Origin of the sequence: Romboutsia maritimum, assembly GCF_002251085.2 — a bacterium.
Classification (GTDB): domain Bacteria; phylum Bacillota; class Clostridia; order Peptostreptococcales; family Peptostreptococcaceae; genus Romboutsia_B; species Romboutsia_B maritimum.
Map to the genome: position 1 here is coordinate 1 of NZ_NOJZ02000010.1, position 57,671 is coordinate 57,671.

The 57,671-nt window shown below is 28.6% G+C and carries 60 protein-coding genes and 1 rRNA gene (1 of these 61 running past the window's edge); 3 read left to right on the plus strand and 58 right to left on the minus strand.

What is annotated here, in order from left to right; translation table 11 throughout:
- Nucleotides 1-250, minus strand: a 16S ribosomal RNA gene (locus CHF27_RS07190); the annotation flags it as partial.
- 333 nt (nt 251-583) lie between these two features.
- On the opposite strand from CHF27_RS07190, the gene CHF27_RS07195 reads away from it, so the two are divergent.
- Nucleotides 584-778 carry a hypothetical protein gene (locus tag CHF27_RS07195; protein ID WP_095404602.1) on the plus strand — a complete coding sequence of 65 codons (195 nt, stop codon included), beginning with the start codon at nt 584-586 and terminating at the stop codon, nt 776-778.
- A 410-nt stretch (nt 779-1,188) separates the two neighbouring features.
- Here CHF27_RS07195 and CHF27_RS07200 read toward each other — a convergent pair whose 3' ends face one another.
- The gene (locus tag CHF27_RS07200) at nt 1,189-2,340 is read right to left on the minus strand and encodes a S41 family peptidase (RefSeq protein ID WP_199533634.1); all 1,152 of its coding nucleotides are present in this window, start codon (nt 2,338-2,340) and stop codon (nt 1,189-1,191) included.
- A gap of 164 nt (nt 2,341-2,504) precedes the next feature.
- Here CHF27_RS07200 and CHF27_RS07205 point away from each other — a divergent pair, with 164 nt between their 5' ends.
- Nucleotides 2,505-3,077, plus strand: coding sequence for a 5-formyltetrahydrofolate cyclo-ligase (locus CHF27_RS07205; RefSeq protein WP_095404599.1), 573 nt, complete (start codon nt 2,505-2,507; stop codon nt 3,075-3,077).
- Nucleotides 3,078-3,137: 60 nt separating this feature from the next.
- Here the strand turns inward: CHF27_RS07205 and CHF27_RS07210 are convergent, their stop codons facing one another.
- From CHF27_RS07210 to purR, 53 genes are all read right to left on the minus strand, one after another.
- Nucleotides 3,138-5,531: a Lon protease family protein gene (locus CHF27_RS07210; RefSeq protein ID WP_095404598.1), complete on the minus strand. Its 2,394-nt coding sequence runs from the start codon at nt 5,529-5,531 to the stop codon at nt 3,138-3,140.
- Between the two features lie 170 nt (nt 5,532-5,701).
- A complete protein-coding gene (locus CHF27_RS07215; RefSeq protein ID WP_095404597.1) occupies nt 5,702-6,130 on the minus strand; it encodes a hypothetical protein in 429 nt (142 codons plus the stop codon).
- 180 nt (nt 6,131-6,310) lie between these two features.
- Nucleotides 6,311-7,246 (minus strand): transketolase family protein, encoded by a 936-nt coding sequence (locus CHF27_RS07220; protein WP_095404596.1) that lies wholly within the window; start codon nt 7,244-7,246, stop codon nt 6,311-6,313.
- Nucleotides 7,239-8,066, minus strand: coding sequence for a transketolase (locus tag CHF27_RS07225; RefSeq protein ID WP_095404595.1), 828 nt, complete (start codon nt 8,064-8,066; stop codon nt 7,239-7,241). Before CHF27_RS07225 ends, CHF27_RS07220 begins: the two co-directional genes overlap by 8 nt.
- 256 nt (nt 8,067-8,322) lie before the next feature.
- Nucleotides 8,323-8,715, minus strand: a complete 393-nt coding sequence (locus CHF27_RS07230; protein ID WP_274541559.1) for a type II toxin-antitoxin system PemK/MazF family toxin — start codon at nt 8,713-8,715, stop codon at nt 8,323-8,325.
- The gene (locus CHF27_RS07235) at nt 8,675-8,959 is read right to left on the minus strand and encodes an antitoxin (RefSeq protein ID WP_095404593.1); all 285 of its coding nucleotides are present in this window, start codon (nt 8,957-8,959) and stop codon (nt 8,675-8,677) included. Before CHF27_RS07235 ends, CHF27_RS07230 begins: the two co-directional genes overlap by 41 nt.
- 30 nt (nt 8,960-8,989) lie before the next feature.
- Complete coding sequence (alr, locus tag CHF27_RS07240; protein WP_095404592.1) at nt 8,990-10,147, minus strand: alanine racemase; 1,158 nt, start codon at nt 10,145-10,147, stop codon at nt 8,990-8,992.
- A 13-nt stretch (nt 10,148-10,160) separates the two neighbouring features.
- Nucleotides 10,161-10,751, minus strand: a complete 591-nt coding sequence (gene gerS / locus CHF27_RS07245; protein WP_095404591.1) for a germination lipoprotein GerS — start codon at nt 10,749-10,751, stop codon at nt 10,161-10,163.
- Between the two features lie 21 nt (nt 10,752-10,772).
- A complete protein-coding gene (locus CHF27_RS07250; RefSeq protein WP_095404590.1) occupies nt 10,773-11,234 on the minus strand; it encodes a CBS domain-containing protein in 462 nt (153 codons plus the stop codon).
- 5 nt (nt 11,235-11,239) lie between these two features.
- Entirely contained in the window at nt 11,240-11,620 is a 381-nt protein-coding gene (gene acpS / locus CHF27_RS07255) for a holo-ACP synthase (RefSeq protein WP_095404589.1), read from the minus strand.
- Nucleotides 11,621-11,762: 142 nt separating this feature from the next.
- Nucleotides 11,763-12,023: an ATP synthase F1 subunit epsilon gene (atpC, locus tag CHF27_RS07260; protein WP_095404588.1), complete on the minus strand. Its 261-nt coding sequence runs from the start codon at nt 12,021-12,023 to the stop codon at nt 11,763-11,765.
- A 2-nt stretch (nt 12,024-12,025) separates the two neighbouring features.
- Complete coding sequence (gene atpD / locus CHF27_RS07265) at nt 12,026-13,420, minus strand: F0F1 ATP synthase subunit beta (protein ID WP_095404587.1); 1,395 nt, start codon at nt 13,418-13,420, stop codon at nt 12,026-12,028.
- A 12-nt stretch (nt 13,421-13,432) separates the two neighbouring features.
- The gene (gene atpG, locus CHF27_RS07270; RefSeq protein WP_095404586.1) at nt 13,433-14,308 is read right to left on the minus strand and encodes an ATP synthase F1 subunit gamma; all 876 of its coding nucleotides are present in this window, start codon (nt 14,306-14,308) and stop codon (nt 13,433-13,435) included.
- Between the two features lie 27 nt (nt 14,309-14,335).
- The gene (gene atpA, locus CHF27_RS07275) at nt 14,336-15,838 is read right to left on the minus strand and encodes a F0F1 ATP synthase subunit alpha (protein ID WP_095404585.1); all 1,503 of its coding nucleotides are present in this window, start codon (nt 15,836-15,838) and stop codon (nt 14,336-14,338) included.
- 15 nt (nt 15,839-15,853) lie between these two features.
- Nucleotides 15,854-16,396 (minus strand): F0F1 ATP synthase subunit delta, encoded by a 543-nt coding sequence (locus tag CHF27_RS07280; RefSeq protein ID WP_095404584.1) that lies wholly within the window; start codon nt 16,394-16,396, stop codon nt 15,854-15,856.
- Nucleotides 16,393-16,893 carry a F0F1 ATP synthase subunit B gene (atpF, locus tag CHF27_RS07285; protein ID WP_095404583.1) on the minus strand — a complete coding sequence of 167 codons (501 nt, stop codon included), beginning with the start codon at nt 16,891-16,893 and terminating at the stop codon, nt 16,393-16,395. The genes CHF27_RS07280 and atpF overlap by 4 nt, the downstream gene beginning before the upstream one ends.
- 95 nt (nt 16,894-16,988) lie before the next feature.
- The gene (gene atpE, locus CHF27_RS07290) at nt 16,989-17,240 is read right to left on the minus strand and encodes an ATP synthase F0 subunit C (RefSeq protein ID WP_095404606.1); all 252 of its coding nucleotides are present in this window, start codon (nt 17,238-17,240) and stop codon (nt 16,989-16,991) included.
- Nucleotides 17,241-17,328: 88 nt separating this feature from the next.
- Nucleotides 17,329-18,036 carry a F0F1 ATP synthase subunit A gene (atpB, locus tag CHF27_RS07295; protein ID WP_095404582.1) on the minus strand — a complete coding sequence of 236 codons (708 nt, stop codon included), beginning with the start codon at nt 18,034-18,036 and terminating at the stop codon, nt 17,329-17,331.
- A 2-nt stretch (nt 18,037-18,038) separates the two neighbouring features.
- Nucleotides 18,039-18,428 carry an ATP synthase subunit I gene (locus CHF27_RS07300; protein ID WP_095404581.1) on the minus strand — a complete coding sequence of 130 codons (390 nt, stop codon included), beginning with the start codon at nt 18,426-18,428 and terminating at the stop codon, nt 18,039-18,041.
- Nucleotides 18,429-18,432: 4 nt separating this feature from the next.
- A complete protein-coding gene (locus tag CHF27_RS07305; protein ID WP_095404580.1) occupies nt 18,433-18,660 on the minus strand; it encodes an AtpZ/AtpI family protein in 228 nt (75 codons plus the stop codon).
- A gap of 236 nt (nt 18,661-18,896) precedes the next feature.
- Nucleotides 18,897-19,337 (minus strand): deoxycytidylate deaminase, encoded by a 441-nt coding sequence (locus CHF27_RS07310; protein ID WP_095404579.1) that lies wholly within the window; start codon nt 19,335-19,337, stop codon nt 18,897-18,899.
- A 134-nt stretch (nt 19,338-19,471) separates the two neighbouring features.
- Nucleotides 19,472-20,101, minus strand: a complete 630-nt coding sequence (gene upp, locus CHF27_RS07315) for a uracil phosphoribosyltransferase (RefSeq protein ID WP_095404578.1) — start codon at nt 20,099-20,101, stop codon at nt 19,472-19,474.
- 12 nt (nt 20,102-20,113) lie between these two features.
- Nucleotides 20,114-20,566: a ribose 5-phosphate isomerase B gene (gene rpiB / locus CHF27_RS07320; RefSeq protein WP_095404577.1), complete on the minus strand. Its 453-nt coding sequence runs from the start codon at nt 20,564-20,566 to the stop codon at nt 20,114-20,116.
- A gap of 216 nt (nt 20,567-20,782) precedes the next feature.
- A complete protein-coding gene (locus CHF27_RS07325; RefSeq protein ID WP_095404576.1) occupies nt 20,783-21,823 on the minus strand; it encodes an L-threonylcarbamoyladenylate synthase in 1,041 nt (346 codons plus the stop codon).
- Nucleotides 21,824-21,851: 28 nt separating this feature from the next.
- A complete protein-coding gene (locus CHF27_RS07330) occupies nt 21,852-22,532 on the minus strand; it encodes a ZIP family metal transporter (RefSeq protein ID WP_095404575.1) in 681 nt (226 codons plus the stop codon).
- 98 nt (nt 22,533-22,630) lie between these two features.
- A complete protein-coding gene (prfA, locus tag CHF27_RS07335; RefSeq protein WP_095404574.1) occupies nt 22,631-23,695 on the minus strand; it encodes a peptide chain release factor 1 in 1,065 nt (354 codons plus the stop codon).
- 43 nt (nt 23,696-23,738) lie between these two features.
- A complete protein-coding gene (gene prmC / locus CHF27_RS07340) occupies nt 23,739-24,590 on the minus strand; it encodes a peptide chain release factor N(5)-glutamine methyltransferase (protein WP_095404605.1) in 852 nt (283 codons plus the stop codon).
- Between the two features lie 10 nt (nt 24,591-24,600).
- Nucleotides 24,601-25,500 (minus strand): DUF1385 domain-containing protein, encoded by a 900-nt coding sequence (locus tag CHF27_RS07345; protein WP_095404573.1) that lies wholly within the window; start codon nt 25,498-25,500, stop codon nt 24,601-24,603.
- A 115-nt stretch (nt 25,501-25,615) separates the two neighbouring features.
- On the minus strand, nt 25,616-26,191 hold the full coding sequence (locus tag CHF27_RS07350) for a thymidine kinase (RefSeq protein ID WP_095404572.1): 576 nt from the start codon (nt 26,189-26,191) through the stop codon (nt 25,616-25,618).
- Nucleotides 26,192-26,253: 62 nt separating this feature from the next.
- On the minus strand, nt 26,254-26,454 hold the full coding sequence (gene rpmE, locus CHF27_RS07355) for a 50S ribosomal protein L31 (RefSeq protein ID WP_095404571.1): 201 nt from the start codon (nt 26,452-26,454) through the stop codon (nt 26,254-26,256).
- A gap of 117 nt (nt 26,455-26,571) precedes the next feature.
- On the minus strand, nt 26,572-28,062 hold the full coding sequence (gene rho, locus CHF27_RS07360) for a transcription termination factor Rho (RefSeq protein WP_095404570.1): 1,491 nt from the start codon (nt 28,060-28,062) through the stop codon (nt 26,572-26,574).
- 358 nt (nt 28,063-28,420) lie between these two features.
- Nucleotides 28,421-29,419 (minus strand): class II fructose-bisphosphatase, encoded by a 999-nt coding sequence (gene glpX / locus CHF27_RS07365; RefSeq protein WP_095404569.1) that lies wholly within the window; start codon nt 29,417-29,419, stop codon nt 28,421-28,423.
- Between the two features lie 419 nt (nt 29,420-29,838).
- A complete protein-coding gene (gene galU / locus CHF27_RS07370; RefSeq protein WP_095404604.1) occupies nt 29,839-30,720 on the minus strand; it encodes a UTP--glucose-1-phosphate uridylyltransferase GalU in 882 nt (293 codons plus the stop codon).
- 103 nt (nt 30,721-30,823) lie between these two features.
- Nucleotides 30,824-32,755, minus strand: a complete 1,932-nt coding sequence (gene pepF, locus CHF27_RS07375) for an oligoendopeptidase F (protein WP_095404568.1) — start codon at nt 32,753-32,755, stop codon at nt 30,824-30,826.
- A gap of 440 nt (nt 32,756-33,195) precedes the next feature.
- Nucleotides 33,196-35,565: a stage II sporulation protein E gene (gene spoIIE / locus CHF27_RS07380; RefSeq protein ID WP_095404567.1), complete on the minus strand. Its 2,370-nt coding sequence runs from the start codon at nt 35,563-35,565 to the stop codon at nt 33,196-33,198.
- Between the two features lie 88 nt (nt 35,566-35,653).
- The gene (locus tag CHF27_RS07385) at nt 35,654-36,574 is read right to left on the minus strand and encodes a Ppx/GppA phosphatase family protein (protein ID WP_095404566.1); all 921 of its coding nucleotides are present in this window, start codon (nt 36,572-36,574) and stop codon (nt 35,654-35,656) included.
- Between the two features lie 62 nt (nt 36,575-36,636).
- Nucleotides 36,637-36,933 carry an FtsB family cell division protein gene (locus CHF27_RS07390; RefSeq protein ID WP_095404565.1) on the minus strand — a complete coding sequence of 99 codons (297 nt, stop codon included), beginning with the start codon at nt 36,931-36,933 and terminating at the stop codon, nt 36,637-36,639.
- Nucleotides 36,934-36,950: 17 nt separating this feature from the next.
- Nucleotides 36,951-37,433 carry a spore cortex biosynthesis protein YabQ gene (gene yabQ / locus CHF27_RS14700; RefSeq protein WP_095404564.1) on the minus strand — a complete coding sequence of 161 codons (483 nt, stop codon included), beginning with the start codon at nt 37,431-37,433 and terminating at the stop codon, nt 36,951-36,953.
- Entirely contained in the window at nt 37,434-37,688 is a 255-nt protein-coding gene (locus CHF27_RS07400; RefSeq protein WP_095404563.1) for a YabP/YqfC family sporulation protein, read from the minus strand.
- Nucleotides 37,689-37,751: 63 nt separating this feature from the next.
- Nucleotides 37,752-37,994, minus strand: coding sequence for an RNA-binding S4 domain-containing protein (locus tag CHF27_RS07405; RefSeq protein ID WP_095404562.1), 243 nt, complete (start codon nt 37,992-37,994; stop codon nt 37,752-37,754).
- A gap of 165 nt (nt 37,995-38,159) precedes the next feature.
- Nucleotides 38,160-38,438, minus strand: a complete 279-nt coding sequence (locus CHF27_RS07410; protein ID WP_095404561.1) for an HU family DNA-binding protein — start codon at nt 38,436-38,438, stop codon at nt 38,160-38,162.
- A gap of 86 nt (nt 38,439-38,524) precedes the next feature.
- Nucleotides 38,525-39,973, minus strand: coding sequence for a bifunctional methyltransferase/pyrophosphohydrolase YabN (gene yabN, locus CHF27_RS07415; RefSeq protein WP_095404560.1), 1,449 nt, complete (start codon nt 39,971-39,973; stop codon nt 38,525-38,527).
- Between the two features lie 101 nt (nt 39,974-40,074).
- Nucleotides 40,075-41,688 carry a putative polysaccharide biosynthesis protein gene (locus CHF27_RS07420; protein WP_095404559.1) on the minus strand — a complete coding sequence of 538 codons (1,614 nt, stop codon included), beginning with the start codon at nt 41,686-41,688 and terminating at the stop codon, nt 40,075-40,077.
- Between the two features lie 177 nt (nt 41,689-41,865).
- On the minus strand, nt 41,866-42,405 hold the full coding sequence (locus CHF27_RS07425; RefSeq protein ID WP_095404558.1) for a stage V sporulation T C-terminal domain-containing protein: 540 nt from the start codon (nt 42,403-42,405) through the stop codon (nt 41,866-41,868).
- Nucleotides 42,406-42,511: 106 nt separating this feature from the next.
- Nucleotides 42,512-43,516, minus strand: coding sequence for a peptidylprolyl isomerase (locus tag CHF27_RS07430; RefSeq protein ID WP_095404557.1), 1,005 nt, complete (start codon nt 43,514-43,516; stop codon nt 42,512-42,514).
- Between the two features lie 27 nt (nt 43,517-43,543).
- Nucleotides 43,544-46,930 (minus strand): transcription-repair coupling factor, encoded by a 3,387-nt coding sequence (gene mfd / locus CHF27_RS07435; protein ID WP_095404556.1) that lies wholly within the window; start codon nt 46,928-46,930, stop codon nt 43,544-43,546.
- 16 nt (nt 46,931-46,946) lie between these two features.
- Nucleotides 46,947-47,507, minus strand: a complete 561-nt coding sequence (gene pth / locus CHF27_RS07440; protein ID WP_095404555.1) for an aminoacyl-tRNA hydrolase — start codon at nt 47,505-47,507, stop codon at nt 46,947-46,949.
- Between the two features lie 400 nt (nt 47,508-47,907).
- Entirely contained in the window at nt 47,908-48,684 is a 777-nt protein-coding gene (locus tag CHF27_RS07450) for a prepilin peptidase (protein WP_095404553.1), read from the minus strand.
- Nucleotides 48,668-49,747 carry a type IV pilus twitching motility protein PilT gene (locus CHF27_RS07455; RefSeq protein WP_095404552.1) on the minus strand — a complete coding sequence of 360 codons (1,080 nt, stop codon included), beginning with the start codon at nt 49,745-49,747 and terminating at the stop codon, nt 48,668-48,670. Before CHF27_RS07455 ends, CHF27_RS07450 begins: the two co-directional genes overlap by 17 nt.
- A 191-nt stretch (nt 49,748-49,938) precedes the next feature.
- Nucleotides 49,939-50,889, minus strand: a complete 951-nt coding sequence (locus CHF27_RS07460; protein ID WP_095404551.1) for a ribose-phosphate diphosphokinase — start codon at nt 50,887-50,889, stop codon at nt 49,939-49,941.
- Nucleotides 50,890-50,986: 97 nt separating this feature from the next.
- Nucleotides 50,987-52,360 carry a bifunctional UDP-N-acetylglucosamine diphosphorylase/glucosamine-1-phosphate N-acetyltransferase GlmU gene (gene glmU, locus CHF27_RS07465; protein ID WP_095404550.1) on the minus strand — a complete coding sequence of 458 codons (1,374 nt, stop codon included), beginning with the start codon at nt 52,358-52,360 and terminating at the stop codon, nt 50,987-50,989.
- Nucleotides 52,361-52,572: 212 nt separating this feature from the next.
- Nucleotides 52,573-52,851, minus strand: coding sequence for a septation regulator SpoVG (spoVG, locus tag CHF27_RS07470; protein WP_095404549.1), 279 nt, complete (start codon nt 52,849-52,851; stop codon nt 52,573-52,575).
- Between the two features lie 127 nt (nt 52,852-52,978).
- A complete protein-coding gene (gene purR, locus CHF27_RS07475) occupies nt 52,979-53,854 on the minus strand; it encodes a pur operon repressor (RefSeq protein WP_095404548.1) in 876 nt (291 codons plus the stop codon).
- A 220-nt stretch (nt 53,855-54,074) separates the two neighbouring features.
- On the opposite strand from purR, the gene murC reads away from it, so the two are divergent.
- On the plus strand, nt 54,075-55,427 hold the full coding sequence (murC, locus tag CHF27_RS07480; RefSeq protein WP_095404547.1) for a UDP-N-acetylmuramate--L-alanine ligase: 1,353 nt from the start codon (nt 54,075-54,077) through the stop codon (nt 55,425-55,427).
- 52 nt (nt 55,428-55,479) lie between these two features.
- On the opposite strand, the gene CHF27_RS07485 is transcribed toward murC, so the two are convergent.
- The 3 genes from CHF27_RS07485 to CHF27_RS07495 all read right to left on the minus strand — a co-directional run.
- Complete coding sequence (locus CHF27_RS07485; RefSeq protein WP_095404546.1) at nt 55,480-56,271, minus strand: hypothetical protein; 792 nt, start codon at nt 56,269-56,271, stop codon at nt 55,480-55,482.
- Between the two features lie 69 nt (nt 56,272-56,340).
- On the minus strand, nt 56,341-57,237 hold the full coding sequence (locus CHF27_RS07490; protein WP_095404545.1) for a cation diffusion facilitator family transporter: 897 nt from the start codon (nt 57,235-57,237) through the stop codon (nt 56,341-56,343).
- A gap of 156 nt (nt 57,238-57,393) precedes the next feature.
- Nucleotides 57,394-57,671: the 3' portion of a M20/M25/M40 family metallo-hydrolase gene (locus CHF27_RS07495; RefSeq protein WP_095404544.1), read on the minus strand. It continues 838 nt past the right edge of the window; the window shows 278 of its 1,116 coding nt (coding positions 839-1,116); the start codon falls outside the window, past its right edge; it ends in the stop codon at nt 57,394-57,396.

Here is a 57,671-nt window from a genome sequence, read left to right on the forward strand (position 1 = left end):
TTACCTTACCAACTAGCTAATCAGACGCGGGTCCATCCTGTACCGCTAAAGCTTTGGTGCTTCGAAGATGTCTTCATAGCACTTTATCTCGTATTAGCATACCTTTCGGTATGTTATCCGTGTGTACAGGGCAGGTTACCCACGCGTTACTCACCCGTCCGCCGCTCTTTCCCGAAGGAAATCGCTCGACTTGCATGTGTTAGGCACGCCGCCAGCGTTCATCCTGAGCCAGGATCAAACTCTCAAATAAAAGTTTTGATGGGCTCAGATACTGTTATATATCTGGCTTTGTTTGGTTGTTTCAAATTCTATAAATTAACCTACTGTTTAATTTTCAAAGTTCATTTTTTCTTGCTCGCCCTTTTCTTAAGGACAAGTATAACTATACCATCCTTTTAATATATGGTCAACACTTTTTTTAATATTTTTTCTTTTTATGGAATTTTATTCATATTTACCTATAAATCTACAATTAACTTAATATATTTACAATTAATTATCTTTTTTCCTAATTACTGTAGAATACTATCACATATTATTTGTAAGAATAATAACAACTATATTTTAAGGAGATGAATTAATCATGTCTGACTTCAATAAATTAAAAGAACTGTATGAAGATGGATACAGATGTATATATCATGATAATAGTGATAATAGTACCCATACAGTATATCTAAAAAATTTTGATACTGAAGGATCCGAGGTAGTTGAATTAAATAATGAAAATGATTTTTCTCAATTTAAAAATTACATTAGTGGACTTAGAATGTCTTAATAAATCATTTTCAAAATAAAAATAGGGAGTAAAAATACTCCCTATTTTGACATAACCACTTTTTTTATAAGATTCAAAAGTTCCACTCTATCCACTTCTAATTGCTTCTTCTTTTTTTTATATTCTTGAAAGTTAACAACTTCTCCCATAGTTTTTTTCATAAAAATCACTTCCTACTTTAACATTATTAACTTAATACTTAATAATTCTATGTTTCATATTTATTTCCTCTATTTATAATACAAATTTTCTTAAATAAATCCATTTTATAATCACTAAAACTTCGAAATATATTAAAATATAGTTTTTAAATTTTTTTTATAATTTAATTATATTTTAAATATATAACAATAAATTTTAGAACCTATGATAAATAGACCCTTATCTTAAACACGTTCTTTTTTATTATCTTATTTAATTTGTTCTTTAATCCAATCTATTGCTGTATTCAATTGTTTCTCTTCATCTTTTTGTTCTATATTAGGTTTTATACCTTTTCCATTTATGTAGTCTCCATTAGGAGTAAAATATTGCGCAGTTGTAAGTTTGTATCCTGTTCCATCTTTTAACTCTCTTACACTTTGAACTAAACCTTTCCCAAATGTTGTAGTTCCTATTGCTACTCCTTCTTTATTATCTACTATAGCTGCTGTAAGTATCTCTGAGGCAGATGCACTTCCTCCATTAATTAATATCGCTATAGGTACTCCTAATTTTTGTTTATTAGATTTTAGATATTCTGTATTTCCCTTATTATCCTTAGTATAAACAATTGTCCCTTCACCAATCAACTCATCTGCTATCTCTTTACAAACATCTAGTAAACCACCTGGATTATCTCTTAAATCCAAAGCTAATCCTTTAATTTGTTTTTCTTTTAAATTATCAATAACTTCTTTAAACTCTCTATATGTATTTTCATTAAATGAAGTTATTTTTATGTATCCTATATTCTCATCTATTACTTTACTTTCTACACTCTTTGAAACAATTTCTTCTCTCTTTACCTTTACATCAAACTCTTTATTGTCTCTTTTTAATGTTAAATTTACTTCTGTCCCAGCTTTTCCTTTCATCATACCAATTGCTTCATCAGATTTTTTAGCTGTAACTGTTTTATTATTTACTTTAACTATTTTATCTCCTGCCTTTATACCACTTTTTTCAGCCGGAGAACCTTCTATAGGTGCTATTATAGTTATCAGATTATCATCTGATGTAGGACTTATATAAATTCCTATTCCCACATATGCTCCACTTGTCTGTTCCTTTAATCTCTCAAACTCTGCTTTTGTATAATATTGAGAGTATGGGTCTTCAAGACCTGAAAATAGCCCCTTTATAGCTCCATCAACCAATTTATTTTCAGATGTTTTTTTGTAAAAATCTTTTTTCACAAGTCCTTCTAGTCCTACTAACTTATTGTATTTCGCATAACTTTCATACATATCCCTAGACATTACGACTTTATTTCCTACAGTAATTTGGAGTGTTGATGTAATCATTGCCGTTACAACTACAAGAACTATAGAATATATAATAGCTTTTTTCTTTGATATCATTTTTTGCATCTCCTTTAAATAATCTACTCTATATTATATTACTAGCTGTACTTTTTATTACTATTTACTATTTATGTTGCTGATATATATTCATTTATACTAAACTTTATATTAGATATACAAATAGTATGTCCATATTATACCATACGCAAGGAGTGGATTTTATGAAAACTGAATTCAGAAAAAAGGTTATAAAAGAAAGAAAAAATCAAACACCTGAGTTTATTAATAAAAATTCAAATTTAATTACAGAAAAATTACTTCAAATGGATTGTATAAAAAATGCTAAAACAATAATGCTTTATTTAGACTTTAATAATGAGGTTTCCACAAATAATTTAATAACTAAATTAATTTCATTAAGAAAAACAGTAGCTTCTCCTATCACTTTAAAAGAAGAAAGAAAGCTTCTCCCTTATAAAATCCTAAATCTACAATATGGAATTAAATTTGGCGCTTATGGAATTCGTGAACCAAATCCTAAATACTCTAATTCTATTGATATAAAAAACTTAGATGTTGTTATTGTTCCTGCTGTAGCTTACGATTTAAATTGTTATAGATTAGGTTATGGAGGCGGATTTTATGATAGATTTCTTGAAAATTTAAGAGATGATGCTACAACCATAGGAATTGCTTTCGATTTACAAATATTCGATAACGTACCTAAAGAGCCTCATGATGCACAACTTGACTATATTATAACCGAATCAAAAATACTAACCCCACATAAGTAAATACCTTATAAAGTAAAAGTATTCTTTGTTATATATAAGAATACTTTTACTTTACTTTACTTACTTATCCTTATTTTCATCTTTTTCATCTTTATCAGCTTCTCTATATTTTTCTAAAGTTTCATTAATAACATTATCTATTTCAGATATACTTTTACCTGTTAAAATTTCCAAACCTTCTTCAATATTAGATATAGCATATATACTAAATTTACCTTCTTTGACAGCTTCAATAACCTCATCTTTAAGAAGTAAATTTTTAACATTTTGTATAGGCATCATAATTCCTTGATTTCCTGTTAATCCTTTTATATTGCACACATCAAAAAATCCTTCTATTTTTTCATTTATTCCTCCTATAGGCTGTATTTCTCCCTTTTGGCTAACTGATCCCGTTACAGCTATATATTGTTTTATAGGTATATTAGATATACTTGATATAACTGCATAAAGTTCTGTACTAGAAGCACTATCTCCGTCAATTCCATTGTAATTTTGTTCAAATGTTATAGATGTTGATATTGATAATGGCTTTTCTTTACCATATTTAGCTCCTAAGTATCCACTTAATATCAAAACTCCTTTGTCATGTATACTTCCACTTTTTTTAATTTCTCTTTCTATATTTATAATTCCATGTCTTCCCTTATAAGTAGATGCTGTTATTTTTGATGGTTTTCCAAAACAATACTCACCAGTACCCATAACTGCTAAACCATTTATTTGACCTACTTTTTCACCTTCTATATCTATTAAAATCGTTCCATCTTCAAACATTTCGTTTAACTTTTCTTCATACTTATTACTTCTATATTTTTTTTGACTTATTGCTTTTTCTACATCTACTTTTGTCACACATTTGCTATCACTACTACTAACAGCATCAGATTCATATATTATATCTACTATTTTATTAAATCTTGCAGTAAGTTTATCCTTACTATCACTGATTCTTGTACTATACTCTATTAATCTTTCTACAGCTTCTTTATCAAAATGTTTTAAATTAGATTCATTACATTTATTTGCTATTAACTGTACTGTTTTATATATATTATCTTTATTTTTATCTATTTCAATATCAAAATCTGCCATTATCTTAAATAAGTTTCTAAAATCTTCTTCATAGGAATATAGCAAGCTATAAAAATAATTGTCTCCAATTAATATTACTTTTATATCTAAATCTATAGGCTCCGGCTTTAAAGTTGACGTAACTAGATAACCATACTGTTTATTTAAAGATTCTATAGTTATCTTTTGTGTCTTTAAGCTTCTCTTTAAGCAATCCCATGAAAATGGATTAGATAGTACATCTTTAACATTTAAAATTAAAAATCCACCATTGGCCTTATGTAAAGCTCCTGGTTTTATTTCCATAAAACTAGTATTAAGAGATCCCATTTCATTTTTATATTCTATAGATCCTGTTAAATTATAATAAGTAGGATTATTCTCTTCAATAATTTTACATTCATCATAATCACTATTATCAATAAATAAATTCACTTTGTATTTATTGATAAATTTTGTATCGTTTTTGTTAGTCATAATACCTAATAGAGCCATTGCATTTTGTTGATTTTGTTCTGGTTCTGGTTTGAATTTAGATATGTTATTTACAATATCATTACATAAATCATTTATGTATTTTTCAACTTTTTTACTTTCACCATATTTACTTAATAAGTATTGACCATAAAAACCAACTAAACTTCTTCCTACATTTCTGTCTAAATCTTCACTTTTACTTTTATACTCATCTTCATACATTTTAATTTTATCTATATATTCTTTGCTATCTTGATTTAGTTGCAATCCTCTCTCTCTTAAATCTTTTATCTCGGATGGTGTTAGTTTGCCTAACTCCTCTTCTTGCATCAAAGTTCCATCTTCTTTAATAGGAACACTCATTAATCCTCTTTCGGTAACTTGAAATCTAAACTCTCTAGGTTTTGCAAACTCATTTAATTCTTCTATTACATTTTGAATATTATTTTCTAAATCACTCATTAAAATTCTACCGTGATATTCATACTCTTTAGAATTAAATATTTTAGGAATTTCATATTTTAACTTTTCAATAATATCATCTATGTCTTTTTTAAATATTTTTCCATTCCCTGCATCAAAAGATAATGCTATTGGCTCATTCGGATTTTTAAAATTATTTACATACAACCAGTCTTTTAAATTTTCATTTATTTTTATATTTTTTACTATTAAAGACTTTGTATAACTAGTTCTACCTATCCCACTAGCTCCTGCAACATATATGTTATAACCTTTTTGTTTCATTTTTAAACCAAATTCAATAGATTGTACTGCTCTATCTTGACCTATTATCTCTCTTACTGGTGTTATTTCCTCAGTTGTATTAAATTTTATATCATCTAAACATTGATTACATTTTAAGTTTTCTACATCCACTTTGTATTTATCTATATTTAACATTTATTCACCTCTTCGCATTATTTTAAGTTTTATTTTTCCCTACTTTTCATTAAATACTATCAAATATAAAGATTTCTTAAAAAACGTATACACAAAAATAAAGTCTACCCCAATATACAAAGTATTTTATTAAGGTAGACCTCATTTTTAATTTATGTAATTTTTATTTATCAATTCCCACTTATTGATGTCTCCAACTCTATTCTATGTGGCAATTCTTTAAGATTAGTTTCTACAACTACGTATGGATAAGATTCTTTTTTATCTTTATATACAGCTTTGACTTTCATAACTATTTTATCTTCTTCGTTTATAGTTCTAATTTTTTCTATTTCTATACCTTTGTCATTATCTTTACCCCTTGTTACAACGACATATATTTTTCCATCTAACTTTACTGCTAGTGCTCTTTCTTGATCTGTATACTTATCCATAATATCTAATATTTTTTCTGGTATAGCCTCTCTTTGTACCATAGTATAATCTACAGGCTTAGACTGGTCCATAAACATATTTGGTATAAATATAAATCCTCCAATCAATAAAGCTAAAAATAACATACCATAGATTACACCTTTCATATTAAACTTTACATTCATACTTATCACCTCCATATAGTTTAAATATATGAAGAATTAATCTATGTTAGAAGAATATTATTAGCATAATACGAAGAACAATTTAAGTTATATTCAATGTAATTTACTTTAAATTAAAATAAGACTACCTCAAAATTACTTCTTTAATTTTGAGGTAGTCTTATTTTTTACAAACTAATATTATTTTTTAGATATTGCTTCTTTAACAGATGCAATTATATCACTGCTTGTTAAACCATATTTCTTTAATAATTCAGCAGGCTTTCCAGATTCTCCAAAAGAATCTCTTACTCCAACTCTCTTTACAACAACTGGACACTCTTCAGTTACAACTTCAGTTACAGCTGATCCTAATCCACCTATTATACTATGTTCTTCTGCAGTTACTATTACTTTAGTTTCTTTCGCTGCATTTATTATCAATTCTCTATCTATAGGTTTTATAGTAGACATATTTATAACTCTAACATTTATGCCTTCTTCTTTTAATGTTTCATGAGCTAAAACAGCCTCATTTACCATTATTCCGCAAGCTATTATAGTAGCATCATTTCCTTCTCTGACTACTACACCTTTTCCTATCTCAAACTTATAATTTTCATCTAATATTGTAGGAACTGCACTTCTTCCTAAACGTACATACATAGGTCCGTTGTATTTAGCAGCCTCAAATATCATTTGTTCAGTTTCTATATCATCAGCAGGAACTAAAACAGTCATATTTGGTATAGCTCTCATTATAGCTACATCTTCTATACTTTCATGAGATGCACCATCTTCTCCTACTGTAAGACCAGCATGAGTAGCACATACTTTTACGTTTAATTTAGGGTAACATACTGAATTTCTTATTACTTCAAAAGCTCTCCCTGTAGCAAACATAGCAAAAGTACTCGCAAAAGGAATTTTCCCCGCTGTTGCTAATCCACAAGCTGAACCTATTAGGTTTTGCTCTGCTATTCCCATATTAAAGAATCTTTCAGGGAATGTTTTGCTAAAATCATTTGTTTTAGTAGATTTTGATAAGTCTGCATCTAAAACTACAACATTGTCATTAACTTGACCTAATTTAACTAATGCTTTTCCGTACGCTTCTCTAGTTGCCATATTACTCATTATCAGCACCTCCTAATTCTTCTAATGCTTTTTCTAAATCGCTATCACTTGGAGCTGTTCCATGCCATCCAGCTTGATTTTCCATGAAAGATACACCTTTACCTTTTACAGTTTTAGCAACTATCATTGTAGGTTTTCCTACTGTAGATTTTGCCATATCAAGAGCTGCAAATATTTGATCAAAATCATGTCCATCTATTTCTATTACATTCCATCCAAACGCTTTAAATTTATCAACTATAGATCCTAAGTTCATTACTTTTTCTGTAGGTCCATCTATTTGTAGTCCATTAAAATCTAAAAAAGCAACCATATTATCAAGTTTATAGTGAGCCGCACTCATAGCTGCTTCCCATACAATACCTTCTTGAACTTCTCCATCACCAAGTAAAGTATATACATTCCAAGGTGCATTATCTAACTTTGATGCCATTGCCATTCCACATGCCACAGAAAAACCTTGTCCTAATGAACCAGTAGACATTTCTACTCCTGGAGTTCCTTTCATGTCAGGATGACCTTGTAGCATTCTTCCTATCTTTCTTAATCCCTTTAATTCTTCCTTGTCAAAGAATCCTTTGTTAGCAAGTGTTGAGTATAACACTGGTGCTGCATGTCCTTTTGATAATACAAATCTATCTCTATCCTCCATTTTAGGATTTGTAGGATCTACATTCATTTCATCAAAATAAAGAGCTGTTAAGATTTCTACTGCTGATAATGACCCTCCTGGATGTCCAGATTTAGCTCCATGTATCATTGAGACTATATCTCTTCTTATGATACGTGTAATCTCATTTAATCCTTTATGGTCTCTCATGTAATTACCTCCCTGTGTTTGTATGTTAAAAATTACTATTATGTATTATACATTTCTATATTTATCTCATATTATTATATCACTTTTGGCACATTTTTTTCTCTATTTTTAAAATAAAAATCAATGTACTTGTATAAAAACATCATTTAACTAATTTTTAACTTTATTAAAAATAATATTATTTGTACAATACAAGTTTGTCAAAATTCTTGAAAAATAAAAAAATTATTGATATTAAAATAATACCAATAATTTTTTATAGATTAAATAAGCCTAAACTAATTTGAAGGCTATTATCTATTTTTAACATCATGTTATCATCTAGACAACCTATTTTTTCTCTTAGCCTCTTCTTATCAATAGTCCTGATTTGCTCTAAGAGAATAACCGAATCCTTATTAAGTCCATACTCATTAGCACTAATCTCTATATGCGTAGGCATCTTAGCTTTATTAATCTGAGATGTTATTGCGGCTATTATAACTGTTGGGCTGTATTTATTTCCTATATCATTTTGTATTATCAACACAGGACGTACTCCACCTTGTTCCGACCCAACAACAGGACTCAAATCAGCATAGTATAAGTCTCCTCGCTTTATATCCAAGTTAATACTCACCTTGGGCGATATTTCCTTTTCTATCGTCATTTGAAGATACCTCATTTGTCATACCTAGTTCAGCTAATGATAGGTTAATTTGACCCATTTCTTTATAACCTTTTATCATACATTCTTTTAAATCTATTTTTCTTTTTTGGGTTATATAGAATTGAAAAGCAGCCTTTGCAAAGTCTTCTCTATTGCTGTTCTCCATCTGAACAATATTATCCACTTCAGACATAAGAGAATCGGGTAAAGTAAATACAATTTTTTCCTTACTTTTGTTGTGCACAAAATCGCCTCCCAGGGTATTCTATCATTTTTATTTTACCAAATAACTACTTACTTCTGCAATTCCATTTTCTTCCATATAAACACGATCAACTCTTCTTGATATCATACATAACACTTCATAATTTATAGTACATAAATCATCGGCAAGTCTTTCGACACTCTTGTTACCTTCTCCAAATATTATAACCTCATCTCCGATTTTTATGTCTATATCCTTATCTATTCTTACCATACATTGATCCATACATATTCTTCCAACTACATCAAAGGCCTCTCCCTTGATATATACTTTTGGATTTTGTTGCATCCTAGTAAATCCATCTGCATATCCTATAGGTATTGTTACTATTCTTTCTTTGCCATGAGTTTTATATTTCAAACCATAGCTGATGCCTATATCTGAATCTAAATCTTTTATATGAGCTACTCTAGTTTTTAATGTCATCCCTGGTTTAAGAGTTAGTCTCTCTTTTAATACCTCATCAGATGGATAATGACCGTATAATATAATTCCACATCTAACCATATCTAGTTTTAAATCTGGACAATCCATTATAGCAGCACTATTGGATACATGTTTTATAGGTATATTTAATCCTTTATTTTGAAGTTCATCTGCAACAAATTTAAATCTATTTAATTGAGTATAAGTAAATTCTTTACTTGTTTCATCTGCTTTAGCGAAATGAGTAAACATTCCTTCTAAATTAATATCCTCTAGTTGATTTATACTTAAAATTGCTTTTACTGATTCTTGAGTTGGTTTAAATCCTATTCTGCTCATTCCTGTATCTATTTTTATATGAATACAAGCATTTTTACTTATACCTTTAGATATTTCATTAATTCTTTGAGCCATTTCTAATGAATAAACAGTTATAGTTACTTCATTTTTTATGGCATTTTCTAATGATTCTTCTGGAATATACCCTAAACATAGTATAGGAAGTGTTATGTTATTTTGTCTAAGTTCTATACCCTCTTCAAGTCTTGCAACTGCAAGGTAATCTACCTTTTCTTTTTCTAATAATCTTGCAACTTGCACTGAGCCATGTCCATATGCATTAGCTTTAATTACTCCACAAACCTTAGTATCTTCATTTAATAAACTTTTTATATTGTTTAAATTAAATTTTATGTTATCTAGATTTATCTCTGCCCACGTTGGAGCTGTTATTTTTTTCACTTTTTTATCCCCCTTATTTTTTGCTTTTGAAATCCTTATAGTTAACTATAAATCTAGGAGATCCTTCATCATCTAGTATTTCCATTTTTTCGGGATTTTTAGTTTTTGCATCAACATATAATACTTGTTTATTAAAGTATTTATCTTCTCCTGGTATACGTGTTTCTAAAGCTAATCTTCCTTTAGAAAGTTTTATATCTACTTCTTCATTTTGTAAGTAATTTTTTATGAAATCTCCTATAAAAAGATATTGTTCATTTTTTCCTGCATTAGGTAATTCAACTAAATCTTTAAAATCAGGATTTTTAACTAAAATTTTATCTTTTTTATATTCCATAGTTTTTCCCTTTAAATGTTCTGGTGAAATAACTTCTAATTTATAGTTGTCTGGTTTTTTATAGCTATGAATTAATACATAATTACTTGGACTTTTATTTCCTATAACTTCAATATTCGCTATACAATTATATGATACCATATTTGCAATCTGATTTTGAAATTCTTTGTATACCTCTTCTTTTGTGGACTCTTTTTTTTGGCATCCTATTATAATAATAAGCATACTCAAAATTGTAAGTATTAGTACAGTCCACTTTTTCTTCACATAATCCCTCCTATAGTAAGTTTATTCTTTATACATTGCTCTTATTATATCATATCTGCAAATAATTCCTTTTAATGTATTTTTCTTATCCACTACAGGAACCCTATTAATTGATTTTTTAATCATAATATTTGCAATGTCATCAAAGGTATCGTCTTCATATACTTTAACTATATCTGTTGACATTATGTCTTCAACTTTATATGCTGCTATTCTTTTAATATCATTTTCAAATTTTTTTATGTCGTCTAAGAGTATTAGTCCCTGTAGTATATTAATAAACTGAGGTGCTTCTACATATTTTTCTTTCTTCATTATATCTGTTTCAGATATAATTCCTATAACTTTATTATTTGAATCAACTACAGGTAATCCCCCTATTTTCTCTTTAATTAATAAGTCTGCCACATTAGCTATAGTATCACCTTTTTTAACAACTATAACTTCAGACGTCATTATGTCTTTTGCAGTTTTAATTTCCATTTTTATCACTCCTTAATTATAGCTATGGCATTAGCTACAGCATATTCTTTGCAGTGGGATATAGAAATTTTTATTTCTAAAACATTATAGTCTATGCATATTCTTTCTAAATTATTATAAGTTTTTACAATAGGCTTTCCTAGCTCATTTCTTAAAATTTCAATATCCTTAAAATCATATCCTCTTATGCCTTTGCCTATAGATTTGCTTACTGCTTCTTTCGCTGCAAAATTACCTGCTATACTTTCTGCTTTAAATCCCTTACTCTCAAAATACTCAATTTCTCTTTCAGTAAAAATTTTGTCTATAAATTTAGCATTTTTACTTATAGCTTTTTTTATTCTTTCTATTTCTATAACATCGACTCCAATATCTAATATATTCATATGTCCCTCCAAAGTGCTTATACTACTATTGTATTACTATTATATGATTATATACAACGTGTTATATATAAATCATATAAATTTATTTACACAGAAAAGGGCTAGGTAAAATACCTAGCCCTTTATATATTAAATTATACTATTATATCCATTGTGCAGATTCAGTTAATATTACAGCTTTCTCTTTTTCAACTGTAATAAATCCTCCAGATATTTTAGCTTCTTTAAATTTTCCATCTTTCTTTATACGTAGGTTTCCTTCAACTAGTCCTGATACAAATGGTATATGGTTTTTTAATATACCTCTATCTCCATTAGTTGTTCTAGTTATTATCATTTCTACTTCATCATTATAAAAGATTTTATCAGGAGTTACGACTTCTAATGCAAACTCATTTGCCATAACTATCTACTCTCCTTTGCCTTTGCAACAGCCTCTTCTATAGTTCCTACAAATATAAATGCTGATTCTGGTAAAGCATCATGTTTACCTTCAAGTATTTCTTTGAATCCTCTTATAGTTTCTTTAACTGGTACGTACTTACCATCCATTCCTGTGAACTGCTCAGCAACTGTGAACGGTTGAGAAAGGAATCTTTGGATTTTTCTAGCACGAGCAACTGTTAATTTATCTTCATCAGATAATTCATCCATACCAAGTATAGCGATTATATCTTGAAGTTCTTTGTATCTTTGAAGTATAGTTTGAACTCCTCTTGATACTTCGTAGTGCTCTTTACCAACTATGTTTGGATCTAGTACTCTTGAAGTTGACTCTAATGGATCAACTGCAGGGTATATACCTAAAGAAGCTATCTCTCTAGATAAAACTGTCTTCGCATCTAAGTGAGCGAATGTAGTAGCTGGTGCTGGGTCAGTTAAGTCATCCGCTGGTACATATACAGCTTGAACTGATGTTATTGACCCTTTTTTAGTTGATGTTATTCTTTCTTGAAGAGTACCCATCTCTGTAGCTAATGTTGGTTGGTATCCAACTGCTGATGGCATACGTCCAAGTAATGCTGAAACCTCAGATCCTGCTTGAGTGAAACGGAATATATTATCTACGAATAATAAAACGTCTTGCCCTTGCTCATCTCTGAAATGTTCTGCCATTGTAAGTCCACTTAAAGCAACTCTCATTCTTGCTCCAGGTGGCTCATTCATTTGACCGAATACTAGAGCTGTTTTATTTATAACTCCAGAGTCGCTCATTTCATGATAAAGGTCATTACCTTCTCTTGTTCTTTCTCCAACTCCAGCGAATACTGATATACCACCGTGTTGTTTAGCTATATTGTTTATAAGCTCTTGTATAAGAACAGTTTTACCTACTCCTGCTCCTCCAAATAGACCGATCTTACCACCTTTTAAGTAAGGTGCTAATAAGTCAACTACTTTTATACCTGTTTCAAGTATTTCTGCAGTAGTTTCTAATTCATCGTAAGCTGGCGCTGGTCTATGTATAGGTAATTCTGGCGCAGACTCAGGTCTTGGTTTACCATCAACTGGTTTTCCAAGTACATTGAATATTCTACCTAAAGTAGCATCTCCAACTGGAACACTTATAGGTCTTCCTGTATCTTCAACTTCCATACCTCTTACAAGTCCATCCGTAGCACTCATAGATATACATCTTACTGTATCATCGCCTATATGTTGTGCAACTTCGGCAACTATTTCTTTATCTCCTAACTTTATCACTAACGCGTTTAATAAGTTAGGTAGGCCTTTTTCACTATCAAACTTAACATCTAGTACCGCTCCTACGATCTGTACTATTCTACCTACGTTTGCCATTTCCTAACCTCCTTATTTTAGAGCTTCAACCCCACCAACGATCTCTGTTATTTCTTGAGTTACGGCTGATTGTCTAGCTCTGTTATAACTTAACTCCAGTTTAGATAACATTTCATTTGCATTATCCGTTGCTGATTCCATAGAAGTTCTTCTAGCACCTTGCTCTGAAGCAAAAGATTCTAAAACTCCACCATATACTGTTCCAGAAACAAATTTAGGTATTATATAACTTAAAACAGCTTCTGCAGATGGTAAATATTGAACTCTAGGTTTTCTTGAGTTTTCTTCTTTCTTAGTTTCATTTAGATTTTCATCCTTATCAAAAGCTAATGGAAGAAGTTTAACTAGTTTCACATCTTGAACTAGTGGTGATATGAACTTTGTATATACCATATATACTTCATCTACTTCACCCTTTTTATATAAATCCATTGCACCTTGTGCAATTTCTAATGATTCATTATATCCACACTCTTCAACAGAGCTTACACTTTTTACTACATCATATCCTCTTTTTGAGAAAAATTCATATGATTTTTTCCCTATAGTCATGACTTTTTCTTTTTTATCTTCCATATGTGCAACTGTTGATTTTAGTACATTTGAATTGTACCCTCCAGCAAGACCTCTGTCCCCAGCTACTACTATATAGCATTTATTTTTAACTTCTCTTTGTTTTAAGAAGTCATCTTTAACTCCGCGCGTATTTTGCGCTATATCTTTTACTGAATCGTATAAAGTTGTAAAGTAAGGTCTTGAACTCTCAGCTTTTTCTTTTGCTTTTCTTAATTTAGAAGATGCAACAAGTTCCATAGCTTTAGTTATTTGTTTAGTACTTTCAACACTACCTATACGAGTCTTAATTGCTTTAATTCCAGCACCTGCCAATTAAATTACCTCCTTTTTCAAAAAGGATTACGCTTCAACAACAAACTTTTTCTTGAATTCATTTATTGCGTTTGTTAAATCAGAAGAGAAATCTTCTCCCGCTAATATTTTTCCAGATATTTCTGGGTAGCTGCTATCAACAAAATCATATAATTCTGCTTCAAATCTCTTTATGTCTTTTATAGCTATGTCTTCTAAGAAGTCATTTATAACAGCGAATATTATCATAACTTGGTGGTCAACTTTTACTGGTTGATGTTCACCTTGTTTTAATACTTCAACTATTCTTTCCCCTTGAGCAAGTCTCTTTTTAGTATCTTCATCTAAGTCAGAACCGAATTGAGAGAATGCTGCAAGTTCTCTATATTGTGAGTAAGCAAGTTTTAATGTCCCTGCAACTTTTTTCATTGATTTTATTTGAGCCGATCCACCAACCCTTGAAACTGATATACCAGGGTCAACCGCTGGTCTTACACCTGAGTAGAATAATTCAGGTTGTAAATATATCTGTCCATCTGTTATAGATATAACGTTAGTTGGTATATATGCAGAAACGTCTCCAGCTTGAGTTTCGATTATAGGTAAAGCAGTCATAGACCCTCCGCCTAATTCATCTGATAACTTAGCTGCTCTTTCAAGTAATCTTGAATGTAAGTAGAATACGTCTCCTGGATAAGCTTCACGACCTGGTGGTCTTCTAAGTAGTAATGACATTTCTCTGTATGCAACTGCTTGCTTACTTAAATCATCATATACTATAAGTACATGCTTACCATTGTACATAAATTCTTCACCCATAGCTGCTCCAGCATATGGTGCTAAATATTGAAGTGGAGCTGATTCTGAAGCTGTAGAAGATACAACTATTGTGTAATCCATTGCTCCGCCTTTTTCTAATGTGTTAACTAATTGAGCTATTGTAGAACGTTTTTGTCCTATAGCAACATATATACATATAACATCTTTACCTTTTTGGTTTAATATAGTGTCTATAACTATAGATGTTTTACCTGTTTGTCTGTCACCTATTATAAGCTCTCTTTGTCCTCTACCAACTGGTATCATTGAGTCTATTGACTTTATACCTGTTTGTAGTGGCTCATGAACTGATTTTCTAGCCATTATACCAGGTGCTTCTGATTCAACTGGTCTAGTTTTGTCAGAGTTTATAGGTCCTTTACCATCTATTGGTTGACCTAATGAATTCACAACTCTTCCTATTAAAGCTTCCCCAACAGGAACTTCAACTATTTTACCAGTTCTTTTAACGATGTCACCTTCTTTTATTCCATCGTCATCACCAAGGATAACTGCTCCAACTACATCTTCTTCTAAGTTAAGAGCCATCCCATATACTTCTCCAGGGAATTCAAGTAGTTCACCAGACATTACTTTTTCTAATCCGTAAACGCTAGCTATACCATCCCCAACTTTTAAAACACTACCTGTGTCAGTTAATTCAACTTTATTCTCATAATTTTTTATTTGTTGTTTAATTATAGAACTTATTTCTTCAGGTCTTAAGTTCATGGGTTCACCGCCCTCCTAAGATATTACTTGAGATAATTGATCTTTCATTTTAGCTAAACGAGTTTTTAGTGTACCATCTATCTCTTCGTTTCCAAGTCTTACTAGGACCCCTCCTAGTATAGTACTATCAACTTTGTTTTCTAAAGTAATATTTTTATTATATTTTTTTGAAAGCTTAGCTTCCAGTTCTTTTATTTCGTTTTCTTCCATAGATATAGCACTTATTACAGTACCTTCCATGATATTATTTTTCTCATTTAATAAATTTTTATAACTAACTTGTATAGAGTCTAGAGCTATCACTCTATCTCTATCAATTAATATCTTTAAAAAATTGTTTAAATTTTCACTTATATGCCCTTTGAAGATTTTTTCTAATAAATCCTTCTTTTCTCTCTTTGCTACAAGAGGAGATTTTAGAATACTATATAAATCATCATTACATTTCATTATTTCTACAATTTCTTTAAGTTCTTCATATAACTTATTAGTTAGGTTTTGTTCTTCACCTACTTGAAATAGGGCTTCAGCATATCTACTTGCGATTACATTTATCATTTAGCCTCGCCTACCTCTTTTATAAAGTTATTTATTAATTCTTCATGTTTAGATTTATCTAAATCTTTTTCAATAACCTTAGATGCAGCTAGTAAAGCTATTTCAGATATCTCAGTTTGGATTTCATTCATAACTTTTTGTCTTTCTTGTTCTACATCTTTGCTAGCTTTTTCTTTTAAGTTAAGAGCTTCTTGCTTAGCAGTAGATAATATACCTTCTGATTTTTGCTCTGCTCTTAAAGTCGCTTGCTTTATTATTTCTTGACTTTCAGTCTTAGCAGTACTTACTTTTTCTTCGTACTCCTGCTTTAAAGCTAACCCTTCAGTCTTAGCTTTTTCACCTTCATCTAAATTAGCTTTAATTTCTCTTTCTCTAGCTTCTATTATTCCTAAAACAGGTTTAAATAAAAGTTTCTTTAAAACTACAAAAAGTAAAAAAGTATTTACAAGTTGAAATAATAATTCGTATGTGACACCTATTAGCGGTTTGATTTCCATCATGATCCTCCTTTCTATAAATCACAATTTATAATTAGGAGATGGAACTCCACCTCCTAATTCATATGATTTTTTTCACCAATACTATTTTTTTATTATTTGTTAAATAACGGATTGGCAAAAATAAGGATTATAGCTATAACTAATCCATATATAGCTGAAGATTCTGCTACTGCAGCTCCAAGTAGCATTGTTGACATTATGTCACCTTTTGCTTCTGGTTGATTACCAACTGCTTCTGCACCTTTACCTGCTGCAAATCCTTGTCCTATACCTGCTCCTATACCAGTTATAACTGCAAGACCTGCTCCTATAGCAGAACCTGCTGCTACTATTGCTGTTGACATATCCATAATTAATTCCTCCTTAAAATTTTATAATTTTTTTTATTTAATATAATTTAATTTTTATTAAATTTAATCTAATGATGTGTTCCTATTCTGTTTCTGCAGCACTTCCTACAAATACCATAGTTAACATTACAAATATAAATGCTTGTAATACTCCTGCAAACATATCAAAGTATAAATGTAGTGGTACTGGTATTATCAATTGACCAATTGGTATTGATATTCCTGGTATTAATTCTGATACATAGCCTAAGAAACTATATAATAGTCCCATAATAACTGATCCACCTAATATATTACCAAATGGACGGAAAGTTAATGATATCGGTCTAGCTATTTCACCAACTAAGTTAAGTGGTAACATAAGAGGTATTGGCTCCATTAAATCTTTAAAGTATGATAAACCTCTAAATTTAATCCCTGCATAATAAAGTAGGAATATTGTAATTAGTGACCAAGCTAATGTTGTATCTACATCTGTAGTTGGCGACTTAAATCCTAGTAATCCTATAAGATTAGAGCATGCAAAGAAGAAAAATAAACTTCCTAGGTACGGTATCATATTTGGCATTCTTTTTATAGTTTTTTCTCCCATAGTATCTGTAACTAAGTTAGCAATACTTTTTATAACAAATTCTAACATTATTTGTACCTTACTTGTTGGGACTAATTTCAAATTTCTAGTTAAAAAATAAGAAGCTATAATTAGACCAGCCATAATAATCCAACTTACCACTACTGTCTCACTTAATTTAAAGTTTCCAAAATAAAGAACCCATTGTGCATATCTCATTCCTACGCCTCCTTTCTTTTAAGTTTGTCTATCAATAATTTTTTTGCTAATATAACAAATTTAGGACTTAATAATCCTACTGCTACTCCAACTATACTTAAATACGGCGCTTTAGCAGAAACTATTAGAACTATTCCTACTATAGTCATTCTTAATACATACCTACTTGCTGTATATATCTGAGCCTTATTAACAGGCATATCTACCGCTTTTTCTATAGTTATAGCTAACAATCTAAAGTTTAACAATCCTATTATACTACCAAATATAATTCCTAGTAACATATTTTTACTAAACGTTGATGTAATCAACAGAATTATCATTAAAATAACATCAAATACTATAACTCCTTTTGTTATGTATTTTATTTCATCCTGCAATTTTATATTCATGATATCACTTCCTTTTCGTATATACCCGTAAAGTTTTGTATACACCTGTAAATGCTCCACCAACCCCTAGGACAACAAATATTAGCATGAATATAGGGCTAGTTTTTAACTTGTCATCTAAAAATTTTCCTATAAAAGTACATCCCATTATAGGTATTATCATCATCCATCCTATTTGGCTCACCAAAGAAAGCATCTTAGCTACTTCTATGTAATTATTTTTTTTACTCATAAATATTATCCCTCATTTATCATGAAATAATTAGCTTATTTTATATATCAATTATTAATACTAACTCATTTAGGAGCGTTTATATTTTGAATATTTTTCATATTAATACATTTTAAAATAAAACGATTTTAAAATGTATTTTAATTTTACCACTTTTTATATTTTTTTTAAACAATTTTATTATTTTTTTTATACAAAAATCTTTTTTTAGACAAATTAACCTACATAATTACTTACTATTCAAAATTTATAAGTTCTACACCCGCTTCAACCAACATCTCCATTGACATATCATCTGGATAATCACCTTTGTATATTATCTTCGTTATACCAGCATTTATGCACATCTTAGCACATAATACACATGGTTTCGTTGTTACATACAATGTTGATCCACTAATTCCGACACCATTATGAGCTGCTTGTATAATTGCGTTTTGCTCTGCATGTAAAGCTCTACATAATTCATGTCTCTCGCCTGATGGAATATTTAATTCTTGTCTTTTACACCCAGTTTCTTCACAATGATCTAAATTTTTAGGTGATCCATTATATCCCGTCGTTAATATTTGTTTATCTTTTACTATAATAGCTCCTACTTGTCTTCTCATGCATGTAGATCTTTTCTTTACGATTTCAGCAATTTCCATAAAATATTCATCCCAAGAAGGTCTCATAATACACCGCCTCTTTTCCTAAATTCATTTGATAAATGCTACATAAATACTATTATATACACCAGTTAAATATTTGTCTAATATAAAAAAGGAATCTATATTATATATAGACCCCCTTACTCAATATTAAATTATTATTTAGTCCCGAATAATCTATCTCCTGCATCCCCTAAACCAGGTACTATATAACCATGGTCATTTAGTTTCTCATCTACAGATGCAACATATATATCAACATCACTGTGATATTTTTGAACTTCTTTAATACCTTCTGGAGCTGCTACTAAGTTTACTAATTTTATAGTTTTCGCTCCTTTAGCTTTAAGTACATCTATTGCTGCAACAGCTGAACCACCTGTAGCAAGCATTGGATCTACTACAATCATTTCTCTTTCTTCTATATCTTGTGGTAATTTACAGTAATATTCAACAGGTTTTAAAGTTTCAGGATCTCTATATAATCCAACATGTCCAACTTTAGCAGCTGGTATTAAACTAACTAATCCATCTACCATTCCTAAACCAGCTCTTAATATAGGCACTATTCCTAATTTTTTACCAGCTACAACTTTAGATTTAGTTGTTACTACTGGTGTCTCTATTTCTATTTCTTCTAATTGAACATCTCTTGTTATTTCATATCCCATTAGCATTGTTATTTCTGTTAAAAGTTCTCTGAAATCTTTAGATCCAGTATTTTTATCTCTCATTAATGTTAACTTATGTTGTATTAATGGATGGTCTGTTATTACTACTTTACTCATTTTAAATTCCTCCTACTTACTATATCTCTTCTCTATTTGTTTTATCATATCAACTCTTTTAGAGTGTCTATCTCCTTCAAATTCAGTATTTATCCAAGCCTCAACTATTTCTAAAGCTAAACCTCTTCCTAATACTCTTTCTCCTAGTGATAACATATTTGCGTCATTGTGAGCTTTCGACATTTTTGCAGAAAACACATCAGAAACAACAGCACATCTTATTCCTGGTACTTTATTTGCAGCCAAAGATATCCCAATTCCTGTTCCACAACATATTATTCCATAGTCTACATCTTTACTTACTACGGCGCTTGCTACTTTCTCTCCATACATAGGGTAATCTACAGATTCTGTGCTATTATTAGTTCCAAAATCCACACACTCAATACCCTTTTCTGTAAGATACTTTATAATCTCTGATTTTAAATTGTATCCTCCATGGTCACTTCCTAATCCTATTCTCATATGTACTTCCTCCGAATTCTTATTATCCCTTGCTAAATACACTGACAATTTTACAATTTTAATTTACATAAAATAGCCCTTTTTTAATTATTTTTACATTTTTAGTTATTAAATAAAATAATTTAATAATATTATATTATATTTATGTATACAGTTGCTACTAAATTTTTAAATTTTATTCGTATGCAACTGTATATTTTTTATGTCAATTCTGTTTTATGCCTGAATTATTTTATATCCAGCTGATTTAAGTAGTCTATTCATTATAGCTTGACCTACTCCGTAAGTTGGAAATTCCTCTGAATAAATTATATCTATTTTTCTTTTATCCATTTCTATAAGTGCATCAAATAAATTACTAGCAACTTCTTCTAATGTATTTCCTAATTTTATTATTTCTCCACTATATTTATCTTTATTTTTATCTAAACACATAACTCCCGTCTTTAGACCTTTTTCTTTATTAATTTTTACTAATTCATTAATTCTATTCATAACATTTATATCGTTACCAGAAACTATATATACTTGTGCATTAGGAGAATAATGTGTATATTTCATTCCAGGTGCTTTAGCTTTTTTATTATCTTCTTTGTTTCTCAATGATGGATCTAATTGAACATTACCTATTATTTCTTCTAATGCTTCCTTAGTTACACTTCCTGGTCTTAAAATCATAGGTACATCTTCTGTTAAGTCCAACACAGTTGACTCTACGCCAAAGTTACTATCGCCTCCTAAGATCATTCCATCCACTCTTCCATCCATCTCTTCATAGACATGTTTAGCCTTTGTAGGTGATGGTCTACCTGATATATTAGCAGAAGGTGCTGCAATAGGAATCCCCGCTTGTTTTATTATCTCTCTAGCTATCTTATGAGAAGGCATTCTTATTGCAACCGTATCTAATCCTCCACTTGTTGTATCTGGTACTATACTTTTTTTATTTAAAATTATAGTTATAGGACCTGGCCAAAATTCTTTCATTATTAACTTTGCTTTTTCATTTACATCTTTAGCCAAATCATAAACTTCTTTTTCATCATATATATGTACTATTAGTGGATTATCACTCGGTCTTCCTTTTGCTTCATATATTTTTTTTACAGCACACTCATCTAATGCATTTGCACCTAAACCGTAAACCGTTTCTGTTGGAAATATTACAGTTTTTCCTGATTTCAAAAGTTCTGCTTGTTTTTTTATTTCATTTAAATCAATATCTTCTGCGTTTATCTTGCTTATAATTGTTTTCATCTTTTGTACACCTACTTTCATTTTGTTTCTATATGCAACTTACAAGTACTGTTCCTACTAAGAACCCTATTATACAATATAGGCTTCTTGATTTTGGAAATATTTCTTCTAAAACAACATACATCATTGTACCTGCTGCGATAGCCAAAAACACACCTATTAAAGAACTAAATATACCTCCAAAGTAAGCACCTAAAAAACTTCCTATTCCCATAGGTATTCCTGCTATCATGGTAAATAAAATTATTTTGCTTATTTTAATTTTACTTCCAACTAAACCTAATGCCATTGCTAGGCCTTCAGGTATATTATGTAATCCTATAACTATAGCTAGTGTAATTCCTAAAGATTCTGCTGACATAAATGATGACCCTATAGCTAATCCTTCTGGTAAATTATGTATTAATATGCTTATAAATATTAAATACCCTGATTTCATATCATTAGATACATCTAAAATATTTTTTATAAGCATAGTCATTATGACTCCTAGAAATGTAAATATTACAGTGTAAAATACCCCCATAATTTCCATAGATTCCTTCATTAAGTCAAATACTACAACCGCTAACATTATCCCTCCAGATAATCCCATGAAGAAATTTAAATATTTATCTACTTTTTTGTTAAAAAGAGCAGATATTACGCCTCCAAATCCTGTTCCTATTACTCCAGCTAGTAGTCCTATCAAAGTTACTTTAAGTATCATGCTAACCTCCTTGTTCCTCTATATAACCATTATATACAGTACTCTTTAATAACATAACCTCAAAGTAGTTATAGAAAAATCCCTAATAGATTAGGGATTTATATTGCTAACATCTTTTCTGTTTGATCAACGGTAATTAAAGCATCTATCATTTCATCGATATCTCCATCTAAGAATGAATCTAACTTATATAAAGTTAAGTTTATTCTATGATCACTTATTCTTCCTTGAGGGAAGTTATAAGTTCTTATTCTTTCAGATCTATCACCTGTTCCAACCTGACTTTTTCTTTCTGCAGCTATATCATCATGTTGTTCAGCCAATGCTTTATCATATAATCTTGCTTTTAATATTTTTAATGCTTGCTCTTTATTTTTTAATTGAGATTTTCCATCTTGGCATGATACTACTTCTCCAGTTGGTAAATGAGTTACCCTAACAGCTGAATCTGTAGTATTAACACTTTGTCCACCATTTCCTGAAGAACGGAAAACATCTATTCTTAAGTCATTTGGATTTATTTCTACTTCAACATCTGCAACCTCCGGTAAAACAGCAACTGTAGCTGTAGATGTATGGATTCTACCACCTGACTCTGTAGAAGGTATTCTTTGAACTCTATGAACTCCTGATTCGTATTTTAATCTTGAGTACGCACCTTTACCTTTTATCATGAACGATACTTCTTTGTATCCTCCAACACCAGTGTCACTAGTACTTAATAATTCTATTTTCCATCTTCTTCTTTCAGCGTATCTTGAATACATTCTGAATAAGTCACCTGCAAATAGAGCTGCTTCATCTCCACCTGCTCCACCTCTAACTTCAACTATAACGTTCTTTTCATCATTAGGGTCTTTAGGTAATAATAATATCTTTAATTCCGCTTCTAATGGTTCTACTTTTTCTTCCATTTCAGAAATTTCCATCTTAGCTAATTCTCTTAATTCTTCATCTGATTCTTCTTGTAATATTTCCTTTGAATCTTTTATACTATCTAGAACAACTTTATATTCTCTATACTTCATTACTATAGCTTCTAAATCAGAATGTTCCTTCATGTATTTTTGCCAAACTTTTTGATCACTTATTACTTCAGGATCACTTATTTTTTCTGTTAAATCTCTATATTTATCCTCTAGCACTTCTAATTTTTTTAGCATACTTTTCACCTCTTTAATTGTAGCATATCAATTTTCCATTATATCATACATTAAAACCTATAACAACTCTATCAATACCTTGTAGGTCCTTCTTTGTATATATACTAGTATATCCATTTTCTTGCATAATTTTAATTACATCCTCAGCTTGATCATGACCCACTTCATAAGCTAGTATTCCATTTACCTTAAGATAAGTTTTAGATTCCTCTGTTATTTTTCTATAAAAATCTAATCCATCATCCCCACCCTCTAGAGCATTATATGGTTCATAATTTTTAACTTGAGTATGTAGACCTTTAATATCAGACTTCCTTATATATGGAGGATTAGATACTATAATATCAAATTTAATTTCTTTATTTTTGACAACTGAAAATAAATCAGATTTCAAAAAATTAATTTTATTATCAACACCATTTAAAACAGCATTTTTATAACCCACCTCTAAAGCTATGTCTGATATATCAAACGACATAATTTCTGATTCAGTTATATATTTAGCTAAGCTTACAGTTATAGCACCTGAACCTGTACCTATATCAAGTATCTTAACTTTTTCTTTGTTTTTACATAATTCTATAACTTCTTCAACTAAACATTCTGTGTCAGGTCTAGGAATTAAGACTCCTTCTTTTACATAAAATTTCATTCCCATAAATTCTCTATTTTCTAAAATATAAGCTATTGGTCTTCCTTTTAATCTATCTTCTATTAAATTTAAGAATACCTCTTCTTCATTTTTAGTTAATTCTCGGGTTAAATTTAAATGTATATATAATCTATCTACATTCCCTAGAGCTTTTTGAAGCAATAACTCTACATCTAATCTCGGAGTATCACTTATATCATTAAGCTCGTTTGAGTATTTAATAATTATATCTCTTATTGTCATAATATCTCCTCTATTTTTCATCTATTACAGCTTTTAAAGCCTCTAAAGCTACTTCTAACTGTGAATCATCAGGCTCTTTTGTAGTAAATTTCTGCATCATCATTCCTGGGTATGCAATAATTTTAGTCATTTTATTATTATATTTCCCAAGAAATCTTATAACCTCGTATGATATTCCAGCTACTACTGGAATACACACTATCCTCATTAAAATTCTAAAAAAAGGATTTGGCCATCCAAAAAAAGAAAATAATATTATAGATGTAAACATTACTATAAACAGAAAGTTCGTCCCACATCTAGGGTGCAATCTTATAAATTTCCTTGCATTTTCAACTGTTAATTCTAAATTGTTTTCATAACAATATATTGATTTATGTTCTGCACCATGATATTGAAATACTCTTTCTATATCTTTATTCTTAGATATTATTACTATATATCCAAATAATATAAATATCCTTATTAATCCTTCAATTAAATTTAATAACAAATTATTTGGTACTAATTTTGAAAATACGCCTCCCACAGTAGTAGGTATAAGAATAAATAATCCAACAGAAAGAATCAACGCTAAAATCATAGAAAAACCTATCATCACATCATTAGCTCTATCTTTAAACACTTTTTTTATAAAAATATCAAATTTATCTTCTTCAACTTCTTGTAAAAAGAAATCTGAAGAATAATTCAAACTTTTTATGCCTTCTATCATAGTTTCTATTAAAACAAATGATCCTCTTATAAAAGGAATTTTATCTATATTCTTCTCATTTATCCAACTTTTTATATTATTTTTTCTTACAATAATTTCTCCATCACTTTTTCTTACTGCAATGGCTCTTTTTTGTTTTGACTGCATCATTACGCCTTCAATAACAGCTTGTCCCCCTACGGATTGTTTTTTCATATGTTCACCTCTTTTTATTCTCACATAGGCTATTATATATATTATAATATAAAAATTCCCTTTAAAGTAGTATTTATATATATTACTCAAAAGGGATAGATTAACTATATTATTTTTACTTATATACTACATGACATTTCCTACATCTTGCCTCGTAGCTCTCTACTGCTCCTACTTTTATTATAGGATCATCATATCTAGCTGGTTCACCATTTATTAATCTTTGCGATCTAGTAGCTGGTTGACCACATACTGAACAAATAGCTTGTATTTTATCAACAAATTCAGCTATAGCTAACAGTTTTGGAGTTGGACCAAAAGGTTCTCCTTTAAAATCCATGTCAAGTCCTGCAGCAATAACTCTTATTCCTTTATCTGCTAATTCAATTGCTACATCAACTATTTCCTCAGAGAAAAATTGAACTTCATCAATTCCCACTACTTGAGTTCTTTCATCTATATAATCATATATTTCCGATGGTTTACTTATAGGTATAGCATTCATACTATCCCCACTATGAGAAACAACATCTTCTTTACTGTATCTATCATCTATTTTAGGCTTAAACACAACAACATTTTGTTTTGCTATTTTAGCTCTTTTTAATCTTCTTATAAGCTCTTCGCTTTTACCGCTATACATAGGTCCAATTACTGCTTCAATATACCCATGGTTAACTGGTCTATACATACTTAGAACCCCCTTATTACAATAAAATAGGAGTTGGCTCCCCAACTCCACTTTTATAAAAATTAGTCGATTTTGAATCTCTTCTTGAACTTGTCGATTCTTCCACCTTTTTCGATATTCTTTTGTCTTCCTGTATAGAAAGGATGGCATTCTGAACATGTTTCTATTTTTATTTCGTCTTTAGTTGACCCCGCAACAAATGTGTTTCCACAAGCACAACGTACTTCAACTAAGTTATATTTTGGTTGTATATCCTTTTGCATTATAGTCACCTCTTCTCTTCATTATTCAAATTAATTATATTAATTTTTGTTTTTACATTATCAACTACACCATTATATCACAAGTTTTTTAGTGGTTCAAGGTGTTTTTGCATTAGTTTAAAGTGCTTTTATAGATTTTATAAATTCATCATTATTCTTTGTTCTTTTTAATAATTCTAGTACTTTATCAGTGACTTCCATAACTGAATTATTACTCATTTCTCTTCTTAATCTCCAAAGAGCTGACTTCTCTTCATCTTTAAGTAATAAGTCTTCTCGTCTCGTTCCTGATTTATATATATCCACTGCTGGGAAAATTCTCTTCTCAGCTAATTTTCTATCTAAGTGTAACTCCATATTACCAGTTCCTTTAAATTCTTCAAATATTACATCGTCCATTCTTGAACCTGTTTCTACTAATGCTGTTGCTAATATTGTAAGTGATCCACCTTGTCTTATATTTCTAGCAGCTCCAAAGAATTTTTTAGGACCATGTAATGCCCCTGGATCAAGACCTCCTGATAAAGTTCTTCCTGTAGGTGATATACTTAAGTTATACGCTCTAGCTAGTCTCGTAATACTGTCTAATAAAATAACTACATCTTTTCCATGCTCAATTAATCTTTGTGCTCTGTTTAAAACCATTTCTGCAACTTTTACATGGTGACTTGATACTTGGTCAAATGTTGAGTATATAACATCTCCATTTATAGATTCTTTCATATCAGTAACTTCTTCTGGTCTTTCATCTATTAATAAAACTATTAGCTCTACGTTTGGATAATTTTTTGCAATACTATTTGCAACGCTCTTTAATAATATAGTCTTCCCAGCTTTTGGAGGTGCAACTATTAACCCTCTTTGACCTTTACCTATAGGAGAAATCAAATCAATTAATCTTGTTGAGATTTCATTTTGATTTTTCTCTAATGTCAATCTTTCTTCTGGATATATTGGCGTTAACGATTCAAATGATCTTCTATTAATTGCAGTTTCCGGATTCTCATCGTTTATTTTTTGAACATATAACAACGCTCTAAACTTTTCTCCACTTTTTGGATGTCTAGTTATCCCTTTTACTTTATCTCCTGTTTTCATATTAAATCTTCTTATTTGAGATGGAGATACATACACATCACCTTCTGTTGATAAATAATTTGATCCTCTTAAGAAACCAAATCCATCTGGTAATATTTCAAGTACTCCCATTACCTCATCATCTTTTGAAGTGTTAAACTCATCAACTATTTTGGATTCATTAACTACTTTAGGAGTGTATGGTTTATTATTATTCCTAATCGGTCTATTATCCAATTTTTGATTATCTGATTTATTATAAGGTCTAACATAACTTCTATTTTCTTGTCTATTGTTTGGTTTAACATCTATATTAGTTTTAATACTCTGAGTTTCTTCTTTATCGTCCACTTTTTTATCTTGATTTGTACTACTCATATTTTCATTTATAATTTCAATTAATTCATTTTTTTTATATTTGCTAACAGATTTTACACTTAATTCTTTTGCTATCTCCCTTAATTGAGCCAATGTCTTACTACTCAATTCATCTAATGTTATTTTATCTAAATTCAAAAAAATCCTCCTCATTTACTTATGACTTTTTATATTATATATATCTTCGGAAATTGAAGGTGTGAAAAAGAAAAGTTTTGTTTAAACATCTAATTCTAATATTATCACTTCTCGATTATCTCGGTCATCTCGGTCAATGAATAAAAAATCATATAATGTATTTTTTACACCATACTCTATTGATTATATTTTAGACTAGATTCGAGATTTCTAAACTACTTATCTAGATATATTAAATATTTTCATTCATTATATTCTCTTATTTTATATTGTATCAATAAGAAATTAAAATGTATATAAATATCTTTTTAATTAACATTTTATAAACATTAAAATAGACAGCTTATTAATAACACTGTCTACTTTACAATCACTATATATTATACTTCCTCATCAACTCAATTAATATATCATTTTTGTCTAAATTATGTATTGCATCAACAAATCTTATAGTACCTGTCTTTGCTCTCATTACTACTGACTGTGTTTTTGCTTTATTATTGCCTATATTTATTACCCCTTTTAGTAAATCTCCTTCTGTTATTCCCGTTGCTGCAAAAAATAAATTTTCACCTTTTGCTAAATCCTCTATACTTAACACTTTTTTCAAATCAGTATCTGAAAATCCCATTTCATAGCATCTTTTTATTTCTTGATCACTTAATGGATATATTTGAGCTTGCATATCTCCGCCCATACATTTTATAGCCGCTGCTGTTATTACTCCCTCAGGACCTCCACCTATTCCCATTAGCATGTCTATTCCTGTCTCCTCGAAACATGTAGCTATTCCAGCTGCTACATCACCATCTCCAAACATTTTTATTCTAGTCCCTAAACTTCTTGCAGTATCTATTATCTCTTTATGTCTTTCTCTATCTTGTACTATTATAGTCATTTGATTTGTTTTTTTACCTAATGCTTTTGCTACATTTATTATATTTTCTTTCGTACTTTTATTTAAATCTATATGCCCTTTAGCTTTTGGCCCTACAATTATTTTTTTCATATATGTATCTGGTGCATTTAACAAACTTCCCTTAGCTCCCATAGCTATTACTGATATAGCATTTGGTAGTCCTTTTGCAATTAAAGTTGTCCCATCTAAAGGATCTACCGCTATGTCAACTTCCATGCAATCATCATTTTGAATACCTACTTTTTCTCCTATATATAACATTGGAGCTTCATCAAGTTCTCCTTCTCCAATTACTACTTCTCCACTAATCTTAACTGATTCAAATGCTTTTCTCATTGCCTCTACTGCAGCTCCATCAGCTCCATTTTTATCTCCTTTTCCCATAAACTTAGAAGATACCAAAGCTGCCGATTCTGTAACTCTAACAAGTTCTAATGCTAAATTTCTATCCATACATACATCTCCTTATAATAATGTTACAATAAATTATATATCACATTCATTATTTAGTAAACATAAATACCATTTTAAAGCTAATTAGTGTATACTTTTTATGTTTTTTAGATATATATGAGTCATAATTCAATTTAGTATCCATAAAATATGGTTGAATCAAAATTAGATTTCAAATCAATTAGATTAAATAAAAATATTTTTTAAAATAATTCTAAAGTTTATCTACACAAAAAAATTAGCCCTATAAAAAGGACTATTTTTTAGTAAATCATATTCGCTAATAAACCTAAAACGGTCGTTATACTTGTTAACACAAGAACTGCAACTATGCCCATAGCTATTAGCTTATTCGTATTTTTCTTTTTAGATTTTGACAATTTAAATCACCCCACTAGTAACTGAAAATTATTACGAATTTATTCTTTATACTTATTACATATCACTTCTAGATATTTTATAAAGTCATCTTTAAGATCAGGCTTTTTTAATGCAAAATCTACAGTTGCCTCTAAAAAACCTAATTTATCTCCTACGTCATATCTTTTTCCTTCAAAACAATATGCATACATTGCTTCTTTTCTAGATAATTCTTTTAATGCATCTGTCAACTGAACCTCTCCACCTTTTCCTGCTGGTAAATCAGCTAGTATATCAAATATTTCAGGAGTTATTATATATCTTCCTAATATAGCTATATTTGACGGTGCTTTATCTGGACTTGGCTTTTCAACTAAATCTTTAACTTTATATACTCTGTCTTCTATATATTTTCCAGATATAATTCCATACTTACTTGTATCCTCTTTATCTACTTCTTGAACTCCTAATATTGTAGTTCTATATTCGTCATATGCATCCATAAGTTGTTTTAAACAAGGAACCTCATTATCAACTATATCATCACCGAGCATTACAGCAAATGGTTCATCTCCTATGAAATGTCTGGCACAATAAATAGCATCTCCTAGTCCTTTTGGTTCTTTTTGTCTTATATAATGTATATTAATCATATTGGATATACTTTGAACAACTTCTAATAATTCTAACTTTCCTTTTTGCTCTAGTTCTAATTCCAATTCTACAGATTTATCAAAATGATCTTCGATTGATTTTTTATTTCTTCCAGTAATTATAAGTATTTCCTCTATTCCAGAATCTACTGCCTCTTCAATTATATATTGTAACGTTGGTTTATCAACTATGGGTAACATTTCTTTGGGTTGAGCTTTTGTAGCTGGTAAAAATCTAGTACCTAAACCAGCTGCAGGTATTACAGCTTTCTTCACTTTTCTTTGCATAGCTATTACTACCTCCATTAGATTAACTACCATATTAAAAAGCCCTAAATATTAGGACTTTTTAATATATTTTAACACTAATCAGCTATGTTTGTCATGTACATTATTTTGAAATTATTTTTTCTAATTCTTTAACTAAAGAATCAAATTTATTAATAGTGTCTTGAATAGGTCTAGTGCTTGTTAGATTTATTCCACTACTTTTAAGTACATTTATAGGATAATCAGATCCTCCTTTTTTAAGAAATTCTGTATAGTTATCTGGTCCATTTTTCAATATATCTTGTGCAAAGCTTACACCCGCACTACAACCTGTTGCATATTTATATACATAAAAACTATTATAGAAATGAGGTATTCTAGACCAACCTACCATACCTAACGAATCTACCTCATAATCTTGTCCATAATATTGCTTTAATAATTGACTCCATTTATCATTTAAAACCAATGCATTTACATTCTTTCCGTCTTCTATCATTTCATGTATGCTTTTCTCAAATTCTGCATACATAGTTTGAGTATATAAAGTATCTTTTATTAAATCCAAATACTTACTTATATAATATGCTTTTTCTTTATCATTAGTTGAGTTTTTTATAAGCATTTCATATAATAAAGCTTCATTAGTTGTAGATGCTACCTCATGAGTAAATATTGATGGATTTGAATTTAAATAATTTTGATTTTTATCACTCATGTATCCATATACAGCATGACCTAATTCATGTGCTAATGTAGATACAGCTCCTAATGAATTATTATAGTTTAATAATATATAAGGATGATTATCATATACAGATAAACAATAACCTCCGCTTACTTTATTTTCATTAGAATATACATCTATCCATTTTTCATTAAATGCTTTATAAAGTATATCTCCATATTCCTTCCCTAATGGAGATAATGCAGAATATATTAGTCCTTGAGCTTTATCATAAGCAATATCCTGTTGTGTTGGCTCAACTATAGGAACAAACATATCATAATAATATACCTTATCTAAATTTAAAACTTTTTTTCTTAAACTTATATATTTGTGAAGGCTTTGTGTATTTTTATTTATTGTTTTTATTAATTGATTATACACATTCTCATTTATGTCATCTGATTTTAAATACATATCAAGAGAAGATTTATATCCTCTTTGTGTTGAATAAAATATATTTTTCTTAACTTGACCTGTTAGTAAACCAGACAATGTATTTATGTTATCATTATAAGCAATAAATTCATTTTGATAAACTTTTTTTCTACTCTCTCTACTAGAAGATTCTATTTCACTTGCGTATTGAGCCGGAGTTATATTGGTCTTTTTATCCATATTTCTAAACATTTCATATATCTCTCCTGGTAAGCTTCCTATATTAGATATATTACTAAGTAAATTTTCTGACTTGTCATCTAAATAATATTTTTTATTTCTTCTTATATCACTTAAGTACATCCCATATTTTTTACTTATCTTATTACTTGATGCAAATTTCTTATAATCAGCATCAGATAATTTTAAAATTTCTAATTCTAGTTGTGAACATATATTAGAATAACTTCTATAAACTTTATTCATTTCTTCATTCATATCTAAGTATTTATATGAATTTTTATTAGTATCTTGCTTTAACTTAGAATATGCTGAAAGTTTGTTAATTTTTGTGTCTAATTTTTCTTTTATATCTAGTGCAAAGTACAAATGAGTTTGTGATTTTGTAACTTTACCTATATAATTTTTTAATTCTTTTGTTTCTTTATTAAATTTTTTCAAATCAGCTTTCCATTCATCATCACTCTTATACAGCGATTGTAAATTCCAGTATGTTTTTGTGTAATCTATATTAGATTTATCTTGTGCTTCTTTTTTTTGCTCTACCTTTTCTTGATTTTCTTTGTCTTCTTTCGTATTATTCATTACTGTTGTAGTATCGCTCTCTTTAGAAAAATAAGTTCCATAGATATTACTATTTATTTGTATAATATAAAAAATAAGTATAAATAAAGGTATTATAATTACTTTGCATAATTTTTTCCCCATAAAAAGCCATCCTTTCACCAAGTTTACTTACTATTAGGATGGCTTTTTTAAGTCATATTATTCAACATTTACCATTAATAAATCTATTTATATCTATATTACTTATCCACATAGTTATACACATATTCACAGCTTGAATCATTTTTAAATCTTAGTTATTTCAATATCTATGCATATGTGATATTTTTTTACTTTTTTCTTAATTCACTGGTTTATTAACATTTTTTTTGTATTTATCAACAAATTTTATTCTTAATTTCATTTTTTTGTTGATAATATAATTTTTTTTAAGATAATTAGATTTTTACAGACATGATGCATATTGTTATATTTTGTCGAACTTTGAAATTCCAATATTTTGAAGAGTATTTTCTGAGTTTTTAATTTATCCACATTTTATTAACATTTATTTAAAGTGCTGTTGATATATTAAAATCGATCTAATTTGAATATATTTTTGTCACTAAAACTGTCATATCATCTTCAACTTCTCCCATTTGTATTTCTAATGCTCTATCTAACACTAAATTAGATATCTCCTTTGGGTTAGTCGTCTCTATATTTTGTAAAAAATAAATCAACCAATTGTCTCCGAAATCTTTATTTTTTCCTGCATCTACTATTCCATCAGATACCATAATTATATAATCACCATCAGAAAGTTTAACAGTTTTTCGGTCTAGTGTTACGTCAGAAAGTATTCCTACTGGTAATGACGACGATGAAATCAAATCTACTTCTCCATCTTCTCTTTTTATATAAGTTGAACAAGCTCCCATTTTCACCGTTTCCAACATTCCTTTTTTCAAATCAACGATACCTAAATCAATGGTTGAAAACATTTCATCAGATGATTTTAGTAAAAGCATATTATTTATAGTATTTATAACTATTTCATTTTCAATCTTTGCATCCATCATTTTTTCTAATATATCTATAGTTATAGATGATTCTTCATAAGCCTTCTTGCCTTTTCCCATTCCATCACTTATTGCCATCATATATTTTCCGTCATTTATATCCATATACGTATAATTATCACCACATAACATATAACCATCTCTAGACATAATAGAAACATCTGTTATAGCTTTGTATTTTTCTGCTTTTGTTAATATTATCTTACATTTTTCACCTAAACCTCTACATCCAATCTTTTGAGCTGCTAAATTATAATTCATTAAATCTGAGACTACGTTTATAATTTTATTCTCACATAAACATCCACAATCACAAAGTTTTTTATCTATTGTTATTTCGAAGTCATCCTTACCTTTGCTTAAGTAACTCACTCTATCCACGTAAATATCATATCTTTCTAGTTCATCATAAATATTTTTTTCTTTTTCTAAATCTAAAAAAATATTATTTTCTAAGTCCTTAGATAATCCTTCAATAGATTTTGATATACTTCTAATCTGATTTGCAATCAACTTTCTACTCTCTGAAAATTTAAGTATCCATTCATAATCTAGTGCAAACATTTTGTAATAATAATTAGTTACCTTAACAATTTCCTCTGGCTTCATACATTCTTTTCTAAAATCATTTGGTATATTATTTATATTTATATCTCCATATTCTTCAAATGATTCTAATATTTTATACATCATAGTATATGTATGATTAAACCTTGATTCCCAACACATTCTTCTCATACTACAATTTTTACACTCATCATTATGAATCATATCTATTACATTTGCTATATCTCTATGATCCATTATCTTGTCTTTTTCCCTAATCCTATCAAATGTATTGGCTAACTCATCATAAGTTTTATACATACTAACTAATCTATTGTTTGTTAGATTTTTACTTCTCATAATATAGTCGTATATCACTTCATTTGAACCCACATTTGTTTTCATAACTTTTTCTATCCTTGCAAAAAATCTTTCAGGAAGTAAAATTACGATTAAACTAGCTATTAAAATATCCCTAATTGCCATAATGTTAGAACTTAATCCTGATGTATAGGCATACATTATTATCCAACTTAATATATATCCTAATATACATAAATATTTATTTACTTTATTAAAGGCTCCACCAATCAACCCTGCAAATGAATAAACCCCCATGTAAATAGCAGATATTATATTGTTAATAATAAATGCTAAACCTACTAATACTCCACTTGTAGCCCCCATAGGAGGGCCCCCAATTATAGATGCAATTAAAATTAGCATAGTAGCTAAAACATGTCTTATAGAAATTCCAAATATAGCTATATTACCTAAGCCCATTATACTGAAAGTAATCAACAAACTTATAGATATAGCTTCTTCTAGTCTAACCGATATTCTATTATTAATATTTACTAATAAATTAATTCCAAATGAAAAAATATAAACTGCTATAAATGTAACTACACATTCTATTCCTGTAATAAGTAAATCATATATATATTTACTTGATAAAAAAGCTTGTCCTATTGATATCGGCAATAAAATCATACTACATATAATGGCAACCTTCATTGTAGAATTTACTTGTTTTAATTTTTTACTAATAGCCAAAATTATAACTAAACATATAGAATACTTTATTATAGATCCTAAATCATTAGTTGATAAAAGTATTCCCCCTAAAGTTAATATAAAAACTGGTATTTTATATCTATCAAACTTCGATATATATATATAGAATGCCACTCCTAAAGGGGCAATTGATTCTACTAAAATTGATCTACTTAATAAAAATCCCATAATTGCAAATATAACTGTATTTGAATCAATATATCTACCTATTTTTATGTCATATGATTTTAAAGATTTGTCTTTTATCGCCGTAGCATTTCTTTGCATAAAAAAACCTCCTCTTTTGTTTATACTGTGATTGTAACAAAGAGGAGATATTTTTTTTGTCATAATAGGTTTGTATTATCTCAAAAAATTAAGACATCTTTTTTAACTTATGACATATTAAGCCTTCCAAATTATCGTATTCACTTACTACTATACTTTCTAATTCTAGTTTTTTCATTATTATATGTAAAATTTTTACACCAGCAGTTATAATATCCGCTCGTTTAGGTTGTAATCCTTTTAAAGCTTTTTTATCAGTTAATGTCATCTTTTTTAAATTTTGTAGAATTTTTTCTATATCTTCTAAAGTAATCTCGCTATTGTGAATTTTTTCTATAGAATACACTTCTAATTCTTGATTTATTGCAGATAATGACGTTATCGTTCCCCCTATACCTACAAGTTTTTTAATATTTTTTTGTTCTATATAGTTTAAAGTATTTGATATCTCTTTATTTATAAAAATAGACATGTCATTAAATTCATCATTTTGAATAATTTCATGTTTTAAAAATTTCTCAGTCATTCTAAGAGCACCTACATTTTCACTTTTTGAAAATTTAATTCCATTCTCATCTCCTATAATAAATTCTGTTGATCCTCCTCCTATATCTATAACTAATATTTCTTCTTTTTGTAATACTCCTTGTAAAACGCCTTGAAACCCTAAATTAGATTCCTCTTGTCCGCTTATAATTTCAACGTCTATTCCAGTATTTTCTTTTGCTAAATCTACGAATACATTTCCATTCTTACTATCTCTTAGAGCTGATGTACCCATGCAGTATACTTTTTCACATCCTTTATCATTACATATATCAGAAAATTCCTTTAATGCATCTATATTTCTCTGTATAGCTTCATCTGATATAAATCCTTCTTTATCTACTCCTTGACCAATTCTAGTAGTATTCACAAACTTCTGTCTGTTATAAATTTTTCCCTCTTCATAATCAGCTATTAATAATCTCATAGAATTTGTTCCTATATCTATAGTTCCTATTTTCATAATTTTAACCCTCCTTCTTAAATTTCAAACAATAAATTTATTATAAAACAAAAAGGGGTAACTTAGTTACCCCCCTTTCCCATATCTACATATATAGTTTCATTAGATTTAACCATATTTAATCTTTGTCTAGCAATATATTCTAAATCGTCATTTTTTCCTTCAGCTTTAATTTTCTTCAACTTATTTATTTCTACATCAGTATCTTTGACTTGTTGTTTTAAATTTACCATTTCAGAATTATACTGTTTCTTTTTAACTAGTTGAAACACAAATCCAGTTATAACACTAAAAACTAGTACTACTAAAAACATACGTAAAATCACAATCTGACCCCAAAATTTTTTTCTTACGTTCATTATTTTATACACCTCTTTTAATTTTTAATACGCTTTATAGATTTTCTTTTGATACATCTTATAGCTGATAAAAATATATTCGGTATATAAAATATAATATCAAACATTAGGTGTATAGAATAGATTATTACGTAATACAAATTATTCAAAATAGCGACTATGTAATGTACTGTTTTCTTGCATGAATTTGTTGTAAACAAAATTATTTTATTTATTACTGATAAAACAAACTTACTTATGGTGTTGTAATATAAGATAAAACCTAAAAATAAAGCCACAAAATGATAATATCTTAAATCAAAAAATTCTATAGCATTTATTGTTATAAAAGTTATAAGTGTTACTAATATCCAAAAAAGTAAATCAAAAAATAATGAAAAATAATTTATAAATTTAAAATTATGTTTTAAACCTCTATGGATATCAAACAATAAACCTATAATTATACCCCCATAAATAGTCCCATAAAATACACTTACATCTTGAGTAAAAGGTATCATTTACTTAAATACTTTCTTAAAGAAATTTTCTTGTGGCTTTTTAGGCTTAGCATACATAATAGAATTTATAGTTCCTTCTATACTAATTAAATTTTCGTCTAAGCTAAGCTTACTCATATCTAAGTTTTCTCCTTCTATAACCATCTCTCCTGCAGACGTTTTTACCTCTACCTTCTTATCATTAAATGAATATATATGTTCTACACCTGAAACGACTAGATTAGTCCTTTCTTTTAAACTTATGTTATGTTCCATAATATCCCCCCAGTAAATATTTCAATATAATACTACTATAAATATACTGAGAGTTTATGAATTTTATTCTACTATATCGTACATTTCTTTAGCATCATTTTTTAAGACATGCTCCCTAATTTCATTCACTTTAAATTTCATCTTATTTTCACCAAATTGGATTTCTAATAAATCTCCAGTATTTACTTCTGATGAAGATTTTGCTACTTTTCCATTTATAGTTACTATCCCCTTATCACATGCATCTTTTGCTACTGTTCTTCTCTTTATTATTCTAGATACTTTTAAAAATTTATCTAATCTCATATTTAATTTCCTCCTACATAACAAACTATTACCTAATATCTATTATATAAATTTATTATATAAATTTATTATATAAATTTATTATATTTTTTTAATAAAATACAATAAAAAATTTTCTTATATATGAATAAAAGTGTGGTTATAAACACCACACTTTTGAATTAATTATGCATTTATTATATCTTTTAATCCTTTTCCAGCTTTGAAAACTGGAGCTTTAGAAGCTGGTATTTCTATAACTTCTTCTGGATTTCTTGGGTTTCTACCTTGTCTTGCAGCTCTTTCTCTTGTTTCAAATGTTCCAAATCCAACTAATTGAACTTTTTCTCCGTTTACTAAAGCTTCTTGAACAGATTGCATAAATGCGTTTAATGCAGCTTCTGCTTCTTTCTTTGTTAATTCACTCTTCTCTGCCATCTTTGATACTAATTCAGCTTTGTTCACAGTACCTACCTCCTAAAATGTTTATAATATAGAATTCTTACTTCTGATAAAAATTCTAGATTTTTGACAAACTTCCTTCTATTAATTTATTTCAATTTAGCTTTTTCCCATAATTCATCCATTTCTTCAAGTGTCATGTCTTCCAAATTTTTATGTAATTGAATGGCACTTTGTTCAATAAATTCAAATCTATTTATAAATTTATTAATTGTAGAATTTAAAGATTCCTCTGGGTCTATGCTTAAAAACCTAGATAAATTTACTACTGAAAATAATAAATCTCCTAGTTCTTCCTTTATGTATTTTATATTTCCAGCTTTACATTCGTCAAGTAGTTCTTGATATTCTTCTTCAATTTTTTTGAAAACATGAGATATATCATCCCAATCAAACCCTACAAGAGCAGCTTTATGTTGCACTTTTTCTGATTTTGTAAGAGCTGGTAAATTTTTTGGTATTCTTCTTAAACCTTCAGTTACAGTAGTTTCACCTTTTTCTTCCTTCTTCAACTCTTCCCATGTTCTTTCAAATTTATTCATATCTAATTCAACATTTTTAAAAACATGTGGATGTCTATGTATAAGCTTATTGCATATACTATTCGTTACTTCTTTTAGGTCAAAACTACCTTGTTCTTGTCCTATTTGACAGTGGAATATGACCTGTAAAAGGACATCTCCTAACTCTTCAATCATTTCATCTAAATCATCGTTGTCAATAGCCTGACAAAGCTCATATGCTTCTTCTATGATATATTTCTTTAATGATTCATGTGTTTGTTTTTTATCCCAATCACATCCTGATGGACCTCTTAAAGTATCCATTATCATTTCTAAGTCATGTACTGTATTATACATCTTTTTTGAGCTTTTTGGTATATATAAACTTGTTAAATAATTAAATAAATTTTCAGATCTATCTAACTCATATAATTTAACATATTTCTTACTTTCTAGATTTTTGACACCTGCACCGTTTACTATACATACTTCTTGATCATAATCATAATATTCTAATAGCTTTAACTTTACATTTGATGCTATAAATTGATCATATATTTGAGTTATAATCATACTTGTATTAGTATCTATATATGAATTTTCTATTTCGAAAGCATCTAATAGTTTAAATCCATTTGCAGGATCTATCTTTAGATAGTTAAACATAGCATCTACAAAGCTCATAGATGGTATACTTTCCACATCTATATTCTCTAGTTTTGCTATATTTTCTATAATTGTTACAGTTTTTTCTGCGACCCTAGGATGACCAGGAACTGCATATACTATATCACTTTCTTTAGATGCTTCTATTATAAATTCCGAAATTTTATTATATACACTTTCAAAATCATCTTCATTATCATAAAAATAATCCAATGAAGTATACTCTATAGTTTCTTTAAGCTTCTCTAAAGTTGGATGCTTCTCTGTTCTTAAGTATATTCTAGAGCCGGAATTTAAAGTCTCTAATGCTCCTTGACTTATAAGAGAGTAATCCCCTGGGCCAAGTCCTACAATACTTATCTTACCCATAATATCACTCCTAATAGTAGATTTCAATTATTCATTTACACAAACAAAGGAAAAACCAACATATATAAGTATTTCCTTTATTTGTATATATATACTTTTTATTATCTCATAAGATTTAATTTCTTAAGTATTTTATATATTTTATTACCTTTTGGCATTGTTAATATTTCTTCTTTTCTAATTCCACCGATTCCAAGTAATACCAATCCATATACTAAAGCTCCTACTCCTATAGCTAATACTGTAGCTATAGAATTACCTAGTATTCCAGATAAAATACCATAACTTAATTTAACAGTTACAAACATTGTTAAAACTGTAATCAGTGGTTTTATAATAAATTCTTTTTTTGAGAATCTTATTTTCATTGATTTCTTTACATAAATAATTTCAAAAACAGCTGCTACTAAATAAGCCGTTACCGTACCCATTGCAGAACCTAAAACATTTATACTCGGAATCGCTGTTAAAGTATAACTTATTGCTATTTTAGCAATCATACCTATTGATAGTGCTATTACTGGGATTATTGGTTTTCCTATACCTTGAAGTATTCCATTCATGGTTTGCATTAAACCTAAAAATAATACACATGGTGTAAGTGAAAATAATATAGTTCCTACTATTACCGACTCCTTAGGATATAACAGTTTCATTATTGGACTTGCCAAAGCCGCTATTCCAAAAGCTGCTGGAAGTACTATAAGTAAAGTCACCTTTAAAGCACTTTTTGTATCTTTCCTAGCTTTTCCTCTGTTTCCTAAAGCATAAGATTCAGATATAGCAGGAACTAAACTCATACTCATCGCTATCGTTATAACAGATGGTAAATTTATTATAGCCATTGCCATACCTGTTAATTGACCAAGCATAGCATTTGCTTGTGCTTTAGTAAACCCTGCTACCATTAGTCTTTTTATAACTAACACACTATCTATCATATTTACTAAAGGCATCACTGAAGCACCTATTGTTATAGGTATCGCAACAACTAAAAGTTTCTTTAAAATTCTAGAAACTCTTTCTTCTTTAAAGTTTTTACTTGCTTTCACTTCGGCCTTGCGTTTTTTAGATTCTCCTAAATATGCTATTATCAAATAAGCAATTGATACTATAGCCCCTATTGTAGCCCCTGAAATTGCTCCTGCAGCTCCTAACGCTTCTCCAGAAGAATTCATAAAGTAATAAGCTAAGCCTATTCCTAATACTACTCTAAATAACTGTTCAAGAATTTGAGATATTGCTATTTTACTCATATCTCTTCTACCTTGGAAATATCCTCTATACGAAGACATTACTGGTACGAATAATAATGCTGGTGCAATTGCTACCATTGCAAAATAAGCATTCTCATTTTCCATTATATTTTTTACTATGTATTCTGCTCCAAAGAAGAATATACAAAAGGCTACTAAACCAGTTAAAAATAATACTGTATATGATACTTTAAATATCTTATTGGCTCCTCTATAATCTCCTATGGCCATTTTTTCTGATACTAACTTTGCTAATGCAGTAGGAAATCCTGCAGTAGCTAATGTTAAAAATAAGGTGTACACAGGATACGCTGCTTGATAATATCCCATACCTTCTGACCCGATTAGGTTTCCAAGTGGTATTCTAAAAAACGCACCTATTATTTTTACAATTATACCTGCTGCTCCAAGTATAAGTGCACCCTTTAAAAACGAGTCTTTGTTTTTGTTATTATTCATAACATAACCTCCATAATATTTATGTAACAAATTTTAATATATCACATCTGTAATAGTATATTCAATAGATTAGTATAAAACTTCAAAAAGGGATTATCTCAAAATTAATATTTTTCAATCAAGATTTACTTAATGTAAAATATCTATTTCTTGAGACAATCCCTATTTTTTTATTAACTACTGAACTTGTTTTCCTAAAAAATTAGCAGCTATTTTAAGTATTTTTTCATCTGTTTCTGAAAGTATTTCATTGTCTTTTGCAACCAATGATATAGACCCTATACAGTCTCCAGATGAACTCACAATAGGCATAATTACTTGAGCTGTATATTCCATAGAATCATCTTTACATAATGGTACTATTTTGTTATCTTTAGAGAATTTTATTTCTCTATTTTCTATTAATTGCTCTAATTCGTTACTTATACTTTTTTCTTTATAATCTTTCTTTGGTAACTTAGATACAGCAATTATAGAATCTAAATCTGTTACTAAAACTCCATATCCAAGTGTTTCACCTAAAGTTTCTGTATATTCTTGGGAAAATTCATTTAATTCTCCTATTGGTGAATATTTTTTTAATATTACTTCTCCATCTTTTGCTGTAAATATTTCTAGAGGATCACCTTCTCTGATTCTTAATGTTTTTCTTATTTCTTTTGGAATTACAACTCTTCCTAAATCATCTATTCTTCTAACTATTCCTGTAGCTCTCATATTATAATTAATCCCTCCATTAGTAACTTTAGGTTTATTTTTACCATTGCTAAGAAAATTATACAAAAAAAGCTATGTCTTACTAAGACATAGCTTTTTTTGTATATTATTTTACTGTTATTTTACTTAAAGCACTTTCATTTTTATCAACTTTAGCATCTTTTACTAATTTTGAAATGCTTTCAGAATACTTTTGTTCTAATAAAGTTTCTTTTATTTTATCCTTTACATCTTTAAAAGGAATTTGTTCAGCAACTTTATCAGTTACCTTTATTATGTGATATCCAAATTGACTCTCAACTATATTAGATACTTCTCCCACTTTAAGTGCATATGCAGCTTTTTCAAATGATTCAACCATTTTACCTTTTGCAAAGAATCCTAAATCTCCGCCTTTTTCTGCTGATGCTTTATCATCAGAATTTTCTTTTGCTAACTCTGCAAATTCTTCTCCATTTTTTGCTCTTTTTAAAATTCCTTCTGCTTTTTCTTTAGCTTCTTTTTTCTTCTGTTCTGATAAATCTTTATTATCTTTATCTTTTGTAGATATTAATATATGAGATGCTTTTACTTCATCCTTGTAAAAACTACTTTTATTTTCTTCATAATATTTTTTTATTTCTTCATCAGATACTTTTGCTGTTTTTTTAAAGTTTTCCTTATACTTTTGACAAGCTAAATCTCTTTCTTGTTGTTCTTTTAAAAACTTTTCATCCAATCCTGCATCGTTAAGTTGTTTTTTATATTTCTCATCAGCATTAATAGCTTTTTTAAGTTCTCCTAAACTTTTATTTACTTCTTCTTCTGTTGGTAAAAGTTTTTCTTTTTTAGCTTGCTCATATAAAACTTCTGTTGAGACAATTTGATTTACTACCATTTCACTAAATTTATCTGAATATTTTTTACCAGGTTCAATTTCTTGATCCCATATTGTTGGACCATACATATACTCTATTGACTGTTTATTTAAAGCAAATATTTTCTTATAATTATCTAAAGAAATTTTCTGCGAATTAACTGTCATTACTGTATCATCTTTTTTTTCACTCTTACATCCTACCATAGATATTCCTAGTATAACTGCCAAAATTAACGACCCTATTCTTTTCAAATTCAAACACCCTCTCTTAGTTTTAAGTTATTTTACATTACACATCTTTTCTAATAGTTCTTCTAATTCCTTTACTATATTATAACCAACTTTTTCTTTTGTTTTGTATCTAGTTAAAGGAACTAATAAAACTTCATCTCTAACCTGTCTAACTTTTTCTATTTTTAATTGTTTACATAGCGATTTAATATAAGCTATTGAAATTAATGCATGTACAGGCTTTGGAATATCTGAGAATCTATCTTCTAACTCTTCTTGTATTTCAACCATATCTTCTTTACTTCCAATTGAAGCAATCTTTTTGTACATTTCAATTTTAATTAATTCATCGCTTATATAATTATCTGGTATATATGCACTAACGCTTAAATCAATTTCTACATCTATTTCTTCAATTATAGATTCTCCTTTTACTTTCTTGATAGCATCATTTAACATTTTTACATATAAATCATATCCTATTACCGCCATATGCCCATGTTGTTGAGATCCTAATATATTTCCTGCTCCTCTTATTTCAAGATCTCTCATAGCTATTTTAAACCCTGAACCAAATTCTGTAAACTCTCTTATTGCTTTTAATCTTTTCTCTGCTATTTCACTCAAGACCTTATCTTTTTCATACATAAGATAAGCATATCCTTGTCTAGAACTTCTTCCTACTCTTCCTCTTAATTGGTACAACTGAGCCAATCCCATTTTATCTGCATCATATACTATCATAGTATTTGCATTTGATATATCCATGCCTGTCTCAATTATAGTAGTACATACAAGTACATCAAACTCTTTATTTAAAAATCCCAACACTATATTTTCTAAAGTTTTAGAAGTCATTCTACCGTGTGCTACTGCAACTTTTGCATCTGGTACTAATTTTTGTATCATACTAGCCATTTCTTCGATATGCTCAACTCTATTATATACAAAAAATACTTGACCACCCCTACTTAATTCTCTTTCTATTTCATCCTGAATTATACTTTCTTTTCCTTCTGTAACATAAGTTATGACAGGATGTCTTTCTTGAGGAGGTTCTTCTATAACACTCATATCTCTTATTCCACTCAATGACATATGCAGTGTTCTTGGAATCGGTGTAGCTGATAGTGTAAGAACATCTACTGTAGATTTTATTTTTTTAAGAGCTTCTTTGTGTTTAACTCCAAATCTTTGTTCTTCATCTATAACCACTAGTCCTAGACTAGATAAATTAATATCTTTAGATATAATTCTATGAGTTCCTATTAAAACATCTACTAATCCTTTTTTAGCATCTTCTATTATCTGCTTTTGTTGTTTAGGAGTTTTGAATCTACTTAAAACTTCTACTCTTATAGGATAATTTTCAAATCTTTCTTTAAATGTATTATAATGTTGTTGTGCTAAAATCGTTGTAGGTACTAATAATGCTACTTGCTTTTGATCCATGCAAGCTTTAAATACTGCCCTTATAGCAACCTCTGTTTTACCATATCCAACATCCCCACAGATAAGCCTATCCATAACTTTATCTGATTCCATATCTTTTTTAGTTTCTTCAATAGCTTTTAATTGATCCTCTGTTTCTTGATGCGGGAATAGAGATTCAAACTCCCCTTGCCAAGGTGTATCCTTTGAAAACTTATATCCCTTTATTTTTTCTCTTTTAGCATAAAGTTCTATAAGGTCCTTTGTCATATCTTCTATTTCTCGTTTTACTTTAGCCTTAGCCTTTGACCATTCATTTGTACCTAATTTATTTAATTTGACTTTTTCTACATCAGCACCTATATATTTTTGGACTTTATCCATTTGATCTATAGGTACATATAAGTTATCTCCACCTTGATAAACTATTTTCATGTAATCTTTTTTTATTGCATTTACTGTGATTTGTTCAATTCCAGTATATCTACCTACACCACTATTTTCATGAACTACATAATCACCTATGTTTAAATCTAAAAAGGATTCTATTTTCTTTCCATTTTTATTTTTTTTATTTTTAGCTGCTGAAGTTCGTTTATGAACTCCTATCATTTCATGATCTGTAATTACAGCAAATTTTATAGTTTTATATTGAAACCCACTACTTATATGTCCTGGAACTATTATTATTTGAGATGATTTTATTTCTACATCTCTACTCTTAGAAACTATTGTATCTATTCCTAAATCTAATAATTCTGAATTTAATTTTTTAGCTCTTTCAAAAGTATTTGTAGCTAATAAAATTTTGTATCCATTGTATTTTAATCTATTTAGCTCTTCTGATAAAACATCTAATTTCCCACTAAATGTAGGAACTTCTCTAGATTCAAAATTCACTATAGATTTTATTGAAAAGTCATTTATTGATTTAGGTAACAATGTATTTATTACCATTTTTTTATTACCTGTAATAAATTCTAAATCTGTATAATGATATAATAATTTACCTTGATTCTTAATAGATAGACCTCTTTCAAGGTTCAACTTATAATTTTCTTTGAATTCATTTACATAATTATCACATCTTTCTTTAAGCCTTGATATGTCATTTATAAATACTAGCGCATTGTCCTTTAAATATGTAAATAAACTTTTATTTTCCTCTGTATATATATAATCTATATAATTTTCTATACCTTCAAAATAAGTCTTACTACTTATATTGTCTATATTTTTAAATACATCTTCATCTGTATATTTTGTTGTATCTTTCTTCAATCTTTCTACAGAATCTGATGTATTACTTGGATATATAAATTCTCTAGAAGGTGTTATAAAAAATTGCTTAATCTTATCAATAGATTTTTGTGTAAACACATCAAAAGTTCGTATAGAATCGATTTCATCATCAAATAATTCCATACGAATTGGACTTGAATACTCTAGAGAGAATATGTCTATAATCCCTCCTCTTATACTAAACTGACCAAACCCCTCTATTTTTGAAACTCTTTCATATCCTAAATTTACTAGCTTTTCACTTAGTTTATCTAAATTTATAATATCTCCCACTTTATAAGTAATTACATTATCTAATAATATTTCTTTAGGAGTATATTTTTTCAATATAGCTTCAACCGAAGTAACTAAAATTATATCTTCTTCTTTAGCTAGCTTAAGTAATACCTTTAATTTTTTTGCTTCTTCATTTCTATCCTTTGCATCTAAATGATAAAAATATATATCTTGGAAACCTAGATATTCTACTTTATCTTTAATATAAAAACTTAAATCTTCATAAACTTTTTTTGCCTCTAAATCACTACTTGCCACAAATACTATTTGTCTTTGCAAATCTTTAAATATTGAATATGCTATATGAGGCTTTTGCATTGGTAAAAGGCCATTAATTAATAATGAGCCTTTATTTGTTTGTATGCAGTTTATTACATCTTTATATTCTTTGGAGTTTTGCAAAGGGTATACAAAAACGTCATTCATATAAATCTCCCTCTCACTATCCGTTATATTTGTTCATAGCTGTATCTATATTTTCTTTAATTATAGAATCAACAGCACGATATGCTTTTTCTAGCCCCTCTTCTAAACAATCATTTTCTTCTTTTCTAAATCTAGAAAGAACAAAATCAGCTAAATCTTGTCCTAAAGCTGGTTTAGATACACCTACTCTCACTCTAGGAAACTCTGTAGATCCTAAGCATTTTACTATAGATCTCATTCCATTATGAGTTCCTCCACTACCTTTTTTTCTTATTCTTATTTTTCCAACATCTAAATCTATATCATCATAGATTACTACTATGTTATTCAAATCTACTTTATAATATTTATATATATCTATTAAAGTTTCTCCACTTAAATTCATGTATGTTTGAGGTTTAACTAATAGAACTTTTTCATTTCCAATTCTACCCTCACCTATTAATGCCTTATGTTTTATTTTCGTCACACTTATGCCATATTCCTTTGATAGAATATCTATAACATTAAATCCAACATTATGTCTAGTATTTTCATATTGCTTTCCTGGATTTCCTAACCCTACTATTACGTACATTTATTCTCCTCCTTCATGAGTTCCTGTATAATATGCCAAAATAAAAGTTAAATAATTCATATCTAGTTAGCATTATTATAATTGTAGCTAAATATATAAATGGAGCAAATGATATTACCTTTAAATAAAATTGTATTATCTTTACAATCTTTTCCAAATATACTATTACTATAAAAATCACACCTTGAATAATTATACCACTAACTATTGTTATATCATATATATATGTCACATGGTAATCTATTATAGATACATAAATTATAATAGTATTAAATAAACTTTTATTGATTTTCTCTTCCAAAATGTATAAATATTTATTTGTTTCATAATATAAAAATAAAACGTCACCAATAGACGCTTTATCTTTTTTTGGTATCTTTAATTTAATGTATTTAAGAAATTAAATTAAAGATATATACCAATCTATAATATTATTTCCATATATCATGACTATAATAGCTGAAATAGATATGAATGGTCCATATGGAATCATGGAGTTATACTTAGTTTTTTTTATTTTACTATATAGAATTACTACTAATCCATAGATTGCTCCAACATAAATACTTATAAGTATTGTTAGTAATCCGTCTTTTACACCTAAAAATAGACCTATCATTCCAAACAACTTTATATCGCCTCTACCCATACATTCTTTTCTTATTATTATTTCTATTAATTTTATTAGTGTTAACATTCCTACACCTGAAATAATAGCTCCTAAAACACAATCTATTATATTAATTTGTACTCCAAACATATTAGATATAAATGCAAATATAGCACCTAGAATAAGTAATTCATCTAGAATTATAAAATACTCTATATCTACAAAAGTTATTATTATTAATAATGATACTAATAATAAAAAATAAGGCGTCTTTAATGTAAATCCATATAAATTATATACTAAAAGAAATAAAATACCTGTAATAAATTCTACTAATGAATATCTAATCGATATTTTTTCTTTACAATATCTACACTTTCTTTTTGAACATATATAGCTTATTATCGGAATTAAATCTATAGGTTTAAGCCTAGTATTACAACTTGTACAATGTGATGGTGGATTAACTATAGATTCATTTTTTGGAATTCTATAAATACATACATTAAAAAAACTTCCAAAAATTATTCCTATCATAAATATATATCCTTTAATTATATATTCCATTATAAATCAATCCACCTAACATTTTATTTACAAAATCTGGATCTGTAGATCTACTAAGAGCCATATTTCTTGATATTTTGCTACTTTTACTTAGCTCTATTAAATCTTGGTCCATAGTTTTCATTCCTTGTTTTGTACTTGTCTGAATTACATTCGGTATTTGATAAGTTTTACCTTCTCTTATTAAATTTTTTATAGCAGGATTTGCCATCATTATCTCTAAGGCAACAACTCTCGATTCTTCATCTATAGATGGTATTAATTGCTGAGATATTACACCTTCACATACTGTTGATAATTGAGTTCTTATCTGTTGTTGTTGAGCTGGTTCAAACATATCAACTATTCTATCTATAGTTTTAGATGCTCCCATTGTATGAAGTGTTGAAAATACTAAATGTCCTGTTTCTGCAGCTGTTAATGCTATTGATACAGTTTCAGGGTCTCTCATTTCCCCTATAAGTATCACGTCTGGATCTTGACGAAGTATTGCTCTTAATGCAACATTAAAGCTCTCTGTGTCCGTCCCAACTTCTCTTTGATTTACTAAACTTCTTTTATGATTATGAACATACTCTATTGGATCTTCTAAAGTTATTATATGTTTTTGTTGATTTTCATTTATTATATTAATCATGCTTGCTAAAGTTGTACTCTTTCCACTACCAGTAGGTCCCGTTACCAATACCAATCCCTTATACTTTTGTGTAAAATTTTTTATCGTTTCTGGTAATCCTAATTGTTCAAAAGTAGGTATTTCAGCTGTTATAGTTCTAATGGCAATTGCATAATTACCTTTTTGTTTATATGCATTTACCCTAAATCTTTCTCCTGTTTCTAATGATGCTGAAAAATCTGCTTCTCCATGATTTTCTACTTTTTCAATCAATTTATCTCTAGCTATTTCTTTTGTCATTTGCTTAGTTATTTGCTTCGTTAAAATTAAATCATTTAAATCTATAAATTTCCCTTTTACTCTTGCTATAGGTTTAGCTCCTACTGTTATATGTACATCTGATGCTTTTAATTTTACTGCTTGTCTTAACAAATCAAATATACTCATTATATATCTCCTTATAAATAATAATTAATATGTCTGTATATTAGACTACAGTCATTACATTATGAGCATTGACAATAAACTAACTTTAAAAACATTTAAAAATTATTTATTATATATAACTTAAGTTTAAATAAAAATAGCATATATGAATAAGATTAAAATCTCATTCATATATGCTAACTTAATGTTAATTAAAATAACATACTAATTGATTCATTAGCAAATATTTTCTTTATAGCATCTCCAAATAAAGGTGCTACTGTCATAACTTTTATTTTATCTATTTTCTTTTCTTCAGGAAGTTGTATAGTATCAAGTACTATTAATTCGCTTATTTCAGAGTTAGCAATTCTATCTATAGCAGGTCCTGATAATACTCCATGAGTACAACAAGCATAAACATCTTTTGCACCAAACTCTTTTAATGCCTTAGCCGCATTAACTATAGTTCCAGCAGTATCTATCATATCATCTAATAATATAACGTTTTTCCCCTGAACATCACCTATTATATTCATAACTTCACATACATTCGCTTTAGGTCTTCTCTTATCTATTATAGCTATTGGAACTTCTCCCTCTAAGCTATTAGCAAATTTTCTTGATCTTGTAACACTTCCTAAATCTGGAGATACTACTACTAAATCTTCTATTTGTTTTTCATTAAAATAGTTCGCTAGTATTGTTCCTCCTAATAAATGATCTAATGGTATATCAAAGTATCCTTGAATTTGAGCAGCATGTAAATCCATAGTTAATACTCTGTCAGCTCCTGCTGCAGTTATTAAGTTTGCAACTAATTTAGATGTAATTGGATCTCTCGCCTTAGCTTTTCTGTCTTGTCTAGCATATCCGTAGTAAGGAATAACTGCCGTTATTCTTCCTGCAGATGCTCTTCTCAATGCATCTATAAGGATTAATAATTCCATTAAATTATCATTTACTGGACTATTAGTTGATTGAACTACAAATACATCGCATCCTCTTACTGTCTCATTAATGTTCACACATGTTTCGCCATCACTAAATGTTCCTACTTCACAATCTGCTAAAGGTACACCTATGTAATCAGCTATTTTTTTAGCTAATTCTTTAGATGAATTACCCGCTAGTATTTTGATTTCGCTTCCGCTAGTATTCATTGGTTATCCTCCCGAAAATTTTAAAACTATGATAAATAAATTTATTAATTAATTCTAAATTAATTTTTTTAACCTAGAATGGTAAACTGAATTAATATTACTTATTGTCTTTATTATTTTTCTTTTCTACCCAGCCTTCTTTAACAACTTGTCTTTGTCTTGCTATTGCTAAAGCACCTTCAGGAACATCATTTGTTATAGTAGAACCTGTAGCTATATATCCTTTTTCTTCTATAGTAACTGGTGCAACTAAATTTGAATTTGAGCCAATAAAAGCTCCATCTTTTACTTCTGATCTGAATTTTTTCTTTCCATCATAATTCACAAATACTACTCCACATCCAATGTTAACATTTTTGCCAACACTAGCATCTCCTATATATGAAAGATGTGATGCCTTAGAATTATCTCCTATAATAGCATTTTTAACTTCTACAAAATCACCTATTTTTACATTATTTCCTATATTACTTTTTGGTCTTAAATAAGCATATGGTCCAACTGTAGTATTATCTCCAACAACGCTATCTATTATTGTTGAATTTTTAACTTCTGTATCATTTCCTATTTCTGAATTTGTTATAGATGAATTCATACCTATAATGCACCCTGATCCTATTTTTGTGTTTCCACTTAACATAACTCCTGGATATATTATTGTATCATTTCCTATTTTAACATCTGATTCGATGTATGTAGAATTAGTATCTATTATTGTAACACCATTTACCATATGAGACTCATTTATTCTTCTTCTCATTATGTCTTCAGCTCTAGATAATTCAACTCTAGAATTAACTCCCATGAGTTCTTCTATAGTAGAACCTGCATATGCACCTACTTTATGGCCTTTTTCTCTCATTATTTTTATAGTATCTGTTAAATAGTACTCACCTTGAGCATTATTATTATCTATTAAATCTAAAGATTCTCTTAAACTCTTTCCATTAAAACAATATATGCCTGAATTTATCTCATTTACTAATTTTTCATCTTCTTTTGCATCTTTTTGTTCTACTATTTTAAGTAAATCTTGGTTTTCATCTCTAATTATTCTTCCATATCCTGTTGGATTTTCTACTTTTGTAGTTAAAACTGTTGCATGATAATTATTTTCTATATGATAATTAAATAATTTTTTTAAAGTTTCTTCTTTTATTAAAGGTGTATCTCCGCATAACACAACTATAGTGTCTTCATCTTTGATATATTCTTTTGCCATCATAACAGCATGACCCGTTCCTAATTGTTCAGTTTGCATAGCTATCATACTATTTTTAGGTAGTCTTTCTTTTACTACATCTGACTCGTGTCCTAAAATTACAACAGTATCATTAACTCCTGATTTTTTTGAAACATCTATTATGTGGTTAACCATCTCTTTGCCACATACCTTGTGTATAACTTTTGGATATTTAGACTTCATTCTTGTTCCTTTACCTGCAGCAAGGATTATAGCTTTAAAGTTCATTTCTCCACTCCATTCAATAACATTTTGATTTTGTTCCTATTATATTATAATAAATTAAACTTATATTATGTATACAAAGTCTCTTCTAACACTAACTAATATAGCACTTTTTCATTTAAAAGTACATACTATAAGAGAAATTTTGTATACAAAAAGAGCCGAATAGTTCGGCTCAATTATAATTTATTATTTAATTTTTTATTAGTCTTAAATTATTCTGCTGCAACTTCTAATTGAGTTACTGCTTCATGATAAGCTTTTAAAACAGCATCTTCTAATACTTGTCTCATCTCAGCATTTATAGGATGAGCTATATCTCTAAAGTTTCCTTCTCCAACTTTTCTACTTGGCATTGCTATAAATAATCCATTATGGCCTTCTATAACTTTTATATCATGTACAACAAATAGGTTATCGAAAGTTAATGAAACTATACATTTCATTTTACCTTCATCAGTTATTTTTCTCACTCTTACGTCAGTTATCTTCATTTCTCAATATCCCCCTTTTGATTTTGACAAAATTAATTTATATTAATATAAACTGTTTTTTTAAATAATTCTATGAAATATTAAGATATCCTCTTTTATTTTTCATAATTTTTATTTTTTTATTTTATTATTCATCTTCGTCTTCTAATTCAATTCCCAATTCAGAATTTTCTAAATCTTCATTTCTATATTCATCTTTAAAGGTCTTTAAATTTGGTTCAACAATTATTTTGTCATCTTTTACACCTAGTTGAATCAATGATATATAATCTTGAACCATTTTATTCGATGGGCTTGTTGTAGAAATAAATATCCCCGTTCCAATTACTTCCGCTCCAAACTCATTCATTAGTCCTGTCATTCCTTGTATAGTTCCTCCGCCCCTCATAAAGTCATCAATAAGTATTACCTTACTATTTGGCTTTATAGCTTTCCTAGGTAAACTCATACTTTCAACTTTCGAATTATGTCCACTTACATATGTCATGCTAAGAGTAGGACCTTCAGATACTTTTATATCTTTTCTTATTATAACTAAAGGTAAATTCATAGCTTTAGCTGTCATAAGAGCCATTGGTATTCCCTTCGTTTCCATCGTAACTACATAATCAGCTTCTGTATAATCTATATTAGATGCAAATATTTTACCAATTTTAGCAGCTATAGTTGGATCATATATTAAGTCTATTAAATATAAAAATCCGCCTGATAAAACTCTTGATGGGTCACTTATTTTCTCGCATAACTCCATTAAAAATTCTTCATTTTCAGCTTTAGATGTTTTAGGTATATACTTAACTCCACCTGCCGCACCAGATATAGTTATAACTTTACCTAAATGTAATTTCTCAAATACATTTTTAACAACTAATAAATCTTCACTTATTGTAGATTTAGCTGCATTAAATTGATTTGTAAAATAACTTAATGTATATATTTTATTTGGATTGTCAGATAATATCTTAACTATCGCTCCAATTCTTTCCGTTCTTTTAAACTTCATTAAAATACCTCCTGCAATTACTACTCTTTACGTACAAACTAAATAATGCATAACAATATTTATTGTGATATAATATTAGTTATGTTTTATTGAGTTTTTAAATATATTGTATATATAACTAGTATATGTATATTAATCATAAAATATTGAACATTATATTATTATACCACAGATATAGTTCATATTGTAGAACTTAATTAAAAAGAAAGGTGGTTTTGTTATGAATATACATTTCATTGGAATCGGTGGCATTAGTATGAGTGCATTGGCTGAAATATGCCTTAATAAAGGTTATAAAGTGTCTGGTTCTGATTCAAATGAATCGTACCTTTTAGATAAACTAAGATCTCAAGGTGCCGAAATATTTATAGGACATAAAAAAGAACATTTATCAGATAATGTAGATATGGTTGTTTATACAGCAGCTGTTCATGCTGATAATGAAGAGCTTATTGCAGCAAAAGAAAAAAACAAATTAACAATGAATAGAGCAGCTTTTTTAGGACAAATAATGAGAGAATATAAAAACTCAATAGCTGTATCTGGAACACATGGTAAAACATCAACAACTTCTATGTTATCTACAATATTTGAATATGCTCATTTAGACCCAACTATTTTAGTTGGTGGAAACTTAAGTGTAATAGGTGGTAATGTTAAAATAGGTAACTCAGATCATTTTATAACTGAAGCTTGTGAATATGTTGATAGCTTCTTAAATTTCAACCCTAAAATATCTATTGTTTTAAATATTGAAGAAGATCATCTTGATTATTTCTCTGGCATAGATGAAATAAAAGCTTCTTTTAATAAATTTGGGAAATTACTTCCTACTGATGGACATTTTATAATAAATGGAGATGACCAAAACACAGAAGATATTTTACATGATGTTAAAGCTAAAATCATAAAATATGGAACTGATTTATCTAACGATGCTGTAATAAAAAACATAAGATTTAACGAAAATGGATATGGAATATATGAAATTGACTACAATGGTAAAAATTTAGGTCAATTTGAACTTTCAGTTCCTGGACTTCATAATATATATAATTCTTGTGCTGCAATTCTTGCTGCTTTAGTTTCTGATATAGATTTAGAAACTATAAGAAAGAATATAAATGCATACAAAGGTGTTGGTAGAAGATTCGAAACTAAAGGCTATTGTAATGATGCCTTAATTATAGATGACTATGCTCACCATCCAACAGAATTAAAAGCAACCTTAGCTGCTGCTAAAAAAATGAAAAAATCAACATTGTGGTGTATTTTCCAACCACATACCTATACTAGAACCAAATCTTTACTAAATGAATTTTCAGATGCTTTCTATTCAGCAGATAAAGTTATCATAACTGATATATATGCTGCTAGGGAAGATGATCCTGGAGATATACATTCAAAAGATTTAGTTGAAAAATTATATCAAAATAATGTTGATGCAATGTACATTAGTGAATTTGAAGATATAGCTAAATACCTTAGAGAAAACATAAAAAGCAATGATTTAGTTATAACTGCAGGAGCTGGTACAGTTTATAAAATTGCAGACTTATTAGTTGAAAATTAAAATTCAAAATAAGCTATCTCAAAATAACTTGGTATTTTGAGATAGCTTATTTTTATTTCCCTATTTCAAATATTTCATTTTTAATATATTCATATAGTCCATTGTGAACTTCATAATATGACTGTGCATCTTTAGAAATTATTTTAACATAGTCTTGTCCCATTGTTTCTACTTTAACTTCATAATCTTCACCTTTTATATTTATTGTAAAGTTATACTTACTTCTTTCCTTGCTTTTTTCTGGTTGAACTTTACCTACAAGTCTTTTTGATGCCATTTTATAAGCTAAATCATCATATTTCCATCCACTAATTTTTTTAGTTTCTTTATTATAACTTATGGTTACATTTTCCCATGTTTTATATTGTTTTATAAAATCAAAGGATGTGTATATACTTTCCTTTATAAGAGCTTCAAATTCTTTTTTTATTGAAATTGGAACCTTATAATATTCTTGATTATTTACAGTATATACCCTAAAATAATTAAGATCTGTAGAAAATTTTATTCCATCATCTGAGTATCCTTCATATTTTTTAGTATATGATTCAGGTTCTCTTACTTTACTAAATTCACTAAAGAAGAATTTTATTTCATTCCAATATTCTTCTTCAACTTTGATATTTTCTATATTCTGATCAGATATATAAATTTTCTTCTTACTGCTTATTTGTGTTAATAAAGATCTAGAATCTTCTTCTTGAGCTTCTGTTTTTTTAGGTGTATCTTCTGGAGTTACTTCCAAGCTTTTACCCCAATTAAAAAACACAAAATATACTATAAAAAAGGCGATTACTCCAATTAACAACGCTGCATTTTTCTTTAATTTTCTTTTCTTAGCCATTTAATGCCCCCTATCATCTTTTATTATAAAATAATTATATTACTTTTCTCAACATTTTTTAAGATATAATTATTTAAAACAACTATTTCCAGGGCAATGATTACATGGTTCTACATGAACCGTTATTCCTTTTACAAATTCCATATCATTTATTATTTGTTTTTCAAGCTTATTTGCAATATCATGACCTTCTGTAACAGTTAATTTTCCATCCACACAAATAGTTAAATCTATATATGCCATAGCTCCATGTTTTCTAGTTCTTAATTTCCCTAAATTCCTAATTCCTTGTGTGTTTTTCGCTATACTTTTTATTTGAGTTTCTTCATCATCATCTACAGAAACATCCATAAGTTCATTAACTGAATTTATTAAAATTTCAATACCTACTTTAGCAATAAACATCGCCACTATTAATGATGCTATTGGATCTAATGCTTTAAATCCAAGAATTGATCCTCCTATCCCAACAAATGCAGCTATAGATGATAGTGCATCTGATCTATGATGCCATGCATCAGCTTTTAAAGCTGGTGAATTAATTTTTTTAGCAACTTTTATGGTTATTCTATACTGATATTCTTTTATAATAATCGATATAACAGCAATTATTAAAGGTAATATTGTTGGTATTTGTAGAGAATCTAAATTAAATAAAGATTTTATAGCCTGTATACCTATCGTTATTGATACAGCTATAAGTAATATCGCTAAAATAAATGAAACTAATGTTTCTGCCTTTTCATGACCATAATTATGCTCCTTGTCATCAGGTCTAGAAGATACAAAACTTCCTATTAAAACACCTATTGAACTTATTATATCTGAGGCCGAATGTATTCCATCTGCAATCATTGCATTAGACTTACCTATTACTCCTGCAAATATTTTTATTATTGTTAAAATAATATTCCACATTATTGATTTTATTGTAACCTTATTAGCCTCTTCATATCTTGTTTCCATATTATCCCCCCTAATTTATATATTATTAATTAAATTAAACTCATATGTAATTGGTTTTATTTTACTTTCAATAAAGATTATCAGTATGCTAAAAATCGAAAAATCACCTAGCTTTTGCTAGGTGATATTATCTATATTATATACTAATTTTTAATTTTATGCTTCTTTTATTATCTCTACTACCATTCTCGCTGAATTTATTATATCTTCTATTGCTATATACTCTTCTAATGTATGAGCATTCTTCATACCAATTCCTAAGTTTACAGCTTTTATACCATTTTTATTTAAAATATTAGTATCACTTCCTCCACCAGTCGAAGCAGTCTTCCCTTTTATGTTTAAATTAGATAAAGCTCTTTTAGCTAGTTTAACTATTTCATCATCTTCATCTATATTTAATGGATTATATGCTCTTTCTGTTTGGATTTCTA

What these genes read in the sequence shown, in the direction of transcription:
- yabQ (WP_095404564.1), bottom strand. Translation starts at nt 37,433, where the DNA reads ATGATACCTTTTACTCAAGATGTAAGTGTATTTTATGGGACTATTTAT.
- CHF27_RS07210 (WP_095404598.1), bottom strand. Translation starts at nt 5,531, where the DNA reads ATGTTAAATATAGATAAATACAAAGTGGATGTAGAAAACTTAAAATGT.
- CHF27_RS07455 (WP_095404552.1), bottom strand. Translation starts at nt 49,747, where the DNA reads ATGAGTATATTTGATTTGTTAAGACAAGCAGTAAAATTAAAAGCATCA.
- CHF27_RS07390 (WP_095404565.1), bottom strand. Translation starts at nt 36,933, where the DNA reads ATGAACGTAAGAAAAAAATTTTGGGGTCAGATTGTGATTTTACGTATG.
- CHF27_RS07460 (WP_095404551.1), bottom strand. Translation starts at nt 50,889, where the DNA reads ATGAATACTAGCGGAAGCGAAATCAAAATACTAGCGGGTAATTCATCT.
- CHF27_RS07350 (WP_095404572.1), bottom strand. Translation starts at nt 26,191, where the DNA reads ATGTATAGACCAGTTAACCATGGGTATATTGAAGCAGTAATTGGACCT.
- mfd (WP_095404556.1), bottom strand. Translation starts at nt 46,930, where the DNA reads ATGAATGACGTTTTTGTATACCCTTTGCAAAACTCCAAAGAATATAAA.
- CHF27_RS07225 (WP_095404595.1), bottom strand. Translation starts at nt 8,066, where the DNA reads ATGAGAGACCATAAAGGATTAAATGAGATTACACGTATCATAAGAAGA.
- rpmE (WP_095404571.1), bottom strand. Translation starts at nt 26,454, where the DNA reads ATGCAAAAGGATATACAACCAAAATATAACTTAGTTGAAGTACGTTGT.
- CHF27_RS07325 (WP_095404576.1), bottom strand. Translation starts at nt 21,823, where the DNA reads ATGAAAACAATTATAAGCAAGATAAACGCAGAAGATATTGATTTAAAT.
- atpE (WP_095404606.1), bottom strand. Translation starts at nt 17,240, where the DNA reads ATGTCAACAGCAATAGTAGCAGCAGGTTCTGCTATAGGAGCAGGTCTT.
- prfA (WP_095404574.1), bottom strand. Translation starts at nt 23,695, where the DNA reads ATGCTAAAAAAATTAGAAGTGCTAGAGGATAAATATAGAGATTTAACA.
- CHF27_RS07250 (WP_095404590.1), bottom strand. Translation starts at nt 11,234, where the DNA reads ATGGAAATTAAAACTGCAAAAGACATAATGACGTCTGAAGTTATAGTT.
- prmC (WP_095404605.1), bottom strand. Translation starts at nt 24,590, where the DNA reads ATGACAATAAGAGATATAATTATTAAATACTCAAACGAGCTTAATGAT.
- atpA (WP_095404585.1), bottom strand. Translation starts at nt 15,838, where the DNA reads ATGAACTTAAGACCTGAAGAAATAAGTTCTATAATTAAACAACAAATA.
- upp (WP_095404578.1), bottom strand. Translation starts at nt 20,101, where the DNA reads ATGAGTAAAGTAGTAATAACAGACCATCCATTAATACAACATAAGTTA.
- CHF27_RS07425 (WP_095404558.1), bottom strand. Translation starts at nt 42,405, where the DNA reads ATGAGAGCTACAGGAATAGTTAGAAGAATAGATGATTTAGGAAGAGTT.
- CHF27_RS07330 (WP_095404575.1), bottom strand. Translation starts at nt 22,532, where the DNA reads ATGATACTTAAAGTAACTTTGATAGGACTACTAGCTGGAGTAATAGGA.
- CHF27_RS07310 (WP_095404579.1), bottom strand. Translation starts at nt 19,337, where the DNA reads ATGAGACCTTCTTGGGATGAATATTTTATGGAAATTGCTGAAATCGTA.
- atpB (WP_095404582.1), bottom strand. Translation starts at nt 18,036, where the DNA reads ATGAGATATGCACAATGGGTTCTTTATTTTGGAAACTTTAAATTAAGT.
- pth (WP_095404555.1), bottom strand. Translation starts at nt 47,507, where the DNA reads ATGTACGTAATAGTAGGGTTAGGAAATCCAGGAAAGCAATATGAAAAT.
- CHF27_RS07205 (WP_095404599.1), top strand. Translation starts at nt 2,505, where the DNA reads ATGAAAACTGAATTCAGAAAAAAGGTTATAAAAGAAAGAAAAAATCAA.
- CHF27_RS07230 (WP_274541559.1), bottom strand. Translation starts at nt 8,715, where the DNA reads ATGACGATAGAAAAGGAAATATCGCCCAAGGTGAGTATTAACTTGGAT.
- CHF27_RS07450 (WP_095404553.1), bottom strand. Translation starts at nt 48,684, where the DNA reads ATGGAATATATAATTAAAGGATATATATTTATGATAGGAATAATTTTT.
- murC (WP_095404547.1), top strand. Translation starts at nt 54,075, where the DNA reads ATGAATATACATTTCATTGGAATCGGTGGCATTAGTATGAGTGCATTG.
- atpC (WP_095404588.1), bottom strand. Translation starts at nt 12,023, where the DNA reads ATGGCAAATGAGTTTGCATTAGAAGTCGTAACTCCTGATAAAATCTTT.
- CHF27_RS07305 (WP_095404580.1), bottom strand. Translation starts at nt 18,660, where the DNA reads ATGAGTAAAAAAAATAATTACATAGAAGTAGCTAAGATGCTTTCTTTG.
- spoVG (WP_095404549.1), bottom strand. Translation starts at nt 52,851, where the DNA reads ATGAAGATAACTGACGTAAGAGTGAGAAAAATAACTGATGAAGGTAAA.
- CHF27_RS07405 (WP_095404562.1), bottom strand. Translation starts at nt 37,994, where the DNA reads ATGAGATTAGATAAATTTTTAAAAGTATCTAGAATAATAAAGAGAAGA.
- CHF27_RS07385 (WP_095404566.1), bottom strand. Translation starts at nt 36,574, where the DNA reads ATGAAAATAGGAACTATAGATATAGGAACAAATTCTATGAGATTATTA.
- galU (WP_095404604.1), bottom strand. Translation starts at nt 30,720, where the DNA reads ATGCAAAGAAAAGTGAAGAAAGCTGTAATACCTGCAGCTGGTTTAGGT.
- purR (WP_095404548.1), bottom strand. Translation starts at nt 53,854, where the DNA reads ATGAAGTTTAAAAGAACGGAAAGAATTGGAGCGATAGTTAAGATATTA.
- rpiB (WP_095404577.1), bottom strand. Translation starts at nt 20,566, where the DNA reads ATGAGAATAGGATTAGGAAGTGACCATGGAGGATACAATTTAAAATCA.
- CHF27_RS07485 (WP_095404546.1), bottom strand. Translation starts at nt 56,271, where the DNA reads ATGGCTAAGAAAAGAAAATTAAAGAAAAATGCAGCGTTGTTAATTGGA.
- atpD (WP_095404587.1), bottom strand. Translation starts at nt 13,420, where the DNA reads ATGGCAAACGTAGGTAGAATAGTACAGATCGTAGGAGCGGTACTAGAT.
- CHF27_RS07280 (WP_095404584.1), bottom strand. Translation starts at nt 16,396, where the DNA reads ATGATAAATGTAATCGCAAGTAGATATGCTGAAGCCCTATTTCAAGTA.
- acpS (WP_095404589.1), bottom strand. Translation starts at nt 11,620, where the DNA reads ATGAATATATTAGATATTGGAGTCGATGTTATAGAAATAGAAAGAATA.
- CHF27_RS07195 (WP_095404602.1), top strand. Translation starts at nt 584, where the DNA reads ATGTCTGACTTCAATAAATTAAAAGAACTGTATGAAGATGGATACAGA.
- atpF (WP_095404583.1), bottom strand. Translation starts at nt 16,893, where the DNA reads ATGGAAATCAAACCGCTAATAGGTGTCACATACGAATTATTATTTCAA.
- CHF27_RS07220 (WP_095404596.1), bottom strand. Translation starts at nt 7,246, where the DNA reads ATGAGTAATATGGCAACTAGAGAAGCGTACGGAAAAGCATTAGTTAAA.
- CHF27_RS07300 (WP_095404581.1), bottom strand. Translation starts at nt 18,428, where the DNA reads ATGAATATAAAATTGCAGGATGAAATAAAATACATAACAAAAGGAGTT.
- CHF27_RS07420 (WP_095404559.1), bottom strand. Translation starts at nt 41,688, where the DNA reads ATGAATAATAACAAAAACAAAGACTCGTTTTTAAAGGGTGCACTTATA.
- glmU (WP_095404550.1), bottom strand. Translation starts at nt 52,360, where the DNA reads ATGAACTTTAAAGCTATAATCCTTGCTGCAGGTAAAGGAACAAGAATG.
- yabN (WP_095404560.1), bottom strand. Translation starts at nt 39,973, where the DNA reads ATGGGTAAGATAAGTATTGTAGGACTTGGCCCAGGGGATTACTCTCTT.
- spoIIE (WP_095404567.1), bottom strand. Translation starts at nt 35,565, where the DNA reads ATGCAAAGAAATGCTACGGCGATAAAAGACAAATCTTTAAAATCATAT.
- CHF27_RS07400 (WP_095404563.1), bottom strand. Translation starts at nt 37,688, where the DNA reads ATGGAACATAACATAAGTTTAAAAGAAAGGACTAATCTAGTCGTTTCA.
- pepF (WP_095404568.1), bottom strand. Translation starts at nt 32,755, where the DNA reads ATGGGGAAAAAATTATGCAAAGTAATTATAATACCTTTATTTATACTT.
- CHF27_RS07345 (WP_095404573.1), bottom strand. Translation starts at nt 25,500, where the DNA reads ATGAAAAAACAATCCGTAGGGGGACAAGCTGTTATTGAAGGCGTAATG.
- CHF27_RS07215 (WP_095404597.1), bottom strand. Translation starts at nt 6,130, where the DNA reads ATGAATGTAAAGTTTAATATGAAAGGTGTAATCTATGGTATGTTATTT.
- CHF27_RS07490 (WP_095404545.1), bottom strand. Translation starts at nt 57,237, where the DNA reads ATGGAAACAAGATATGAAGAGGCTAATAAGGTTACAATAAAATCAATA.
- rho (WP_095404570.1), bottom strand. Translation starts at nt 28,062, where the DNA reads ATGAGGAGGATTTTTTTGAATTTAGATAAAATAACATTAGATGAATTG.
- CHF27_RS07200 (WP_199533634.1), bottom strand. Translation starts at nt 2,340, where the DNA reads ATGATATCAAAGAAAAAAGCTATTATATATTCTATAGTTCTTGTAGTT.
- glpX (WP_095404569.1), bottom strand. Translation starts at nt 29,419, where the DNA reads ATGGATAGAAATTTAGCATTAGAACTTGTTAGAGTTACAGAATCGGCA.